Annotated in this window: 53 protein-coding genes and 1 tRNA gene (1 of these 54 running past the window's edge); 33 read left to right on the top strand and 21 right to left on the bottom strand. The window is 39.4% G+C overall.

The genetic code is table 11. From position 1 onward, the window contains the following. A protein-coding gene (locus I6E70_RS00270; RefSeq protein WP_197187772.1) for a dipeptidyl-peptidase 3 family protein crosses the window boundary here: on the bottom strand, nucleotides 1-1,463 show its 5' portion. Its footprint begins 238 nt before the window's first position; only the first 1,463 of its 1,701 coding nucleotides appear in the window; its start codon is at nucleotides 1,461-1,463; its stop codon lies beyond the left edge, outside the window. A 296-nt stretch (nucleotides 1,464-1,759) separates the two neighbouring features. On the opposite strand from I6E70_RS00270, the gene I6E70_RS00265 reads away from it, so the two are divergent. Continuing rightward, nucleotides 1,760-2,599, top strand: a complete 840-nt coding sequence (locus tag I6E70_RS00265) for an HDOD domain-containing protein (protein WP_024590070.1) — start codon at nucleotides 1,760-1,762, stop codon at nucleotides 2,597-2,599. Between the two features lie 54 nt (nucleotides 2,600-2,653). Here I6E70_RS00265 and I6E70_RS00260 read toward each other — a convergent pair whose 3' ends face one another. Continuing rightward, nucleotides 2,654-3,331, bottom strand: coding sequence for a FlgO family outer membrane protein (locus I6E70_RS00260; protein ID WP_121953929.1), 678 nt, complete (start codon nucleotides 3,329-3,331; stop codon nucleotides 2,654-2,656). A gap of 103 nt (nucleotides 3,332-3,434) precedes the next feature. After that, nucleotides 3,435-5,111 carry an amidohydrolase gene (locus tag I6E70_RS00255; RefSeq protein ID WP_197187771.1) on the bottom strand — a complete coding sequence of 559 codons (1,677 nt, stop codon included), beginning with the start codon at nucleotides 5,109-5,111 and terminating at the stop codon, nucleotides 3,435-3,437. Nucleotides 5,112-5,283: 172 nt separating this feature from the next. Here I6E70_RS00255 and I6E70_RS00250 point away from each other — a divergent pair, with 172 nt between their 5' ends. Next, entirely contained in the window at nucleotides 5,284-5,643 is a 360-nt protein-coding gene (locus I6E70_RS00250; RefSeq protein ID WP_231620021.1) for an energy transducer TonB, read from the top strand. 140 nt (nucleotides 5,644-5,783) lie between these two features. Here the strand turns inward: I6E70_RS00250 and I6E70_RS00245 are convergent, their stop codons facing one another. The 4 genes from I6E70_RS00245 to I6E70_RS00230 form a co-directional block, all read right to left on the bottom strand. Further along, complete coding sequence (locus I6E70_RS00245; RefSeq protein WP_024598659.1) at nucleotides 5,784-6,020, bottom strand: calcium-binding protein; 237 nt, start codon at nucleotides 6,018-6,020, stop codon at nucleotides 5,784-5,786. Nucleotides 6,021-6,029: 9 nt separating this feature from the next. Further along, nucleotides 6,030-6,266: a hypothetical protein gene (locus tag I6E70_RS00240; RefSeq protein WP_007581558.1), complete on the bottom strand. Its 237-nt coding sequence runs from the start codon at nucleotides 6,264-6,266 to the stop codon at nucleotides 6,030-6,032. A 186-nt stretch (nucleotides 6,267-6,452) separates the two neighbouring features. Further along, nucleotides 6,453-6,680 (bottom strand): hypothetical protein, encoded by a 228-nt coding sequence (locus I6E70_RS00235; protein ID WP_007581559.1) that lies wholly within the window; start codon nucleotides 6,678-6,680, stop codon nucleotides 6,453-6,455. Nucleotides 6,681-6,704: 24 nt separating this feature from the next. Continuing rightward, a complete protein-coding gene (locus tag I6E70_RS00230) occupies nucleotides 6,705-6,938 on the bottom strand; it encodes an EF-hand domain-containing protein (protein WP_197187770.1) in 234 nt (77 codons plus the stop codon). A gap of 330 nt (nucleotides 6,939-7,268) precedes the next feature. Here I6E70_RS00230 and I6E70_RS00225 point away from each other — a divergent pair, with 330 nt between their 5' ends. The 4 genes from I6E70_RS00225 to I6E70_RS00210 are packed head-to-tail and all read left to right on the top strand — an operon-like array spanning nucleotide 7,269 to nucleotide 11,134. Beyond that, on the top strand, nucleotides 7,269-8,726 hold the full coding sequence (locus I6E70_RS00225; protein ID WP_010553149.1) for a sensor histidine kinase: 1,458 nt from the start codon (nucleotides 7,269-7,271) through the stop codon (nucleotides 8,724-8,726). A gap of 1 nt (nucleotide 8,727) precedes the next feature. Then, on the top strand, nucleotides 8,728-9,273 hold the full coding sequence (locus tag I6E70_RS00220; protein WP_024607489.1) for a hypothetical protein: 546 nt from the start codon (nucleotides 8,728-8,730) through the stop codon (nucleotides 9,271-9,273). A 2-nt stretch (nucleotides 9,274-9,275) separates the two neighbouring features. Next, the gene (locus I6E70_RS00215) at nucleotides 9,276-10,625 is read left to right on the top strand and encodes a sigma 54-interacting transcriptional regulator (protein ID WP_010553151.1); all 1,350 of its coding nucleotides are present in this window, start codon (nucleotides 9,276-9,278) and stop codon (nucleotides 10,623-10,625) included. An 8-nt stretch (nucleotides 10,626-10,633) separates the two neighbouring features. Then, the gene (locus I6E70_RS00210; RefSeq protein WP_197183186.1) at nucleotides 10,634-11,134 is read left to right on the top strand and encodes a DUF1543 domain-containing protein; all 501 of its coding nucleotides are present in this window, start codon (nucleotides 10,634-10,636) and stop codon (nucleotides 11,132-11,134) included. A 33-nt stretch (nucleotides 11,135-11,167) separates the two neighbouring features. On the opposite strand, the gene I6E70_RS00205 is transcribed toward I6E70_RS00210, so the two are convergent. Further along, nucleotides 11,168-11,395, bottom strand: a complete 228-nt coding sequence (locus tag I6E70_RS00205) for a hypothetical protein (protein WP_007581571.1) — start codon at nucleotides 11,393-11,395, stop codon at nucleotides 11,168-11,170. Between the two features lie 132 nt (nucleotides 11,396-11,527). Between I6E70_RS00205 and I6E70_RS00200 the strand changes: the two genes are divergently transcribed. Further along, a complete protein-coding gene (locus tag I6E70_RS00200; protein ID WP_197187769.1) occupies nucleotides 11,528-12,778 on the top strand; it encodes a multifunctional CCA addition/repair protein in 1,251 nt (416 codons plus the stop codon). A gap of 5 nt (nucleotides 12,779-12,783) precedes the next feature. Here the strand turns inward: I6E70_RS00200 and I6E70_RS00195 are convergent, their stop codons facing one another. The 3 genes from I6E70_RS00195 to pdsR form a co-directional block, all read right to left on the bottom strand. Continuing rightward, nucleotides 12,784-12,948: a hypothetical protein gene (locus I6E70_RS00195; RefSeq protein WP_007581574.1), complete on the bottom strand. Its 165-nt coding sequence runs from the start codon at nucleotides 12,946-12,948 to the stop codon at nucleotides 12,784-12,786. Between the two features lie 281 nt (nucleotides 12,949-13,229). Further along, nucleotides 13,230-15,368 (bottom strand): proteobacterial dedicated sortase system histidine kinase, encoded by a 2,139-nt coding sequence (gene pdsS, locus I6E70_RS00190; protein ID WP_197187768.1) that lies wholly within the window; start codon nucleotides 15,366-15,368, stop codon nucleotides 13,230-13,232. Further along, nucleotides 15,368-16,057, bottom strand: coding sequence for a proteobacterial dedicated sortase system response regulator (gene pdsR, locus I6E70_RS00185; RefSeq protein WP_197187767.1), 690 nt, complete (start codon nucleotides 16,055-16,057; stop codon nucleotides 15,368-15,370). The genes pdsS and pdsR overlap by 1 nt, the downstream gene beginning before the upstream one ends. Before the next feature lie 204 nt (nucleotides 16,058-16,261). Between pdsR and pdsO the strand changes: the two genes are divergently transcribed. Genes pdsO through I6E70_RS00170 form a run of 3 tightly spaced genes read left to right on the top strand, consistent with a single transcriptional unit; the run spans nucleotide 16,262 to nucleotide 19,677 of the window. Then, nucleotides 16,262-16,993, top strand: a complete 732-nt coding sequence (pdsO, locus tag I6E70_RS00180; RefSeq protein ID WP_197187766.1) for a sortase-associated OmpA-like protein PdsO — start codon at nucleotides 16,262-16,264, stop codon at nucleotides 16,991-16,993. Between the two features lie 45 nt (nucleotides 16,994-17,038). After that, nucleotides 17,039-19,075, top strand: a complete 2,037-nt coding sequence (locus I6E70_RS00175; protein ID WP_197187765.1) for a marine proteobacterial sortase target protein — start codon at nucleotides 17,039-17,041, stop codon at nucleotides 19,073-19,075. Further along, nucleotides 19,072-19,677: a class GN sortase gene (locus I6E70_RS00170; protein ID WP_197187764.1), complete on the top strand. Its 606-nt coding sequence runs from the start codon at nucleotides 19,072-19,074 to the stop codon at nucleotides 19,675-19,677. Before I6E70_RS00175 ends, I6E70_RS00170 begins: the two co-directional genes overlap by 4 nt. Here the strand turns inward: I6E70_RS00170 and I6E70_RS00165 are convergent. Beyond that, nucleotides 19,572-20,531, bottom strand: coding sequence for a DMT family transporter (locus tag I6E70_RS00165; RefSeq protein ID WP_197187952.1), 960 nt, complete (start codon nucleotides 20,529-20,531; stop codon nucleotides 19,572-19,574). The genes I6E70_RS00170 and I6E70_RS00165 overlap by 106 nt on opposite strands. A gap of 119 nt (nucleotides 20,532-20,650) precedes the next feature. On the opposite strand from I6E70_RS00165, the gene proB reads away from it, so the two are divergent. The 4 genes from proB to I6E70_RS00145 all read left to right on the top strand — a co-directional run bounded on the left by proB (nucleotide 20,651) and on the right by I6E70_RS00145 (nucleotide 24,217). Continuing rightward, a complete protein-coding gene (gene proB, locus I6E70_RS00160) occupies nucleotides 20,651-21,754 on the top strand; it encodes a glutamate 5-kinase (RefSeq protein WP_197187763.1) in 1,104 nt (367 codons plus the stop codon). Nucleotides 21,755-21,870: 116 nt separating this feature from the next. Continuing rightward, entirely contained in the window at nucleotides 21,871-22,230 is a 360-nt protein-coding gene (locus I6E70_RS00155) for a glutaredoxin family protein (RefSeq protein WP_007581591.1), read from the top strand. A 39-nt stretch (nucleotides 22,231-22,269) separates the two neighbouring features. Beyond that, entirely contained in the window at nucleotides 22,270-23,754 is a 1,485-nt protein-coding gene (gene gltX, locus I6E70_RS00150) for a glutamate--tRNA ligase (RefSeq protein WP_007581594.1), read from the top strand. 163 nt (nucleotides 23,755-23,917) lie between these two features. Further along, nucleotides 23,918-24,217 carry a hypothetical protein gene (locus I6E70_RS00145; RefSeq protein WP_007581596.1) on the top strand — a complete coding sequence of 100 codons (300 nt, stop codon included), beginning with the start codon at nucleotides 23,918-23,920 and terminating at the stop codon, nucleotides 24,215-24,217. Between the two features lie 4 nt (nucleotides 24,218-24,221). On the opposite strand, the gene I6E70_RS00140 is transcribed toward I6E70_RS00145, so the two are convergent. Further along, a complete protein-coding gene (locus I6E70_RS00140) occupies nucleotides 24,222-24,617 on the bottom strand; it encodes a hypothetical protein (RefSeq protein ID WP_121954706.1) in 396 nt (131 codons plus the stop codon). A gap of 109 nt (nucleotides 24,618-24,726) precedes the next feature. Further along, entirely contained in the window at nucleotides 24,727-25,596 is an 870-nt protein-coding gene (locus tag I6E70_RS00135) for a CPBP family intramembrane glutamic endopeptidase (protein WP_197187762.1), read from the bottom strand. A gap of 112 nt (nucleotides 25,597-25,708) precedes the next feature. On the opposite strand from I6E70_RS00135, the gene I6E70_RS00130 reads away from it, so the two are divergent. The 4 genes from I6E70_RS00130 to I6E70_RS00115 all read left to right on the top strand — a co-directional run bounded on the left by I6E70_RS00130 (nucleotide 25,709) and on the right by I6E70_RS00115 (nucleotide 29,086). Next, the gene (locus tag I6E70_RS00130) at nucleotides 25,709-26,410 is read left to right on the top strand and encodes a DUF3581 domain-containing protein (protein WP_101217536.1); all 702 of its coding nucleotides are present in this window, start codon (nucleotides 25,709-25,711) and stop codon (nucleotides 26,408-26,410) included. 177 nt (nucleotides 26,411-26,587) lie between these two features. Continuing rightward, entirely contained in the window at nucleotides 26,588-27,835 is a 1,248-nt protein-coding gene (locus I6E70_RS00125; RefSeq protein WP_024593280.1) for a DEAD/DEAH box helicase, read from the top strand. A gap of 59 nt (nucleotides 27,836-27,894) precedes the next feature. Continuing rightward, nucleotides 27,895-28,875 carry a sensor domain-containing diguanylate cyclase gene (locus tag I6E70_RS00120; RefSeq protein ID WP_197187761.1) on the top strand — a complete coding sequence of 327 codons (981 nt, stop codon included), beginning with the start codon at nucleotides 27,895-27,897 and terminating at the stop codon, nucleotides 28,873-28,875. A gap of 13 nt (nucleotides 28,876-28,888) precedes the next feature. Further along, the gene (locus tag I6E70_RS00115; RefSeq protein ID WP_024590050.1) at nucleotides 28,889-29,086 is read left to right on the top strand and encodes a hypothetical protein; all 198 of its coding nucleotides are present in this window, start codon (nucleotides 28,889-28,891) and stop codon (nucleotides 29,084-29,086) included. Nucleotides 29,087-29,203: 117 nt separating this feature from the next. Here I6E70_RS00115 and I6E70_RS00110 read toward each other — a convergent pair whose 3' ends face one another. After that, on the bottom strand, nucleotides 29,204-30,160 hold the full coding sequence (locus I6E70_RS00110) for a methylenetetrahydrofolate reductase (RefSeq protein WP_024593278.1): 957 nt from the start codon (nucleotides 30,158-30,160) through the stop codon (nucleotides 29,204-29,206). A 250-nt stretch (nucleotides 30,161-30,410) separates the two neighbouring features. Between I6E70_RS00110 and I6E70_RS00105 the strand changes: the two genes are divergently transcribed. Continuing rightward, entirely contained in the window at nucleotides 30,411-33,293 is a 2,883-nt protein-coding gene (locus I6E70_RS00105; protein WP_197187760.1) for a M16 family metallopeptidase, read from the top strand. A 133-nt stretch (nucleotides 33,294-33,426) separates the two neighbouring features. On the opposite strand, the gene I6E70_RS00100 is transcribed toward I6E70_RS00105, so the two are convergent. Both I6E70_RS00100 and I6E70_RS00095 read right to left on the bottom strand, forming a co-directional pair. Further along, entirely contained in the window at nucleotides 33,427-33,747 is a 321-nt protein-coding gene (locus I6E70_RS00100) for a helix-turn-helix transcriptional regulator (protein ID WP_197187759.1), read from the bottom strand. 4 nt (nucleotides 33,748-33,751) lie between these two features. Then, nucleotides 33,752-34,159: a hypothetical protein gene (locus I6E70_RS00095; RefSeq protein WP_197187758.1), complete on the bottom strand. Its 408-nt coding sequence runs from the start codon at nucleotides 34,157-34,159 to the stop codon at nucleotides 33,752-33,754. 344 nt (nucleotides 34,160-34,503) lie between these two features. Here I6E70_RS00095 and cysE point away from each other — a divergent pair, with 344 nt between their 5' ends. Both cysE and I6E70_RS00085 read left to right on the top strand, forming a co-directional pair. Further along, on the top strand, nucleotides 34,504-35,322 hold the full coding sequence (gene cysE, locus I6E70_RS00090) for a serine O-acetyltransferase (protein WP_121955565.1): 819 nt from the start codon (nucleotides 34,504-34,506) through the stop codon (nucleotides 35,320-35,322). 15 nt (nucleotides 35,323-35,337) lie between these two features. Then, nucleotides 35,338-36,024, top strand: a complete 687-nt coding sequence (locus I6E70_RS00085; RefSeq protein ID WP_197187757.1) for a hypothetical protein — start codon at nucleotides 35,338-35,340, stop codon at nucleotides 36,022-36,024. Nucleotides 36,025-36,056: 32 nt separating this feature from the next. Here the strand turns inward: I6E70_RS00085 and xseA are convergent, their stop codons facing one another. After that, nucleotides 36,057-37,391 (bottom strand): exodeoxyribonuclease VII large subunit, encoded by a 1,335-nt coding sequence (gene xseA, locus I6E70_RS00080; RefSeq protein ID WP_197187756.1) that lies wholly within the window; start codon nucleotides 37,389-37,391, stop codon nucleotides 36,057-36,059. Between the two features lie 135 nt (nucleotides 37,392-37,526). Here xseA and guaB point away from each other — a divergent pair, with 135 nt between their 5' ends. From guaB to rimI, 5 genes are all read left to right on the top strand, one after another. Beyond that, a complete protein-coding gene (gene guaB / locus I6E70_RS00075) occupies nucleotides 37,527-38,996 on the top strand; it encodes an IMP dehydrogenase (RefSeq protein WP_002958783.1) in 1,470 nt (489 codons plus the stop codon). A gap of 102 nt (nucleotides 38,997-39,098) precedes the next feature. Beyond that, nucleotides 39,099-40,676 carry a glutamine-hydrolyzing GMP synthase gene (gene guaA / locus I6E70_RS00070; RefSeq protein ID WP_008170177.1) on the top strand — a complete coding sequence of 526 codons (1,578 nt, stop codon included), beginning with the start codon at nucleotides 39,099-39,101 and terminating at the stop codon, nucleotides 40,674-40,676. 154 nt (nucleotides 40,677-40,830) lie between these two features. Next, a tRNA-Trp gene (locus tag I6E70_RS00065) sits at nucleotides 40,831-40,907 on the top strand. A gap of 64 nt (nucleotides 40,908-40,971) precedes the next feature. Further along, on the top strand, nucleotides 40,972-41,277 hold the full coding sequence (locus I6E70_RS00060) for a hypothetical protein (protein WP_197187755.1): 306 nt from the start codon (nucleotides 40,972-40,974) through the stop codon (nucleotides 41,275-41,277). Next, nucleotides 41,264-41,731, top strand: a complete 468-nt coding sequence (rimI, locus tag I6E70_RS00055) for a ribosomal protein S18-alanine N-acetyltransferase (protein WP_007581622.1) — start codon at nucleotides 41,264-41,266, stop codon at nucleotides 41,729-41,731. The genes I6E70_RS00060 and rimI overlap by 14 nt, the downstream gene beginning before the upstream one ends. A gap of 75 nt (nucleotides 41,732-41,806) precedes the next feature. Here rimI and I6E70_RS00050 read toward each other — a convergent pair whose 3' ends face one another. Next, nucleotides 41,807-44,473: an ATP-binding protein gene (locus I6E70_RS00050; RefSeq protein WP_197187754.1), complete on the bottom strand. Its 2,667-nt coding sequence runs from the start codon at nucleotides 44,471-44,473 to the stop codon at nucleotides 41,807-41,809. 861 nt (nucleotides 44,474-45,334) lie between these two features. On the opposite strand from I6E70_RS00050, the gene prfC reads away from it, so the two are divergent. The 4 genes from prfC to I6E70_RS00030 all read left to right on the top strand — a co-directional run bounded on the left by prfC (nucleotide 45,335) and on the right by I6E70_RS00030 (nucleotide 50,495). Beyond that, the gene (gene prfC, locus I6E70_RS00045) at nucleotides 45,335-46,924 is read left to right on the top strand and encodes a peptide chain release factor 3 (protein ID WP_007581628.1); all 1,590 of its coding nucleotides are present in this window, start codon (nucleotides 45,335-45,337) and stop codon (nucleotides 46,922-46,924) included. A gap of 59 nt (nucleotides 46,925-46,983) precedes the next feature. Then, complete coding sequence (gene argS / locus I6E70_RS00040) at nucleotides 46,984-48,726, top strand: arginine--tRNA ligase (protein WP_197187753.1); 1,743 nt, start codon at nucleotides 46,984-46,986, stop codon at nucleotides 48,724-48,726. Between the two features lie 341 nt (nucleotides 48,727-49,067). Further along, the gene (gene pdxH, locus I6E70_RS00035) at nucleotides 49,068-49,706 is read left to right on the top strand and encodes a pyridoxamine 5'-phosphate oxidase (protein ID WP_197187752.1); all 639 of its coding nucleotides are present in this window, start codon (nucleotides 49,068-49,070) and stop codon (nucleotides 49,704-49,706) included. 21 nt (nucleotides 49,707-49,727) lie between these two features. After that, nucleotides 49,728-50,495, top strand: a complete 768-nt coding sequence (locus tag I6E70_RS00030; RefSeq protein ID WP_197187751.1) for a TatD family hydrolase — start codon at nucleotides 49,728-49,730, stop codon at nucleotides 50,493-50,495. Here the strand turns inward: I6E70_RS00030 and I6E70_RS00025 are convergent. Beyond that, nucleotides 50,462-51,082, bottom strand: a complete 621-nt coding sequence (locus I6E70_RS00025; protein WP_007581635.1) for an AhpA/YtjB family protein — start codon at nucleotides 51,080-51,082, stop codon at nucleotides 50,462-50,464. The two genes, I6E70_RS00030 and I6E70_RS00025, sit on opposite strands and share 34 nt — an antisense overlap. A gap of 152 nt (nucleotides 51,083-51,234) precedes the next feature. On the opposite strand from I6E70_RS00025, the gene serB reads away from it, so the two are divergent. Beyond that, entirely contained in the window at nucleotides 51,235-52,263 is a 1,029-nt protein-coding gene (gene serB, locus I6E70_RS00020; RefSeq protein WP_197187750.1) for a phosphoserine phosphatase SerB, read from the top strand. Between the two features lie 20 nt (nucleotides 52,264-52,283). On the opposite strand, the gene I6E70_RS00015 is transcribed toward serB, so the two are convergent. Then, on the bottom strand, nucleotides 52,284-54,761 hold the full coding sequence (locus tag I6E70_RS00015) for a PilZ domain-containing protein (RefSeq protein ID WP_010553175.1): 2,478 nt from the start codon (nucleotides 54,759-54,761) through the stop codon (nucleotides 52,284-52,286). A 362-nt stretch (nucleotides 54,762-55,123) separates the two neighbouring features. On the opposite strand from I6E70_RS00015, the gene radA reads away from it, so the two are divergent. After that, nucleotides 55,124-56,509, top strand: a complete 1,386-nt coding sequence (gene radA / locus I6E70_RS00010) for a DNA repair protein RadA (RefSeq protein ID WP_024590039.1) — start codon at nucleotides 55,124-55,126, stop codon at nucleotides 56,507-56,509. A 75-nt stretch (nucleotides 56,510-56,584) separates the two neighbouring features. Continuing rightward, nucleotides 56,585-57,517 carry a hypothetical protein gene (locus tag I6E70_RS00005; RefSeq protein ID WP_197187749.1) on the top strand — a complete coding sequence of 311 codons (933 nt, stop codon included), beginning with the start codon at nucleotides 56,585-56,587 and terminating at the stop codon, nucleotides 57,515-57,517. Nucleotides 57,518-57,671: the final 154 nt, after the last annotated feature.

Below are 57,671 nucleotides of genomic sequence, written 5' to 3'. Positions count from 1 at the left end.
TTAGAAAAAGCGCCTTCTTGAGCAAAAAAGTTAAAGCGGATCATATTTGCTTTACCATGCGCACTTGATGCTCCAAAACGAACTGAGCGGAATATACCCGCCATGAAGGTCGTGTAATAATCTTCAATAGTGCCTTCTGTAATTTCGCCCTTTTTAAGTAATTGCTCAATCATGTACAGGCCTAAAATGTCGGCTTTACCTTCTTCAAGCGCACTTGCGTGTTCTTGTAGTGATTGACGAACAGTACCTTTACCAGTAATTGTATTTTTAATACCTAGCCCGTGAGCGACTTCATGGAACATCGTATTGGCAAAAAATGCATCAAAAGTAATATGTTTACGCTGCTCAGGTACAATTAACTGCTTTGAAATTGGTACTAAAATTTTATCAAACTTAGCACGCATCGCATTTTTAAGTTGCAGGCGACGAGTTCCTTTTTCTAGCTGTACTTGCTCATCGTTTGGTAAGTTAATTGCAATTGTTTTACTACCAGCGTTAGAGTGACCTGCGTAATAAACAACATCATAAGCGTTTAAGTCGGCGTCAGAGCCCGGTACTTCCTGTTTATACTTAGCATCAACGGGTAAGCCTTTTTGAAGCTCCGGTAAAAATGCGGCAAACTTAGCTAAGCGTTCGCTCCATTTTAAATCTTTAATAAGTACGTAAGATTCATAAGCTGCGCGGTAACCAAATAATTGATCTTCATAGGTTTCAATTGGACCAATAACCACATCTACTGGGTTGTTTTTCATATCCATCCAAGCAAAGTCAGATACTTGGAAGTCATCTTTTTGTAGAGCATCAGCACGCAAGTTTAGATAGTTAGCAAACTCTTTATCGTCAGCAAGTTTGCTAGCTTGACGTAAAAGGTCAGCGGCTTTTGCAAGCTCATTAGCGTATTCTTTTGAATATGGCACGCTGTAAAGCTTACCTTGCTCATCACGCTTAATTACAGAGTAAAGGCCTGTTTTGTCTTCAACATCTGCATTGTTTAACTCTTCTTTGGTTATATCGGCAGGGTAAAACTGTGCGCCAAGAGGTTTTTCTTTATAGCTGGATAAAAACGCTTCATCGCCATTTAAACGATCCCATGGACCGTAGTTAATATCGGCAAATTTACGTACTTTGTCGTCGTTTAGTTTTGCTAAAAAAGCATCTTTATTTTCACCAAAAGATTGTTTCCAAAATAACTCATCCATTATTTTTGAAGCATCAATAAGCTTTGCAACCATTGCTCGTTGGTTATCGCTTAAGTGCGAAAAATCACTTTGTAAGCTAAAGTCGGTGTAAATATCTAAACGTTGATTATTTGCATTAATAAGCTCAAGGCCTAATTGTGCACTGCTTTTTTGAGCAAGCTCTGTGGCTGTGTTGTCGGTAGAAGACGGCGCTTGTTCAGAACATGCACTAAGAAAAACGACACCAGAGAGCATAATTGCTTGGCTAATTTTATTTAAGATCATTATATTGCCTGTTAAAAAGTAAGTTTAATAATTTGTACTGTTTTAGTTAAAAGACTAAATATGTACAAACGCTTCCTTATTGTGAGTGCATTAAAGCAAAACTAAATAGTAAATAGCAAGTATTTGGCGTTGTAAGACAGGCATGAGCGATAAAGCATTATAAATAAAAATAAACTTCTATAATTTTCTTAACTTTATCGGTAAGTTAGACAATACTAATTATATTACTAATGCGAAAATTAACTGCCTGAGTTTGCAGTTACTTTACAGGCTGAACACAAAAGGACGGCAGCTTTATGTCTACAGAAAACGCTTTATTAACGATTCTAGTCGATAGAATAAATAACGATACGTTGGTTTTACCAACGCTACCTGAAGTAGCGATTAAGGTTCGCCAAGCTGCAGATAACCCTGATGTGAATTTAATGCAAATGTCAGATGTAATCTCACAAGACCCAGCGCTTTCAGCTCGAATGATAAAAGTAGCTAATAGTGCGATTATGGGACGTTCTGTAAAAGTATCTAATTTACAACAAGCAGTGACTCGCATTGGGTTGCGCCAAATTAAAAATATTGCAACAGCTATGGCTATGGAGCAATTATTTGTATCAAACAATGAGCTGATTAAAGGCTACATGGGCAAGGCTTGGCAAAAAACATTAACCGTTGCTAGCCATTCAATAACACTCATGGAGTTTTACTTAAAAAACAATAAACACACTTCATTAAATCGTGATTCAATTACATTAGCTGCGCTTGTTTATAATATTGGTGTATTACCAATTTTAACAGAAGCTGAGCGCCACCCTGAAGTGTTTGCCAACCCAAGCTTTTTAGCGCACGCAATTCAAAAGCTGAGTGGGAAAATTGGCTCGTCGATTATGCAAGCGTGGGAATTTCCTAAAGAGTTTGTTGATGTAGCTCTAAGCTGGGCAGATCCAAGTTACAAACCTGATAAAGTTAGCTATGTAGACTTTATTCGAGTAGGCGCTATTTTAGAGGGAACATTACAGGTTTCTGATAAGTCAGCAGCGCTGCAAACGTACATAGATAAAGGTGTAATACCGTCTATGCAATTATTCACAAGTGATGAATACAACGATATGCTAAAAGATGTGAAAAACATGTTTAGCTAAACATGTTTATTACACAAACTAAAAAGGGTTAACTTGCGTTAACCCTTTTTAGTTTTATTGAATAGCGTCTAGTACTATTCCATCTGTTCTGCGAGTAGGGTATAGCGATTCAACCACAAAGCTGGGAATAAACCCTTTAGCTGATGACACCACTACTTTAGATTTAGCGCCAATAATACGAGCATTAACAACAACACCGCGGTTGGTGTATGTAAGCGTGCCAGTTAAAGTGTATTCAATATGTGGGTAGCCTTTAATATCTTTGCCATTACGGCTAAATGAGAAATCACCCATCGGCGTCACGTGCACTGTGCCTGTGTGCTTATAATCAACAACAGACAAACCAAACTCTTGTAATTCAGTAATAAAGCTTTCAGCTAAATGATTGCCAAAAATATTAGTAGTTTGCAGGTTGTCGTCTAAATTTACAAACGAAGTTATAGCGATAGGCGTGCTACTATTTATGTAATTCATATTCTCAATTAGTTTCATTGCTAATTGCTCTGTGTAATTACTTAGTAACTTACTGCTGTTAATTGGGCGGTAGTTATTTTCTGGAAATTGCCAATTACTCACGCGCGGCTGGTTATTTTCAGCATAGCGATTATGGGCATTATTATAGCCAATATTGTTATGTGGTGCATGTCCATTGTAAACAGGATGGGTAGAGCAAGCTGAGAGTGATAGTGTAAAAAGTGCCGATAAAGTAAGAGTTATTTTTTTTGATAACATGTTTTCTTCCTGAAACATAAGGGGATTTTATAAATACCCCTCCTTATCGACACACTTTTTGATTACTTTAATTAAATTTAATAATTAATTTGTTTATTTTTGATTATGGTGCTTTTGTAACCTCTTCTTTTTTATAGCGAAGCTTACCTGCTACCCATGTTTGCAGTACGTTTGTTTTGTATATCTCGTCAACAGGTACTTTAAAGTAGTCTTTATCAATTAAAATAAAGTCGGCCCATTTACCTTTTTCTAAACTACCCACCTTAAATTCTTGATGAGCTGAATAAGCGCCACCGAGAGTAAATGCACGTAATGCATCTTCGCGGCTTAGTACTTCACTTGCGCGCCAGCCGTTTTCAGGTAGTTTGTTATGATCCATGCGTGTAATGGCTGAATACAAACCATCAAATGGATTTGCAAGCTCAACCGGGTAATCAGAGCCTGCTGCAACAACCGATCCTTGCTTTAAAAATGTTTGCCAAGCGTAGGCACCGGTTAATTGTTTTTCAGTTAAGCGTTGCTCTGCCATATGCATATCAGAAGTGGCATGTACTGGCTGCATTGAAGGGATTATTTTTAACGCTTTAAAGCGAGGGATATCCTCAGGCGTTACAATTTGTGCGTGCTCTATTCGGTTACGTAGTAATATACCGCCCGTTTTTTTAAACACATTTTGATAGGCATCAAGTACTACTTTATTTGCTTTATCGCCAATGGCGTGGGTATTTGCGCTAAAGCCGCTTTTAAAGCTTTGTGTAAAGAGCGCTTCGAGTTTTTCTTGTGTTTCAAGCATTAAACCATGGTGACCAGGTCTGTCTGCGTATTCTTCAATCAGAGCAGCTCCGCGAGAGCCAAGTGCGCCATCGGCGTAAACTTTAACACTGCGAATTTCCATAAAGTCATTTTTGTCGTGGTATCGGCCTGCCTTTAACATTGTATCTAAATCAGGGCTTGCACCACTTAACATTGCCACAATACGTAGCGGTAAATTACCAAGGTCGCCGCGCTCTTTGTAAACCTCCCATGTGGCTTTATCAATACCTGCATCGTGAGTAGAGGTAATGCCTAAACTTAATAAATGCTTACCTGCTGCATCTAGTGAGTCACTTATATCTTGCTTTGAAGGGGCTGGCATATGCTGGGTAATTAGCGATTCTGCTTTATCTACAAAAATACCCGTAGGATTGCCAAATTCGTCTTTAATTATTTCACCGCCTTCAGGCGCTTTTGTTTGGGCGTTAATACCAGCAAGTTCGAGCGCTTTTGAATTAACCCAAATGGCGTGACTATCAACCCGCGAAAGAACCACAGGTTGATCGCTCACTACTTTGTCTAAATCTTTAGCTGTAGGAAAGCGTGTATCAGCCCAAAGCTCTTGGTTCCAACCTCGCCCAATAATCCAACCTTGTTTGTTATCGGCAAATACTTTTAGTTTATTTGTTACTTCATCAACCGATGTTGCGCCGCGTACGTCAAGTTGCGATAAATTATCTCCTAGGCCAATAACGTGCCCATGAGCATCAATTAAGCCAGGTAATAAGGTATTACCGTGCGCGTCAATTAGCTTGGCATCTGGGTAGCTATCTTTAAGTGTTTCGCTACCGAGCTTAACTACCTTGCCATTTTTAATAACGAGGGTAGAAAACTGCTGTACTTCACCTTTGTATAAAGGGGTATAACCATTGGCGTTATAAATTACTTTTGTTTGGGCGAGAGTGTAACTAGAACTAGCGCAAAGGCTGGCTAGTATGAGTGGTTTGATTATTTTTTTGAGTGGCATAGTTACTTAATTTTTATTGTTAATTTACTTACATTAACAAACTTGATTTTATAATACCAATGAATTGATAGACCTCATTTTAAGGCTTTTCTCTATATTAACTGTTTACAAAATAGGTAATTGATGTGATTATTTAGTATGTAAAACAATCAAAAAAGCATAAGGAAACGCTATGAAAGCCCTCTATTTATTACTCCCCTTGAGTATGATGCTAACAGCCTGTAGTTCAACGTCTGATAAACAAGTAAGCGATGAAATGCTGGATTTATCGAGTCCTGAACTGCGAAGTAAGGCAGGTGAGTATTGGGATGTTGTTAAAAGAGTAGAGCCGCGATATCCGATAGAAGCTACAAAAAGAAGTATTTCAGGTTGTGTTGAGCTTGCTACGTTAATTAATTCACAAGGTGAAGCCCAAGGGTATAAAGTTATCTCGTCTTACCCTGAGGGTGTGTTTGATAATAATGCGGCAGCTGCTGTGGTTTATGGCGCTGGAAAGCGACAACTGAAAATACGAGTAAGCAACCTATTCTAACTTACCTCAAAATGGATTTTATGGTAAGCCCAAAACCTACTGATGCAGAGTATTTGGCGCATTGTTCTAAAAATAAAACCTGAACGTAATTAATAGATATAAATATAATAAGCTAGGTGTTTTTTTACCTAGCTATAAAACTACTTACTTGCATATAAGCCATATTCATTTAATGCTAATTTACCGTCTTTGTCACTGTCGTAGCTTGAAAACCGTGACCACAAAGCCGGGTCTATAGCGGTTTCTGAACGTGATAAAAAACCGTCTTTATTCCTATCTAGCTTTTTAAATTGCTTTGCAATGTCGTTACTTGCGGCAAAACTAAATGTGCTAAAAATACTAAACGCCAGCAGCGTTATATAGCTAATACTTTTCATACAAATCACTTAGTAAAGGTTGTTAGTTAGATAACTTTTAAATTCGACTAGCGAAATTTGGTTATCTTGGTTTTTGTCCCATTTTACAAAGGTGTTTAAAAGTTGTGGTTGGGGATCAAGTTCGTCGTGTGTTAAATAGCCACTTTTGTCGCTATCTAGGTGATCAAAGCGTTGCTTTACATCAAGTGCTGCGGCATCAAAACTTAATAGCATTAAAATGCTTATAACAAGGGAAAGTATCTTCATGGTCTTCCTTCCAAAAGATGTATTAAAAGTTCGTGGCTAAAATAAAGTAAAAAGGAAAAAGCACTTGCCGTAATTTAACTCCCAACATTAAATCCTTTTACACACTCCCTCAGGGATTATGGCAAATGCTTTTAGAATCAGTTTACTTGTAACAAGCTTAAGTAAAGCTTAATCAGTAATTACTCATTAAGGCTTAAAGCTTTCAAATTCTTTTTTTGAGACTTTTTCATCACCGTCTTCATCTAAGTCGGCAAATTGTCTCATTACTTCTTTGTCTTCCTTAGCTTCTACAATTGATATTTGTCCATCCATATCTTTATCTAAATGGGCAAAGCGCACGTTTGTTGGCGATGCAATTACGGTGGCACTAATTGCTAAAAACATTAATGAAAAAGCGGCTATAAGTTGTTTCATAATCACGTTCCTTATTAAATGAGTTTATTGAATAAATTTTTTGAATTCATCTAGCGACAATTGCCCATCTTGATTAGTATCAATTTGTAAAAAATTTTCGTGTAGAACGGCATCTTCACCTGCTTCGGCTTCACTTAATGTGCCGTTACTGTCTTTATCAAGCTCGTTAAAAGTCGCGTGAACGTCCATTGCGTGTGCGTTAGCGCCTAAAAAGCCTAAAACTAGTAATGATGAAATTACTAAAATGCGTTTGTTCATAATTATTTCCTTATTGATTAAAGTTATTACTCCTATTACAAAAATGATGCCAAAAATAATTGTTGTTAATTTTCAAGTGTTTATATTTTTAACTTGAAAGAGGTGGGAAGTTTTTACGGGGTTTATTGTAATTTTTGTGTGCCTTTTGCAACACTATGTAGTGAGGTTAAAGGTAGGGTTTAAAAATCAATGGTTTACGTTGTCGCTATTTGGCGACACATTGTTTTTGTAGCGCTGGCTGTTAATTGTATTAAATATAATTGCTGGTTCAGCTAGTGTATAAGGTAAGCACTTAATAATAGAACGCTTAACTTAAAAGGACTAAACGAAATGCCAGCAACCATAGCTAAAAAATACCATGCAATGCTTAACTGGCGGCCTAATTTAATTGGGCAATTTGCAATGAGTATGCTGCTTTCGTTACTCCCGCTTTCTATAGTGGTGATTGTATTTTTAAATGCGCTTAACAAGCAATTAGCAGTGACTCAAAGTATCGTGAGTAACAACTACCAAGTTACCAAATCGTTTAATACTCTAAAACAAGAACTCAACAGCCTTGAGCGCGCCACTAGGCAAAACTGGGTATTAAAAAGCGAATCGTTAGATAAACTCATTGTCGATAAATGGCAATCATCCCTGCAAAGTATTGATGAACTTAAATTTGTTAACACGGATAAAGATTACACCCACCAATGGCAACGCTTATATGTCACCTTACAAACAGCGCATGTAGAGCTTGTTGAGCAAAAACAACAGCAAGCGGAGCTATTTGTGCCAGTGAGCGATTTAGTTGCTGAGCTTACTTTATGGTTACGTGATAAAAATGAAGCGCAAATTACCAATAACCAAAATGAGCTTACAAGCCTACAAACTTCATTTATAAACTGGCTGGTGGCACTTATTCCGCTTACTTTAATTGTTGGTGGTGGTTTTTTATGGCGTATAAGTGGGCGACTAAAAGGGTTAACTACGGTTATTGATAAGCTAGGGCAGGGGCATTGGCAGCAAAAAATATCTGTGAAAGGCTCCGCTGAGCTAGTTGAGCTAGGAGAAAAACTCCAATGGGTGCAAGAGCAACTTCACATGCTTGAGCAGCAAAAAGATACCTTTTTACGCCATGTTACCCATGAGCTAAAAACGCCGCTTGCTTCAATGGTCGAAGGCACTGATTTATTAACTGATGAAATAGTAGGCCCAATTACTGCTGAGCAAAAAGCAGTGCTTGAGCTTATTAGCCAATCTATGGTGCGCCTTCGTACAATGATTGACAGCCTGCTGAGTTATAATGCGATTCGCACCAGTAAAGACAGCTTAAGCGAAGTTGAGTTTAGCTATCTTATTAATAAAATTAATAGCCATTTTGAACATCGCTTAAGTGCGCGTCAGCAAGCTCTGCAATGGCAAAATAACTTACCTAATAAACAGCTTGCTTTACCTAGTGAGCTTATTGAGATGATTTTAATTCAGCTTATTTCAAATGGCTTAAAATTTTCACAAGATAAGCAAAGCGTTACTATTAATTTAGCGCTTGAGCAAAACCAACTTTGTATTGCTGTACTTGATAAAGGATGCGGTATTAAAGAGCAAGAAAAAACTCAAATTTTCAGCGCATTTTATCAAGGTAAACACAGTAAAAATGTTACGCTGCAAGGCAGTGGGCTTGGCTTAACTATTGTGAAAGAATCTGTTGAACAGCTAAGAGGTACACTTACTGTTGAGCATAACGAGCCGCATGGTTGCCGGTTTTCAATTAAAATTCCCATAACAAAAAATCTAGGAGTTAATTAACATGCGCTTGCGTTTAATCGCTATTTTATGTGTGCTCAGTAGCAGCATGGTTATATCAGGTTGTGAAATTAATAATGGGCAAGAAGAGCGTGTGTCAATTACACCTGCACCTGTGGTCGATACCAAAATAACGAACGACAAAAACAGTAAACCTAGTCCAAAACCCAGACCAAAAATAGAACCTAGCTATCCGCCTGCAGAGCAAGTTATTGCATGGCACGCTAATCAGTGTGGCGGATTTAAATTGGTGCCAAAAAAAGATATTTTTACAGGTGAAAACGATCTTAAACGTTTTTTTAAATTTATGTGCTTAAACATAAATGATGATCCAAATACGGTAATGACTAAGTTGCTAAAACTCGATTTAGCTTACTTTTGGCCAGATGATATAAAGCAATATTTATGGCTTCAAAAGCAGCAAGTGACTATGCAAATAAATGCTAAAAAAGAGCAGCAAGCACTTAACAATAAAATGCAAGAAACCCTCTCATCGTTAGCAACTATTGAGCAGCAGCTTTTACTACGAGAAGAAACTAAGGAGCAGTAACTATGGCAGCAACTAAAGTGCAAGGTGCAAAAGTATTACTCGTTGACGACGACGCTAGCTTATTAAAACTGCTCGCTATTCGTATCGAATCAAAAGGATACGAAGTAACGACCTGTGAAAGTGGCTTAACCGCACTACAAATACTTAAAAGCCAAGTGTTTGACGCCGTAATAACCGACTTACGTATGGATGAAATGGATGGCATGGCACTGCATCGTCAGCTGCAAAGCCGCTACCCTGCATTGCCTGTCATTATGATGACAGCGCATGGCTCAATTCCTGATGCCGTAGAGGCAACTAAGCAGGGCATTTTTGCATTTATAACTAAACCTGTAGATAAAGATGAGCTATTTGACAGCCTTGCTAAAGCGATAGAAATACATGGTGTTAATGCAGATGAAGCAGCACCTAAAAGTAATATAGTTACGCGCAGTGGTGCAATGCTGCACTTGTTAGAGCAAGTAAAACTACTTGGGCCAACGCAAGTTAATGTATTGATTTCGGGGGCTAGTGGTACAGGTAAAGAGCTACTCGCACAGGCGATTCATCAGCATAGTCATGTAAGCGGTGGCCCTTTCGTTGCAATTAACTGCGGCGCTGTACCAGGGGAGCTTTTAGAGTCTGAATTATTTGGTCATAAAAAAGGCTCTTTTACGGGCGCAATTAAAGATCATCAAGGTTTGTTTCAGCAAGCTGAGGGCGGCACGCTATTTTTAGACGAGATAGGCGATATGCCACTTAACTTGCAGGTTAAGTTACTGCGCGTATTACAAGAAAAAACAATTCGCCCCGTAGGCTTTCAAGAAGAAATAGCGATTGATGTACGTATTGTATCGGCAACACATAAAAATCTTCCTGAAGCTATTTTAAACCAGCAATTTAGAGAAGATTTATACTATCGCTTAAACGTAGTTAATTTAAAATTACCGCCACTGTGTGAACGCCGCGAAGATATAAGCTTATTAGCACAGCACTTTAGTGCAAGTATTGCTAAGCGCATGAAGCAAACTGAAAAACACTTTGCAAGCGATGCTATGCATGCGCTTGTGCGTTACGACTGGCCAGGTAATATCCGCCAACTACAAAACGTAGTAGAGCAGGTTGTAGCATTAACGCCAAGCGATGTTATTTCAGAGCACTTAGTGTTAGCTGCGCTAAATAGTAATGAAACAAACGTAGAACCATTATCACTAAACGACGCTAAAAAAGAGTTTGAGCGCGACTATGTAATTAACACTTTAAAAATGGCAGGTGGTAACGTAGCCGAAGGCGCTAAGCTTGCCAAGCGCAATCGCTCAGATTTTTATAAGTTGATTAAAAAGCATAATATTGATGTTGATAATTTAGGTTAAGGAAAAGCATGCAGTTATTTATGGTGTATTTAGGTGGCCGGATTCAAGGTTGCCACATTGAAATGCATGATATTCGTTTTGTTGTAGGGCAAAACATTGAGCAAACTTATACAAAGTTAAAAAGCCAATGGGTAGGCGACAGAAGTAGTGTTCACATGGATAGCTACATGGCAATTAATCATATTGATGGCTTTAAAGTAGAGATTGTTGATACGTACGTTGAACAAAATAAACAACTCTATTTTGTAAATTTAGGCGCTTACAGAAGTGATTCTATGGCTGAGCAACACGACTTTGCACTGTATGTTGCAAGCAGTAGCCATGAAGCTAAAGAGCGAGCTAAAAGCGATTTGCTAGCAGGGCTTAGCCATATCCATAAAGATGATTTACATGACGTAGACGATTGTTTTGCGATTGATTTACTCGACAGCCAGCTAAACATTAAGCTCACGCCCAGCGGTATATCGCAGCCTATAAAGCCAGACTGGTTTGGCTATCACATACTTTAAATTATTATAATAAGTAGCTAAAACTGAGTAGGATTAAGAGTCCTGCTCGTTTTGTTCATCCTTTTCGCTTTTAGCCGCCATTTTAAACGCCACAATAACCAATCCAAACATAGCAAACGGCAGTGCTGCTAACATGTATTCAACCACATTACTGTCTTGAAAATTTGCTTGTAGTAAAAAGTGACCCGCCACACACATTAAAATAACCACTAATAAAATGGGTAGTAACATAAGTTCTTTTTTTGATGAATGGTTTTTCATTAATTGTGAGGCTATAGCTGAAAATAATGCGCCATTGTAATGAGCTTACTTAAGCTTGGCAAACACCGCAGAATTTTTTAATTAATGTTATGATTAGTATCAAACAATTTTATTAATGTTTATGGGAATAAAGTGAAAAGTAACTTAAAAAAAGTTTACCTCGTTGGTGGTGCAGTGCGCGACAAACTGCTAAATATAAAATCTAAAGATAACGATTATGTAGTGATTGGTGAAACACCAAAAACGATGGAATCGCTTGGTTTTGTGCCAATAGGTAGCGACTTTCCAGTTTACTTACACCCAAAAACAAAAGAAGAATATGCACTTGGGCGCACAGAGCGTAAAAGCGGCAAAGGCTATACTGGCTTTGTGGTTGATGCCAGCCCAACAGTGACGCTAGAAGAAGATTTAGCAAGGCGTGATTTGACCATAAATTCAATGGCGCTTGATGAACACGGTAATATTATTGACCCGTTTAATGGCCAAACTGACTTACAAAATAAAACACTGCGCCACACCACTGAGGCATTTGTAGAAGACCCTGTTCGAGTACTGCGTATTGCCCGTTTTTTAGCGCGCTATGGCAGTGATTGGCGTATTCACCCAAGTACGTATGCATTAATGCGCGAGCTTAAAAATAAAGGTGAGCTAAATCATTTAGTACCTGAGCGCGTGTGGCTTGAAACTGAAAAAGCACTGGGGGAAAAGCACCCTGAGCTTTATTTTGAAGCACTGCAAGGCTTAGGTATTTTTCCAGAACTTGAGCGCATGGTTAATGTACCGCAACCGGCAAACCATCATCCTGAAGGGGATGTATTTGTACATACTATGCTGGTACTTAGGCGTGCAGCCGATTTAAATTTTAATTTAGAAACACGTTTTGCTGCACTTACCCATGATTTTGGAAAAGCGCTTAGTTTTAAAAAGTATGGAAACCTACGTGGGCACGAACGCGAAGGTGTTGCAGTTATTGAGGCGTTTTGTGAGCGCTTAAAAGTGCCTAACCGTTTTCGCGATGTTGGTGTACTCACCAGTGATAATCACACCCTTTGCCACACGATTGATCAGTTAAGGCCGCAAACCATTCACAAGCTAATAGTGACTAACTTAAATGCGTTGGTACACCCAGAACGTTTTATAGCGTTTACCCAAGCATGCCAATGCGATGCACAAGGGCGTGGTGAAACACTTGTTGATAAGCCATACCCGCAATCAGCTAAGCTGCGAGCAATTCATACTGAACTGCAAAAAATGGATAAGAAGCAGGTAGTGCAAAATGCACTTAAAAATGGCAAAAAAGGCCCTGAAATAGGCGAAGAAGTAAAACTTGCAGAAATAAACTGCATTAAAGCATTTTTAGAACATGAGAAGTCCCAAGCGTAATAAAATTAGACTAAGTAGTGCGATACGCCTTGGTTTTTAGTCGCGTCGTGCTTTCTTAGCTCTTTGTAGTTTGTACTTTTTGGTTTTACATTTTCAGACTCAGGTTTTTTAGAGGGCCTGTATAAGTCAAAAATAAAGTCTAGTTCTTCACGCTCTAGTGATGGTTTCATGAGTATTCCTTCAATTTAATACTTTAATATGATGTAGGGTATGGTCATTCGACTGAATTAAAAGTGAATAGTTACATTTGAAGTTGTACTAAATTGTAACCGGCAGGTTTTGAGGGATGAGAGGGGTTTATTTGTTAATTTATATGGAGTTAAGGTAAATTAAAATAACTCTTTTTAACTAAAAATATACAGCTGAATTTAATTTATTACGTACTTACTATTTGCATATAATGCTGTGGTTATAAATATAACGGTACAAATATAACGGTATAAATACAGCCTTAACCATTTACTAACGGCAGTGTTACGGTAAATACGACACCATCACCTTGTTCGTTGTTTTGCGCTGTTACACTGCCTTTATGGTAGTCGCACACCAGCCTTACAATATAAAGACCTAACCCCAAATGTGGCTGTTGCTGCATTTGCTGGCTACGTACCGACACCATAGAGTCAAAAATATGCTCAGTTAATCCTTCGGGTAACGCAGGGCCTGTGTTACTCACTGTTAATGTTGCTTTATTTTCGCTCTGCTTAAGGCCTACATTAATAGCCGTATTGGCCTCACTAAACTCCAGCGCGTTATTAATAAGCTTATCAAGTAGCTGAGCTATAAACTCCGGTGCACCTTGCATAGGTAATTTGTTTTGGCATACATCAAGCGTAAATAACTGGTTTGGGTAAGTAAGCTGATAGCCTTGCATGCAGCCATTTATTACTTTTTGTAAATCAAAAGGTTCAGGTTCGTTGCTTTGAATACTTTGCTCAAGGCGAGTGGCTTCGCTCATGGTGGTTATAATTTTACCTAAGCGTTCAACGCCTTCGCTGGCGCGATCGAGGTATTTTTGACTTAGCTCATTTTGTGGCAAGCTTTGTAAATTTTCGAGTGATGAGCGTACTACCGCAACAGGCGTGCGTAGTTCATGCGATAACCGCGACGACATATTTTCTAAGTAATCGGTATAGCCACCAAGTCGGCTCACAATGTTAGAAAAACTGCGCGATAGGTCGCCAATTTCATCGTTAGCGTCACTGTAATTAATACTGCCGGTAACACGCCCTTGTGCATCAATTGCTTGCTCAGCGGTATCGCGTAGTCGTCTAATACGGCTCGATATACGCGAGGCAAAAAAGAACAGGGTAACAGTGCCAATTAGCATAACGGCTAAAATAACGTTAAAGAGTTTTTCGAGCGATTTGTTACGCAGTGTTCGTACGCCGTTTGTGGTTTCCTCTGCTATTACCGCGCCAATTACTTGGTCTTGGATCCAAATAGGGTAAGCGGCCGATAAAATAACGGCTTTACTGTCGGGTGTTAATCGCCAAGACGATGCTGGTTGTCCTTTTAATGCTTTCGCTAAATGTGTTCCCTGCATAGAAGCTACATCGTGCAGGGTATCTAAAAACTCATTTTCGGGGCGCGTTAATATCTTATAGTAAATTGGGTGCAAGTAATTTTGCTCAAAGCGCTGCCACCAAGTTTTAGGTGCTTGGTTAGCAAGCCCATCAGCCCAAACGCCATCTGCATTTTGAATAGTACCCGATTGCGCAAGTACGCGATGATGGTTATCAACCACCCAAATGCGGCTACCACTGTGGCCCATGCCTTTTAAAATACGGCTAATTTCTGGAGAAGGGACTAATACAGAGCCTAAATCGTTTGGGTTATTTAAGTTTGAGGTCGACATTATTTTAGGCTCTAACAATGCCTCTTTACTATCAATGTCAACAATGGCAAAGCCAAGTTTGTTGCCCAGCATGTTAATAGGAAAGCGCAGCTCTACGTTATAACCTGATTCGGTACTTTCAAAATAGCCCTGAATTTTTGTAAAAGGGGCTTTGGTATTTGCATCAAACGCATTAACCCAGCCATCTTGGCGCGGCGCAATAATGTAAGTATTAAACTGACCGTCTGGCGTTTTTAGGCCAATTTGTAAATAATCGTTATTGGTAATACTTAAGCTATTTTTAGCGCGATAAATAAGGGTATTGTCGGTGACTTTAAATACGGCGTATAAGTAGTTATCAAATTTTCCCACCATGTGATCGAACGATAAGTCACTGGCTTGATGTTTGTTATCTGTTTTTTGTAAGTAGCGCTTATCGTAATGCCAAAATAGCGGTTGATAGCTGTCCCAATCGTTAAGTTTACCGTCGAGCTGAATAGGGTTTTTAAGATTATAAGCGTATAAATCGCGGCCTTTTACTACTTGGTCTAAAAAGTTAGTTTGCTCGTCAAATAATGCAGGGCGCTCATGTAGTGCAGTGGCAAGTGCGCGAGTAGTGCCTACGAGGGTTTTTTCTTGGCCTTGGCGTAAAAACTTTTCCATTTCCCATACGTACTCGTAGCCAAGCCACGGTAGCAAAAACAAAAAACATGAAAGTAATATAAATTTACTGCGCAGACCAAATCGTAGCATTAGTGTTGTTCCCACCGATAGCCCATACCGTACACAGTATCTATGCAATCAAAGGTGCTATCGAGTGCTATAAACTTTTTACGAATACGTTTTACGTGTGAAGTAATGGTGCTGTCGTCTACATAAATTTTTGCATCGCTCATTAATTCGTTACGGCTTTTAACATGGCCTGGTCGCTGGGCGAGTGAATGCAGCATCCAAAATTCGGTTACGGTTAAATCAACTAATTGTTGCTGCCAAAATACCTGCATACGTTGCGTGTCGAGCGTTAACTGCCCGCGTGTTATGAGGGCGTTTGCATCAGCGGGTTGTTCAAGTGCTTCCATTCTACGAAACAGAGCACCAATACGTGCAGCCAAGTGAGCCAAGCTTATGTCTTTTGTTAGGTAGTCGTCGGCGCCCATGCGCAGGCCGCATACAGTATCTATTTCGCTATCGCGGGCGGTTAAAAAAATAATAGGCAGTGTTTTAGAAAGCGATCGCAATGTTTGGCACAGTAAAAAACCACCATCTATTTCATGGCCTAGGCCAATATCAACAATGGCTAAATCGGGCAGGGCATTTTTAAATTCAGCTTCAGCGCTGGCGCGATCGGCAAAGCCACTGACTTGGTAGCCCTGTGCACTCAGCATTTCTATGTAGTTTTCGCGGATTGCGGGTTCATCTTCAACGATGGCTATTTTTTTCATTCTAATCATTATCCTATTGCCTCTGTTGTGCACTATAACGAAGTTTTTAAGCTAAGTACGCTTAAAAAGGCAATTGCCATTTTTTTGCCACAATTGCTCAGCAGTTTGCCATTTTTGCTCCCCTTTATTGCCACTTGAGCTTGTTTTAATACAGCCATCAAAACAAAACGTCACAAATTAAAAAGTAAGTTTAAGGATCAAATCATGAAGAAGACATTAATCGCGTTAACACTGGTTGCTAGTTTTTGTACTCCAGCAATTGCCTCAACATCTAACTCGCCATCAAAAGAAGCCCATAAAGAAACGGCTATTGGGCTAGGTGCAGGCGCTGTTATTGGCGGCGTAGTGGGCGGACCAATTGGTGCGTTTATTGGTGCATTTGCCGGTGGCTTAATAGGTGATTCAAAAGTAGCTGATAACAAAATTGCAGAGCAAGAGCGTGCAATTACGGTCATGAAAGAAAAAACCAGCGATTACCAACACGTGCTTAATCACAACAATATGTTAGAGCAACAGCTAGAAGTGCTTGCCAATCAAAATGAGCAGTTAACTCAGGCTCAAATAAATAACTTACTAGCCATGACGGTGCAATTTAAAACCGGTTCAAGTGTTATTGCCCCGCATTTTGCACTGCAGTTAGACCAACTGGTTACCTTGTTAAACAACCAACCACAGCTCGCACTTGATTTAAGTGGCTTTGCCGATCAACGCGGCGATGAGCAAGCTAATCTTTTACTTTCCAAAGCGCGTGTAAATGCCGTGCAAAGCTACTTAATAAAACACGGCGTGAGCCATAAACGTTTAAGCACGCAGGCATTTGGCGAGCAGCAAACATTGGCTAAAAGCAACACGGTGGAAGATAACTTTTTTGATAGGCGCGTAACGCTTACCACTCGCTCAATGAATAGTGTAAATGGCCAAACGGCGAGTAACTAAAACTAACTGAATCTAAGTAAAGCTAAGCGTTCGATGGAGTGATTTATGTTTAAATTGAGTAAACCAACCAAAATGCTTACTAAGGTAAGCATTTTTATATTCATAGCGATTGTGCTGTTAGTGAGCTTTAAAAGCCATGCGCAATCACCCAAGTTAGAGCTTTTTGATAGCAATGGTGCGCCAGCAGGCCCAGCAATAATATTAAAAAGCGATGCCAATATGACCTTAACTGGCTTAATTAATCACGTTGTAGTAACGCAGACCTATCAAAACGAAAACCCATTTGCAGTTAATGCGCGCTACATTTTTCCATTGCCAGATGAAAGCGCCGTGCATGCTATGACCATGCACATTGGTGAGCGAGTCATTAAAGGCCAAATTGATAAAAAAGTGGAAGCCGAAAAAAAATACGAGGAGGCTAAAAAAGCAGGTAAGCAAGCGGCCCTTGTACGCCAGCAACGCGCCAATATGTTTATTACTAATGTGGCAAATATTGGTCCTGGTGAGCAAGTAGTAATTGAGCTTGAGTATCAAGAAATAATTGACTACAGCAGCGGTACATTTGCTATTAGATTTCCGACTACCATTACACCGCGTTATCACGCGATTAGTGGTGAGGTTGAAGTTAATACTCAAAACCAAACGCATACTAACCCACTCCCAACTGGGTGGTTAAGCCCTGTTTACAGCATTCAAAACATCACTCAAAATAGTACTCAAAATGATAACGTACCAAGCAGCCAATTTAGCTTAAACATTGATATAGACGTAGGCTTAGAGCTGGTGGATATCAATTCTAAATTTCATAATGTTGATGTACAAAACACAGCATTTGGGCAATATAAAATAGCGTTAAATGAGGCAAATGCAGTTAATCGCGACTTTGTACTTGAGTTTAAACCGCTGCAAAAAGAGCAAGCTCAAGCCGCATTTTTTACTCAGCAGTTTGAAAATGGTGACCGATACGGGCTTGCTATGCTAATGCCACCAGGGGATCACTTTACACAAACTCAGCGATTACCTCGTGAAATGGTATTTGTAGTTGATACGTCAGGCTCTATGCACGGGCAATCTATGGAGCAAGCTAAAAAAGCCTTGTTTTATGCGCTGTCATTACTTGATAGCGACGACAGCTTTAACATTATTGGTTTTGACAACTTAGTAACTCCAATGAGCGATAAACCACTTATAGCCAGTGACTTTAATTTACGCCGTGCAGAGCGATTTATTTATAGCCTAGAGGCCGACGGCGGCACAGAAATACAAGGTGCGCTTAATGCCGTACTTGATGGCAGCGAGTTTGATGGTTTTGTACGCCAAGTTGTATTTTTAACTGATGGCAGCGTAAGCAACGAAGACGCATTGTTTAAAAATATTCAAAGTAAGTTAGGCGATAGCCGCTTATTTACGGTAGGTATTGGCAGCGCACCTAACAGCTTTTTTATGCGCCGAGCGGCAGATATAGGCAAAGGCTCATTTACGTTTATAGGCAGCACAAGTGAGGTGCAACCTAAAATGCAGCAGTTATTTGATAAGCTTGCACATCCGGCTATTACTAATTTGGCGCTAAGCGATGAAAGCGGTAACAGCTTAGATTTTTGGCCATCACCACTACCTGATTTATATTTTGGCGAGCCTATTATGGTCGCTATAAAACTTAATAATGCTAAAAGTGTGGTACTTGCTGGGCAAACAGCACAAGGGCCTTTAAGTATTAAATTAAGTACACAAAATAGCTCAAGCGCTCAAGGTATAGCAAAACTGTGGGCGCGCCAAAAAATCAAGTCATTACTTTTATACAACGAGCAAAATACAGTTAAAGATGAAGTACAGGAGCTTGCACTTACTCATCAATTACTTAGCCCGTTTACTGCTTTTATAGCGATTGAACAAACTCACATAAAAGAAGTGGCAGAGCAAACAGCGCAAGCTACTAATGCAGTACCACAAGGTATGGCAATGCGTTTACCGCAAACCGATGGGCAAAGCAGGTTACATATATTGCTAGGCTGTATTTTATTATTGGGATTTGGTGCTCTTAAAATAAACCGATCATTTAAATTAAGCAGGGCACGTAAATGAAAAAGTGGCTAAGCGTGGGTTTACTAATAGCTGGGCTTGGATTATTTGGTTACGGCGCTTATATGCAGGCAAAAGCGTGGCTTGCTCAAGTATTAATTGAGCAAGCATGGCAAGAGGCGCTTAAATCACCCGGGATTAAAGTAAGGCCGTGGTATTACGCCGACAGCTACGTTACTGCAAAGCTTGATTGGCCAAGCCATAATAAAACATTAAGCGTATTGGCTGGAGCGAGTGGTCGTAATTTAGCATTTGCGCCTAGCCAATTTTTACCCGCAGGGGAGCTTGGCGGAAAAGAATTTGGAAACGAAAAAGGCGCGCTAATAGCAGGGCATAACGACACCCACTTTGCATTTTTACAAAACGCAAAAGTGGGGGAAGCGTTTACTTTGCAGCTGCAAAGTGGGGTGATACAAAATTATAAAGTAACGGGGATTGAGGTTATTCATCAATCCCAAAACACATTTTTACAAACACCCGGGCTGTATTTGCTTACCTGTTACCCTTTTGATTCGCTTGCCTTGGGTACTGATTTAAGATTGCTTGTATCTGCGCAAATGTCTTCGCCCGATTCGCTAAGCGGTATATCAACCACAAGTTCTTGATGGCGCTGGCTTACCATTACACCAATAAATACCACAAATATGCTCAGCCATTGCCAAACGTTGAGCACTTCGCCCAAAATAATAGCTGACAAAATAAGTGTAAAAATAGGAATTAAATTAGAGTATGCAGCAGCGGTTAATACCGATACTTTGCTAATAGCGTAGTTGTACATGCCGTAGCCGCCAAGGGTTACACACGAGCCTAAATACAAAATGCTCATAAGTGCGGTTAAGTCGTGTTGGTTTTCGCTTGGCAGGTCGATAAAAAACAAAAATGGCGCAAAAAACAAGCTGCCGCTAATACCTTGCAACGCAATTAAAGTAAGAGGCGAGTAGCGATTAGCTAAATGTTTAATACTTACGGTATAAAATGCAGCGCACACCATCGCCATAAGCTCTAAAAAGTTACCCAACAGCGGATTAGGTGCCTGCTCAGAACTGGGTGAAAGAAGCGTAAGTAAAATACTGCCGCCAATACACAGCGTAAAGCCGACCACGATGGATTTACTTATGTATTCTTTAAGTAATAAAAAGGCAAGCAGCGCAATAATAATGGGCAAGCACGACACAATAACCCCAGCCTGCGAGGCCGATGTGTATTCCATTGCATGGCCTTCAAATAAAAAGTACAAGCAAGGCTCAGCAAGCGACATACCCACTAAATACTTCCAGTCACCTTTTAAATACTCAAACCGAATAACGTAGCGCCATAAACAAAGCGACAAAACTAACGTGGTGAGCATGCGTAAAAATATCACCAATGCAGGGTCGTAAATAGCAATGGCGTATTTGAGCGCAATAAAAGAGCTGCCCCATAAAAAGGTGGCAATAATTAAACATAAACTGGCAGGCATAGAGAGTAATTTACTTAATTTAATAAAATCAGATCCTAGCATGAAAATTTTTAACTTGTTCAAAAATACCGAGCTGGTATAAATTAATTCATGTTTAATTAATCAGTAGTAAAAAGCACATGCAAAGGGAACAGGTAATAGTTGTAAAGCTTGGTACAAGCGTACTAACTGGCGGCACCGATAAGCTAGACAAAGCACATATGGTTGAATTAGTACGCCAATGTTGCGAGCTTAAAAAGCAGGGTCATCACGTTATTTTAGTATCGAGCGGCGCGGTTGCTGCTGGGCGCGAACAACTATTAAAACCCTGTGGCAGAAGCTTAATTGATAAACAAATGCTTGCTGCAATTGGACAAGGTCAACTTATTCATATTTGGCAGAGCTTGTTTGCTTTATATGGGGTAAATGTGGGGCAAATGCTGCTTACTCGCGCTGATGTAGACGACAGAGAGCGCTACCTTAATGCCCGCGATACACTCAATGCATTATTAAATTACGACGTTGTACCCATCATTAACGAAAATGATGCAGTCGCTACCAGCGAAATAAAAGTAGGCGACAACGATAATTTATCGGCACTTGTCGCTATTTTGGCTAATGCTAATAAGTTACTGCTACTTACCGATCAAGAAGGGTTATTTACCAGCGATCCGCGCACAAACGCCGATGCCACCCTCATTGGTGAAGTAACACATATAAATGATGAGCTGCGACAACTTGCTGGTGGCAGTGGTACAAATTTAGGCACCGGCGGTATGGCGACTAAACTGCAGGCCGCCGACATTGCAAGGCGCGCAGGTGTTGAAGTTATTATTGCTAAAGGCGCAGGTAAAAACGTTATTTTAAAATGCATGAGTGACGAGTTACCAGGCACGCGTTTTTTAAAACTCACCGCTCCAAAAGATGGCCGTAAAAAATGGTTACTAGCCGGGCCTAAAAGTACCGGCCAAATTGTTATAGATGCAGGTGCTATTACAGCGCTGCAAAATAAAGGCGCAAGCTTACTTGCTAAAGGCGTTACTAATGCATTTGGACGTTTTGAACGCGGTGATTTAATTGATTTAATAGATAATAAAAAGCAAGTAATTGCACGGGGCTTAACGCGCTTTAGTAGCGTTGAAGTAAATAAAATAAAGGGTGCGCATTCTAGTCAAATAGGCCAGTTACTCGATTACGATAGTGGCGCAGAAGTACTTCATAGGGATGATATGGTCTTGCTATAGAAGCACTTTTAGTAAATTAAATTACTTGAGTGTAATTCTCGCAGTATTACACTTTTTTGATTGTAAATTTGTGCTAAAATCTGGCTCCTTAAATTGTTGTAAGCAGAGCGCAGAACATGAAATTAGTTCGTTGGTTTTTAGGTTGTATAATTTTATTCTTTAATTTTGTATTTACTCCTCGCAGTAAAAAGCGTGCAAGCGACGAGCAAGCACAGCTTGATCAGCAAACCTCACAATTTAAACTGTATCAATTTAAAGCATGCCCGTTTTGTGTAAAAGTACGTCGCGCCATTAAACGCGAAGGCTTAAACATAGAAACGCGTGATGCAAAAGACAATGAGCAATATCGTCAAGAGCTACTAGAACAAGGCGGAAAAGTTAAAGTGCCTTGCCTGCGTATAGAGCAAAACGGCCAAGTACAATGGCTGTATGAATCAAACGATATTATTGCTTACTTAAACAAAGTAGCTGCATAAACCACTTTTATTATCTCACTTATTTAAAGAGAATATACCATGACAATTCGCACCCGTGTTGCCCCGTCGCCAACTGGTGACCCGCATCTTGGCACCGCTTATATCGCCTTATTTAACTACTGTTTTGCTAAACAACAAGGCGGTGAATTTGTACTTCGTATAGAAGATACAGACCAAGTACGTAGCACGCCAGAGTCTGAACTTGCGATTATGGATAGCCTACGTTGGTTAGGGCTTGAGTGGGATCATGGTCCTGATGTGGGTGGCGAATTTGGTCCTTATCGTCAATCTGAGCGTAGCGATTTATATAAAAAATACGCGCATCAGTTAGTTGATGATGGTAAAGCGTTTTACTGCTTTGCAACAAGCGAAGAGCTTGATCAAATGCGTGAAGAGCAAATGGCAGAAGGCCTACGCCCTAAATATGACGGTCGTGGTTTAAACCATACAGATGAAGAAATTAAAGCAAACTTAGCTGAAGGCAAACCTTACGTTATACGTATGAAAATCCCAAGCGAAGGCACATTTAAGTTTAACGACTACTTACGTGATGAAATTGAGATCCCGTGGGAAAACGTAGACATGCAAGTGCTTTTAAAAGCGGATGGCTTTCCAACGTACTTTTTAGCGAACGTAGTTGACGACCACCATATGGAAATTAGTCATATTTTCCGTGGTGAAGAGTGGATTAACTCAGCACCTAAGTTATTAAAACTGTATGAAGATTTTGGTTGGGAAGCACCAGTACTTGGTCACTTACCATTACTACGTAACCCAGATAAATCAAAGCTGTCTAAGCGTAAAAACCCAACGTCTATTAATTACTATAAAGAAATGGGCTACCTGCCAGAAGCCGTGCTTAACTACTTAGGCCGTATGGGTTGGTCAATGCCAGATGAGCGTGAAAAGTTCACGTTAAACGAGATGATTGAAAACTTCGACATGAAGCGCGTATCGCTTGGTGGTCCAGTATTCGACGTAGATAAATTAAGCTGGTTAAACGGCATGTGGATCCGTGAAAATCTAACCGACGAGCAGTTAATTCAGCGCTTTGTTGATTGGAAGTTTAATGGCGAAATGCTCGCTAAAATATTACCAGAAGTTAAAACACGTATTAATACGCTGTCGGATATGGTTGAGCTTGCAGGGCACTTTGTAGGTGGTATTCCAACTTACGATCCTGCGCTATTAACAGCCGGCAAAGCAGACGAAAACGTGATTCGCCAAGCGCTACAATTTTTTGTATGGCAGCTTGAAGGTTTACGTAGCTTTGAAAAGCCCGCTATTTTTGCAATTGCAAAAGAAGTTGCAACATTCCACGAGCTTAAGATTAAAGACTTTTTAGAGCCAATATTTGTCGCAATTACTGGCAAAACGTCAAGTACGTCAGTGCTTGATGCAATGGAAATATTGGGGTCTGACTTATCACGTGCTCGTTTACGTGTTGCACTTGCTCATTTAGGTATTTCTAAAAAGCAGGCTAAAAATATAGAGCGTGCGTACCGCGAATACCCAAGTGCATAATTGCTAAATAATGCATTTTTAAAAGCCGAGCTTAGTAAAATAAGTTCGGCTTTTTTGTGTCAGGTTGTTTAGCTATATGACATCGTATTTTGATATTGTTTAGCCTAAGCATTCATAATTTACTAAATGCTACAATGCGGCATATAAACTCATAGGAGGCAGTATGATTGCAACCGTTAAAAACAAAGCTATTTTTAGCAGTAATACATTTTCGATAAACCTTGTTACTTACCCAATTAATCACAGCGTAATGAACCATATTGACCCTGTGCAGCAAGGGCGCTATTACAAGCTCAACTTTGTATTAGAAAAACCTAAAGCGGGTGGGGTATTTAAATGCTCAAAATGCATTATAAATTTATTTAATCGCGTGTATTTATTCAGACCCGATAAGTACGAACACAGCGTATCTAAAATCGAGTCTGGAAAGCGCGTACTACTGAGCTTTGCGCTTAATATATAATTTATTAATAGTCGTAGGCCTGTCCGGTGCATAAAACAGATAGGTCGCAGTACGATACAGACGTTTCACCACAAGAATTGATAGTAAAAGCATTTCCGCCTCTATTCATAGTATCATTCTTAAGTGCGTCAATGGCGTGAGACTTAGCGCGGTTATAGCTAATATTAGGCTTAGCATCACGATTGTTGCTAACACAGAACTGCCCTTCAACTCGACCTAAAAGTTTAGCACCGCTTTCGTGCGCCTCTTGATCACTATAAAACTGTTGAAGATCTCCTCTAGCAACACGAGTACTGACCTGCTCTGCTAAAATATCTTTAGTTATATTGGTATGGAAGCGAGCTCCAGAACAACCAGCTAAAATAATGAGTAAACTTAAGGTTGCTGTGACTCTTAGCATATCTAATTGATCCATCAATTTATTAATTTCGTTAGGAAATAAAGATACCCATTTAATTTAATACATGCAAGGCTAATAGGTTAATAAATTGTTTGTATTTGTAAGTGACTTAAATACTACTGAGCATAGGGTAAGTAAACAAAAAGAAGTGGCAAATATTAACCAACCAATGGCATAAAATAGCCCACTCTAAGCGCTGCGTTTTATAAAAAACATAGCCATACCCCAAGCCTGCAATAAATGAAACCAATACATAGTTAATTCCTCCAGCAAAATGTGCCAAAGCAAAAATACCTGCAGTAATTACAGGGGCAAGTATTGCTAAACGGGTCGGTGTAATTATTTTGTTAAGCTTAGTTTGTAGTAAACCTCTAAATAAAGCTTCCTCGGCAACACAGGTAAATAAAAGATTAATAGCCATAAAGGCTAACCAAAAGTCAGGAACCTTAGGGTTAAAGCTTATAAGTCCAAGCATTAAAGCCGCAATGAGCGTAGCTAAAACAGTAGCAATAATTATTAAACTGGCTTGTTTAAAGTTTAATGGGCCCGCTTTATTAGAGTCTGCTTTTAAAGCTTTTTTATTTGAATAAAAGTAAGCACAAAGAAATAAACCCGCCATAGCTTTATCAAAATTAGCATAAAGGGTAAAAGCAATCGCATCGCTTGTAATACGCTCGTTTATAACAATAGGGAGGTTATTAAAACCAGGCACCCAATGAAGTGCTAATGCCAATGAGGAAACTATAAACACAGTACTTAAAGTAGCGCGAATTATTGCCTGCTTTGTATTTAGCACACAGTAGTATAAAACAACGTAAAGCCCAGTGAACAGCAGAGCATATAAATTTATATAACCTTGAAAATATGCACTCACAACACCTAAAGCTAGTAAGTAGTGCCAAAGGGGTTGTCGCATTATTGATATTTTGCAATACGGAAAAACACATATAATTGATAGCGCTAATAAATAAAAGGTCATTGTTTTTTATTGCTCTGTTTTATTTAGCAACTAATCTAACAGATTCGACCTCTCAGTATTTTTTTTCTGGTAATATAGATAGGTTATAAGCAGTTTAAGCAGTGAACAAACTATGTTAAGTCCTTTTTTTCAGCAGCATGCTGATTATGTTTCTATCTCTCGTGAGCAGGGTTGTCGATTCGCTAAATGCGTTGCTGACGATTACAATCCACTTCACGACAAAGATGCCAAAAAGTTTTGCGCGCCAGGAGACTTACTTTTTTCATTGGTACTAGACCGCTACGGTATTAGTGAACAAATGGAATTTACTTTTGCCGGTATGGTTGATGAAAACACCAAACTTAACTTCCCTGAAGGGGCTGATGAGTTTGATGTAACCAATGGCGAAAAAGTTATTTTAAAGGTAAAGCGCAAAGGTAAAACCAGCCAATGCCCAGCACTGACTAATAGCCTAATAAAAAATTATGTTGAGTTTTCTGGTACTACTTTCCCGCATGTAATTATTCCATTAATGGGTAAGCAAGAGGTAATGATTAACCCTGCTCGCCCAATGATTATTTACGAATCAATGCTTATCAATCTTGATAATCTTGATATTACAGAACCAGAACTTGAGTTTGCAGAGCCTAGTTTTGAGTACGCCGGCAAGCGCGGAAAAATTACACTACGTTTTAACCTGTTAGAAAACGGCGTTAAAGTGGGTAGTGGTGAAAAGCATATGGTAGTTTCGGGTATACGCGAATACTGCCAAGCAACAGTTGACGATTTAATAGCGTTTTACAACGAGCGTAAAGCGACACTAAAGCCAGCTTAAAGCTACAGCAAACTATAAAAGGCGCTAAATACAGCTGTTATTTAGCGCCTTTTTTATTGTTTTTAGCGCTAAAGTGAAAGTGAGCAACCACGATTAAATACTTTTCTGGACTGGATAATTTACGCAGTACAGTAATATGCGTACAATAGCGCTCTTTGTTATTTTAAAGCTAAACCTATGTCTGCCACTACGTTCTCATCACTTAATCTCGACCCGTTATTATTAACAGCGATTGAGCAAAATAATTACACTCAACCAACCGCAATTCAGATTAAAACTATTCCGCCTATTTTAGCCGGAAGTGATGTAATGGGCAGCGCGCAAACAGGTACGGGTAAAACTGCCGCCTTTGTTTTACCTTTATTACATAAGCTTTTAAATACCCCTAAAAAAGATGAGCAAGGCCTTGCACGTGTAGTCATTTTAACGCCAACCCGTGAGCTTGCTCAGCAAGTATTTGCAAGCTTTGAAAAGTACGCACAAGGCACTAATATCAATGGCGCTTTAGCCTATGGTGGCGCAAGTATTGGCCCTCAAATAAAAGCACTTAAAACAGCGCAAGTTATAGTGGCAACACCTGGGCGTTTGCTTGATCATATAGTTAAAGGCAGTGTGGTACTTTCAAGCGTAGACTCCTTAGTGTTTGACGAAGCTGACCGCATGCTTGATATGGGCTTTATTGATGAAATTAGACGTATATTGCGACATATCCCGGGCGATCGCCAAACTTTACTATTTTCAGCTACGTTTGATGACAGCGTGTTTGAACTCAGTAAAAAGTTACTTAAAAACCCAGAGCTAATTGAAGTTGATAAACGTAACTCAGCAGCCGTTGAAGTAGAGCAAGTTATTTACGCTGTAGATGAGGATCGTAAGCGCGAACTTGTATCGCACATGATTGGTATGAAAAACTGGCGCCAAGTGCTTATTTTTACTCGCACAAAACAAATGGCTGATCAGCTTGCTAAAGAAATGTGTAAAGACGGTTTAAAAACCGAATCAATCCATGGCGACAAATCGCAAGGCGCACGCGACCGTGCATTGCAAAACTTTAAAGAAGGTATTACACGCGTACTTGTTGCAACCGATGTAGCTGCGCGTGGTTTAGATATTTCTACACTTAGATACGTAATTAACTTTGAACTACCGTACATTGCCGAGGATTACGTGCACCGTATTGGCCGTACAGGTCGTGCTGGCGAACAAGGACTTGCTATGTCGCTGGTAAGTCTTGATGAGCAATGGCTGCTAGAAGAAATTGAAGTACTACTCGATACGCGTTTAACGCCGCAGTGGTTAGAAGGTTACGAGCCAGATCCTAATAAAAAGCCAAAAGATAATCGTAAAAATACTAACAAGTCGCGAAAAGATCGCGATAAAAAACGCATAACTGGTAAAAGAGAGCCAAGCAGACGTCGTAAATAATAGCTTTTATTTTGCTTTTTTGCCTATACTGGAGCTACTAAATAGCCGAGGTAAAGCTAATGTTTGAAACTGATCAATGGGCATTTTCTGGTATTGATGGCCAGATATCTTTGCATAAATGGCAAAAAACCATAGATCTTATTACGGGGCTTTTTTCAGCCCCGTCTGGTTATATCGTACAGGCAACAAGTAAAGGCTATCGCGTTGTTATTAGAAGTAACGAAGGTGGCTCTAACTTTGAGACAAATCCCATACTTCCTCCTCAAACACCTCTTTTTTGTCGTCACGTTGCTGAAACTAATAATATTTTATATGTTAATGATGCAAGCAATAACGATGCATGGAACACCCTACCAGAAGTAGTTGAAGATGGTGTTGAATCCTACCTAGGTTTACCTATTCATTGGCCTGAGGGCGAAGTGTTTGGCACGCTATGCTTAAAAGACACTAAAATAACAAGCTATACCGATGAATATTTTGAACTCATAGAGCAACTACGCGATTTAATTGAAGATGATTTAGCACTTGTGCATAGCTATGAGCAAATGCGCGAAATAGCCATGTTAGACTCATTAACAGATATTTATAATCGCCGAGCACTCAACTTATTAGCCCAGCAAAAACTTAACTTAGCGCTACGTTTAGGCTTCGACGTATGTTGCTTGTTTATTGATATAAACGACTTTAAAAAATTAAACGACACCTGCGGACATGAAGTGGGCGACAAAGCCTTAATTATATTGGCAGATACGCTAAAAAACCATTTAAGAGATGCCGACATAGTAGGGCGTTTAGGTGGTGATGAGTTTGTTGCAGTAATGCAATTAAGCGATAAAAGCAAGATTAACTACATCATGGATAAAATATCCTCTGAGTATTCAAAAGCCTTACTCAAAGAAGACGTTTGCGATTTATCGCTTAGTATTGGTTATAGTTTTACTAATAAACAAAAGCAGCCCTTTGAAGCGCTATTAAATGATGCAGACCACGCAATGTATAAAAATAAACAAGCGTACAAGCTCGCTAAAAAAGCACAATAAAAGGAGGTTCGTCATGACTCATGCCACACAAACTTGGCTAGTTTTTTCTGCGATAGGTTTTATTTTTTCCTTAGCAATAATAAGCTTATTTGAAACGTTCCCTAGCATTAGATTTATATCTAATGAGGGAATAATTTTTGGTGTTATGTGCTCCTCTATGGGGTTTGCCTTAAAAAGGCTTGAGAGTAATAACCAAAAACACCTTCAATAAATAGCTTAAGCTGCAAATCTTTACTTGTATTTATTAATTAATTTTTCAAAGAACGGACATAAAAAAGCAAGCCATTAGGCTTGCCAAGAAGGGTGTTAATTAGCTCTAACCTAGCCTTTAAGCTATTAGCTTTTCGGCTAGGTTTAATTCCATTATTGCTTTTAATAAACGGTATAAGTTGATTGATGCATCAATTTCTTCTTTACGGTTTGTTAAGCTTTCAATATTTAAGCCCAGCGGTACATCTAAATGCGCACAGCTTTTAAGTATTAAGTCGAGGTTTTCGCGGCAAATACGTACTGATTCGCTTAATGTATTGTCTGCATCAAGCATGCGCCATTTAGTTGCCTCTGGCACTGAGATACCCAACCATTGCATAAAGTCTAAGGTTTTTTCGCCGCCGCACGGGGTAAACGTTAATATAATACGTTGAGGTGTAATCCCTTGTGCTTTACATGTACGTGCGTAGCTAGTAATTAGCTCTATAGTCGCTTGTGCATCGTAAACAGCTTGCGATATAAAAAACTGACAACCTTGTGCTGTTTTTTCTATTAATCGTTCGTGCTCATTTCGTTTGCTTGAATGGCGCTCGGCAATAGTAACGCCACCTAAAAAGAAATCATCTGACTGCTCAGCCATCGCTTTATAAGCATCTGGCAGGCTTAGCTTTATATCGCCTATCGATGATGGGCTACCTACTAAAACAACATTTTGTAAATCGTAGTCGTTTTTAGTTTCACTTAGCCAATCTTTAAATTCGCCTACGCCACGCTGCGCCACACTCTTATAAGTAATTACATCTTGTGCAGATAAATTACGAAGTAAATGGCTGTATTCACGCGGATCAACGGTTTGTTTAAACGCAAATGGGCGGTCTTGGTTAGTTCGGCTGCTTTCGTCTTGAATGTCGTAAATTATCACACCGTCGTATTCAATTTCGTGTAAGCGACCTAATAGCTTTTCTGCAATGGTTTTTAATTGCGCTTTATCGGTGCCAATTTTAGGCGGGGTAGTACCAATAAGATAAACACCTTGATTGGTGTCCACTATCTTCTCTTTTAGTGATAAAGCCATAATCCTCATTCCAGCTAAGTTTGTTTTGATGGATTTAATATAGCAGCCATTTAGACGTCTAGATAGATTTATTTAATGAAAGTTTTTCAATTAACATGATGTTTATTCATAGTGCTTGTTCCCATAATTTATAATTGACACAGTTGTTTACATAATAAATCCCCTTGGGACTCTTATATTTATTGGCTTTGGGGCATAATTAAAGAGTTAAATCTGACAACAAATTTGCTCAATTTAAAAAGGGACAACAATGAAATTTAAATTATTAGCAACCAGCTTAGCGGTATCGCTGGCGTTAACAGGTTGCGCCATGCAACAAAACCAAAGCACGCAAACAACAGCACAACAAGAACAAGTAAATAAAGCTGATGACCGTGTTTTCTCGCAAGATTATTTAATTGAAGAGCTAGAAAACGGCTTACGTGTCATGGTTGTTAAAACCGACTACCCTGATGTAGTGTCGCTGCAAATTCCGGTATCGGTTGGGTCGCGTAACGAAGTTGAAGAGGGCAAAACAGGCTTTGCTCACTTTTTTGAACACATGATGTTTAAAGGCTCACAAAAATACCCTGAAGATGTGTACTCAGACATATTAAAAAATTCAGGTGTTGATAACCGCGCTTATACAACAAACGATTTTACAAACTACCATTTAAACTTTTCAAAACAGCACCTTGATAAAGTGCTTGAGCTTGAAGCTGATATTTTTCAAAACTTAACTTACACCGAAGAGCAATTTAGAACAGAAGCACAAACGGTAAAAGGTGAGTACTTAAAAAACAACGCGAGCCCAATTCGTAAATTATTAAGCGCTGTACGCGAAGAAGCGTTTGATAAGCACACGTATAAACACACCACTATGGGCTTTTTTAAAGACATAGAAGCCATGCCAGATCAAATGGCGTACGGGAAAGAGTTTTTTGCTAAATTTTATAAACCTGAGTATGTGTCACTTGTTATTGTGGGCGATGTAGATCCACAAGCAACAATGGCAATGGTTAAAAAGCATTGGGGTAGCTGGAAAAAGGGTAACTATGTTGCTGACATTAAAGCAGAGCCTGTTCAACAAGCACCAAAATATTTGCACCAGCAAGATGAAGCGCTACCAGGACATTGGTTACTTGTATCCTACAAAGGCGCTGCGTGGGAGCCTGCTAAAAAAGACAGAGCAGCACTTGATTTAATCTCACAGCTTTATTTTTCTAGTAATTCAGATTTATATCAAGAGCTAGTGGTCGACAAACAAATTGCCAGCCAAATGTTTACTTATAACCCTGAGACTAAAGATCCGGGTTTATTACACGTATTTGTTAAAGTAGAAAACGCAGACGATTTAGCCACTGCGCGCGATGCCATTAACCGCACTTATGCAAAAGCACGCACTGAGCTTGTTGATGAGCAAAAGTTGAGTGATTTAAAATCGAACCTTAAATACAGCTTTATTAATGGCTTGGATTCATCGCAAGCGATTGCATCAACTCTTGCCAGCTACATGCATTTTGAGCGCGATCCTGAAGTTATAAACCAGCTGTATAAATCGGCAGATAACATTACCAGCGCAGATATTAAAGCCGTTGCTAATAAATACTTTACTGATAACGCACGTACCACATTAACAATGTCGGCACTTGATAAAGCCCCAGGTTTCGAGCAAGAAATTAATTTAAATGCGCTTACTGCAAAGCTTAAACAAGCACCTGCGGCACCTGTATTTAAAGTACTTGATAAAACGAATGGCTCGCCATTAATTGATGTTAACTTTTTATTCAATACCGGTGCGGCTGCCGACCCACAAGGCAAAAAAGGTGTTGCTGCGTTAACTGCGGCTATGCTTGCACAAGGTGGCTCAGAGGCGACAAGCTATAAAGATATTCAAAAAGCACTTTATCCGCTTGCGGGTAGCTTTGGTTATCAAATAGATAAAGAAATGCTGTCGTTCCAAGGACGTATTCATAAAGATAATGCGGCGCAGTGGTATTCACTTGTGAGCGATCAATTACTAAACCCAGGTTTTAGAGATGACGACTTTAAGCGCCTTAAAAAAGAAATGATCGATGGCATTAAGTCAGGCTTAAAAGCATCTAACGATGAAGAGCTAGGCAAAGAAGTGCTATACAGTGCGCTTTACAAAAATCACCCTTACGAAAGCTACAACTATGGTGATATTTCGGATTTAGAAGCGTTGACGCTAGATGACGTTAAAGCGTTTTATAACAGCGAGCTTACGCAATCTAAACTCACGGTTGGTTTAATTGGGGCTGTACCTGCAAAGCTTAAAGCTAAAATGATGAGCGATTTTGCAACGCTACCAAAGGGTGAGCAAAGCCGTTTAAGTATTCCTGATGCGCCAGTGCTTAAAGGTCATCATGCAACGATTGTAGAAAAGTCAGCGCAATCGACGGCGGTATCGTTTGGTTTCCCTATTGATACAATTAGAAGTAGCGAAGACTGGACAGCCCTTTGGCTTGTGCGTTCGTACTTTGGTGAGCACCGTAGTTCTAACAGCTTTTTATATGAGCGTATTCGTGAAACTCGCGGCATGAACTACGGCGATTACGCATACATTGAATACTTTCCACGTGGTATGTTTCAAACCAAGCCTGATGCAAACCTAGGGCGCTCTGAGCAAATATTTCAAGTGTGGTTACGCCCACTTCGCTCTAATAACGATGCGCACTTTGCAACACGTACCGCCTTGTTTGAGCTAGATAAGCTAATTAAAAATGGTATGAGCGAAGATGACTTTGAAGCAACACGTAACTTTTTAATTAACTTTGTGCCGCAAATGGTTGCAAGTCAAAACCGCCAATTAGGTTACGCACTTGATAGCGAATTTTACGACACAGATAGTTTTGTAAGTTACGTAACTAACAAACTTAAAACGCTAAGCGTTGCTGATGTAAATCGCGTTATTAAAGAAAACTTACAAACAGACAATGTTCAATATGTGTTTATAACCGCAGGCGGCGCTGATATGCAAAAACGTTTAGCGTCGCAGCAAACATCACCAATGGTCTATAACACTAATAAACCTGCTGAGTTGGTTGCTGAGGATAAAGTGATTGCCGATTATAAATTAGCAATTCCTGCAAAAAATATTGAAGTGATGAAAGTTGATAAAGTATTTCAATAATTTAAGTGGTTTTTAAACTATCTTGAAACGTATAAAAAATGCCCCAGTGCTTTAAAGCTCTGGGGCATTTTTATATTAATACTTTAAGCCAAAGCAAAGGCTTGTTACTAATAAAATAAGCTCGTTACTAATATCATAAGCTTGTTATTAATAGCATACAGCCAACACCGAGTGTAAAGCTAATTAAAGAGCTTATAGCAATAGCTACAATAAACTTTTGCGTTGATTGGACTTTAACCATTTCATCTACTTCTAAGTCGTCTAGTTTTATAAGCTCGCCTTGGCGCACTTCAAATACTGCGCATAAAGCCATTGTGGTTTCTTTTGATGCCGCACCTTCTTTTTCTACACGCTGAATGGTACGTAAGCTTACATCGCAGGCATCGGCAAGTTGCTGTTGCGTCCAATTAAATTGCTGCCTAAGTTCTTTTATTGTTTTAGGGTTAAGTTGCATGCGTTTATTTACCTACCACTAAGTCAATTAGCGCAAAGGTTGAATACCCACCTAAGTATCCGGCAAGTACACAGGCAGAAAAAAAGAGCACGGCTCTTTTCGTATCCTTAATAAAAGGAAGTACAGTTTGTTCTTGCTGCTTTATTTGCTCATTATTTTTAAAAAAAGTACATTCAAGCTTGCCAGTGATAATATTTAGCATGTGATATTTAACTTGGTAGTTATGTTCTTTAAACTCAAATGTATGCGTGCTTTTTCTACCAACGCTACGCTTACTACTAACTAAATCGTCGTTTACATAGATTTCTTCTTTGCCTGTAAAGTAGCTGCCAAAACAGGCTATTTGATTGTCGCCATCTTGAAAGTAAAATTTGTAACCTAATTTTCTTGTATTTAATATATCGTTTTTCATCATCGTTATCCTTGTTGAGTTGATGATGCTAATTTAGCGTTTGTTTTTGTTATTTACGCCGTCAGCTGTACGCCAGTATGTATTTTGGCATATGACAGGTGAGCTGTCATATGTTGTTAGCTTTTGATTTTTATTAATTTATTATATTTTAAGTATGCATTGGTCATTTTAGCTACTGTCGTATAACTTAATCTAAAAAATAGGTAAGTATTTAAAATATCATTTCTGGGTGCTAGTTATATCTAATAACCAGAACAAATAACTAAGGGATTAACACCTTAGTGGTTAAATCCGTTAGACTTGGGAAAAGGCTATTTTATATCAACTTAAGGCAGTGCAGTATTATGCGTCATGCAATTTGGCAACAGCTTCGCGACGAAGCTAACGATGTAGTAAAACGTGAACCATTATTAGCAAGTCATGTTTATTCATGCATTTTGAATCATGATTGTTTAGGTTCGGCATTGAGCTTTATTGTTGCTAATAAGTTGGCTGATGCGGTGGTATCTGCATTCACTATCCGAGAGTTGTTCGACCAAGCATTTGTAAAATGTGACCGTATGCTCTCGTTTGTTGCTGAGGATATTAAAGCGGTAAAAGACCGCGATCCGGCATCAGAAACATATCTTACGGTTATATTAAATCTAAAAGGTTTTCATGCTATTCAGGCGCACCGTTTGGCTAATTGCTTGTGGCAACAAAACCGCAAAGAGCTAGCGCGCTTTATTCAAAGCCGTAACTCTGAAGTGTTTGGGGTCGATATTCACCCAGCATGTAAAGTGGGTAAAGGCATTATGTTTGACCACGCAACCGGTATTGTTATTGGTGAAACAGCGGTAATTGAAGATAACGTATCAATTTTGCAATCTGTAACGCTTGGCGGTACAGGTAATGAGCAGGGCGATCGTCATCCTAAAATTAGAGCGGGCGTATTAATTGGCGCCGGCGCTAAAGTACTTGGTAATATTGAAGTAGGTGAGGGCGCACGAATTGGTGCGGGCTCAGTTGTACTTAGCAATGTTCCACCACACACAACCGCTGTTGGCGTACCCGCTAAAATTATTGGTCGACCGGATTGTGAGTGTCCGGCGCAAAGTATGAACCAAAACTTTTTGACTCAACAAGAGCCAGAAAACGCATCGCATACTAGCGCAATGCTGTAGCCTTAGGTAAAAATAATGTCTAATAAAAGTAACTCACTTTCAATGTTGCTAAGTTTTATTACTGGTGTGGGGTTGGCTAGTAGTTACTTTTTGTTTTTTAATAAAATATCTAATGACGCATATCCTCAGTCAGAAAATACGCGTCAGAATGTTACTATTAAAGTCAGTAGCAATAATAAACTTAGTAGTCATGATGTTAGCAATGACTCAAACCTAAATAGCGCTTTAATTACGGCCAACCAAAATGCTACACGGCAATTTGTTGAACAAGAGTATACTCAGCAAATAAGTACGCTTACCGACGAGCTTGCCGTTAAAACCAAGGAACTAAAGCGTGCCGAACAACAATTAAAGTCAACTCAGTTAGCGCAATTAGATGATGTTGATTTTTCTAAGCAACTTGATGAAAAATTTGATAATGAAAGTGAAAATACTCAGTGGAGTTATGAAATAGAAACGGCGCTTACCGATTTTTTAATTACCAGCAACTTGAGTAACTCAGCACAGTTAAGTGATTTGGAGTGCAAGCAAACTCTGTGTAAATTTGTAATTGTTGCTGAGCAAAGTAATGAGCAAGGACATGCACAGTGGCGTGAGCTTAACGATAAGCTAACAGCAATGCCCTGGTGGCAGCAATTTAAGCTAACTACATCAAGCTCTAACGACGAGAAAATAGAGTTTGTAGTAAGTATCAAAGAGTAAGTATACGCACTTTATAATGTTTTTTTAACGCCTTAGCTATGTACTTGTGAGTGCACCACGCCGTCAACAAATTCTGTAATTAGCGTGTCGCCAGCTTTTACATCTCCTACCGATTTAACCACTTTGTTTTTCTCATTTTTTGTAATGCTGTAACCACGTGCTAATACGTTGAGTGGGCTTACTGAGTCTAATCTACTCGCTTGTAACGCCAAATTATTATTAGCTTGTTGCAATTGATGTTGTATAGCCTGATTAAGCCTTGCTTGTATTTGCGTAAGTTGATGGCTTGCTGTAGCGAGTTTTTTGTCGGGTGATTGGCGCATTAAACGCGGCGTTAAGTTATTGAGTGTGCGTTCTTGCTGGTATAAACGATTACGCATAGCTTGTTGCAGTGCAATGCTTAGCTCATCCAAGCGTTGTGATTTTTGATTGAGCTGATTACGCGGATGACACAAATTAAGGCGGTGTTGTAACTGCGTTGCTAGTGCGCGTTTGTCGGCAATACCGTGCTTAAACGCGTTAGATAAACGATTAACTAATTGCGTTACCTTATTGTGTAACTCTTGCGTATTTGGGCTTACAAGCTCAGCTGCGGCTGATGGGGTCGCTGCACGAACATCAGCGACGTAATCGCTAATAGTGGTATCTATTTCGTGGCCTACCGCACTTACTATCGGTAATTCACTTTTGAAAATAGCGCGGGCGAGCTGTTCGTGATTAAAACACCATAAATCTTCAAGTGATCCGCCGCCTCGCCCTAAAATAAGTACGTCTACTTCATCACGTGTGTTGGCTAATTCAATTTGGTTAATTAAATGCACGTGCGCTTCTTTGCCTTGTACGATAGCAGGGTAAATGATGACTTCTAGCTGCGGTGCACGGCGTTTGAGTACCGTTAAAATATCTTTTATAGCAGCGCCTGTTGCTGAGGTAATAACACCAATGCGATTAATGTTTTGCGGAAGTGGTTTTTTATACGCAGAGCTAAATAATCCTTCGGCGGCCAAACGCATTTTAAGCGCATCGAATTCTTGTTTTAGCTGACCTTCGCCGGCCGGTTCCATATGCTCAACAATAAGCTGGTAGTCACCGCGAGGTTCATAAAGCGATACACGCGCTTTTACTGTAACTTGTGCGCCATTTACAGGGCGGTAGCTTTGATTGCGATTATTTCCGCGCCACATAGCGGCTTTAATTTGTGCTTTATCGTCTTTTAACGAAAAATACCAATGCCCGGATGCAGGGGTAATAAAGTTAGAAATTTCGCCCGTGAGCACTAAAGATGCAAAACCTTGCTCAAGGATTGTGCGAATTTCTCTATTAAGGCGTGAAACGGTGTAAACCGCCTGCGAAGGCTTCGAAAACATAAAAAACAACCTAAAACTATTTATTGCACTACTTTATCATAAATATTTGCGAAATATTATTTACTCATGCCAACAACGCTGTTAAAATTTGGCCGCAATTCCTTATCTTAGATCCACATGTGAGAAGTTGCCAAAATGCTTAGAATCGCTAAAGAAGCTCTTACCTTTGATGACGTACTTTTAGTACCTGGTCATTCTACTGTTTTGCCACACACGGCAAATATTTCAACTCGCTTAACGCGTGGTATCAAACTTAACTTGCCGCTTATTTCAGCATCTATGGATACTGTTACAGAAGCTCGTTTAGCTATTGCCCTTGCGCAAGAAGGTGGTCTTGGTTTTATTCATAAAAACATGACTATTGAAGAACAAGCGAAAAACGTACGTAAAGTTAAAACCTACGAAGCAGGTATTGTTTCATACCCTGTAACGGTGACTGCCGATTTAACAATTGCAGATGCAATTGAGCTTTCGCACGAAAAAGGTTTTTCAGGCTTTCCGGTTACCGATAGCAATAATGTGCTTGTAGGCATTGTTACTAGTCGTGATATGCGTTTTGAAACTAAGCTTGAACAGCCTGTTTCTACCGTTATGACTAAAAAAGAAAAGCTTGTTACCGTTAAAGAAGGCGCAGCACGCGAAGAAATTTTAGGCTTAATGCACGAACACCGCATTGAAAAAATCCTTGTTGTTGATGATGAATTTAAACTTAAAGGCATGATCACAGTAAAAGATTACCAAAAAGCCCAAGACAAACCTGACGCATGTAAAGACGACCAAGGTCGTTTACGTGTAGGTGCAGCTGTAAGTGTTGGTGCAGGTACTGATGAGCGTATTGCTGCATTAGTAGAAGCGGGTATTGATGTTTTACTTATCGATACATCGCATGGCCACTCTCAAGGTGTTATTGACCGTGTTACTAAAACACGTAAAGAGTACCCAGACTTACAAATTATTGCAGGCAACATAGCAACAGCTGAAGGTGCGATTGCACTTGCTGATGCCGGTGCCGATGCAGTTAAAGTAGGTATAGGCCCAGGTTCTATCTGTACTACACGTATTGTTACCGGTTGTGGCGTTCCACAAATTACAGCTATTTCAGATGCTGTTGAAGGCTTAAAAGGTCGCGACATTCCTGTTATTGCTGATGGTGGCATTCGTTTTTCTGGTGATATTGTTAAAGCACTTGTTGCTGGTGCATCGTGTGTAATGGTGGGTTCACTTCTTGCTGGTACTGAAGAAGCACCAGGTGAAGTTGAATTATACCAAGGCCGTTATTACAAATCTTACCGTGGTATGGGCTCATTGGGCGCGATGGATCAAAAAGAAGGTTCATCAGATCGTTACTTCCAAAAATCAAACGAAGCAGACAAGTTAGTACCTGAAGGTATTGAAGGTCGCGTAGCTTACAAAGGCCCTATTGCAACGATTATTCATCAGCAAGTGGGCGGCCTGCGAAGTGCTATGGGCTTAACGGGTTGTGCAACAATTGAAGAGCTAAATACAAAACCACAATTTGTACGTGTTACTTCAGCCGGTATGGGTGAGTCGCACGTTCATGATGTGCAAATCACTAAAGAAGCACCAAATTACCGCTTAGGTTAAGCAGCGTAATTAATTTAATATACGGGGCTTGCTTTGCAAGCCCTCTTTTTAGTCGTTTACATTAACAAACGGCATTTAGCATCAGACTTTACGAGATACTCCATGAGCAAAGATATTCACGATTCACGAATTCTCATTTTAGACTTTGGTTCACAATACACTCAATTAATCGCCCGTCGTGTGCGTGAAATTGGTGTTTACTGTGAACTTTGGGCATGGGATGTGACTGAAGAGCAAATCCGCGAGTTCAACCCACAAGGTATTATTCTTTCTGGTGGTCCAGAATCAACAACACTTGAAAACAGCCCGCGCGCTCCTGAGTATGTATTTAATGCAGGCGTGCCTGTGCTAGGTATTTGCTACGGTATGCAAACAATGGCAGCTCAACTTGGCGGAAGTGTACACAGCTCTGATAAAAAAGAGTTTGGTTACGCACAAGTAGAAAAAGTAGGCAACTGTGCATTATTTGATGCAATTGAAGACAGCATTACCGATGGCGGCAACGGCATACTCGACGTATGGATGAGCCATGGCGACAAAGTAATGGATATTCCAGCTGGTTTTGCAACAACAGCTAAAACATCTACTTGTCCACATGCTGCAATGTCTAACGAAGAAAAACGTTTTTACGGTGTACAGTTTCACCCAGAAGTAACACACACGCACCAAGGTCAGCGCTTATTAGAGCGTTTTGCTATTGATATTTGTGGCTGTGAAAAATTGTGGACTGCTGCAAAAATTATCGATGATGCTATCGAGCGTATTAAAGAAACAGTTGGCGATGACGAAGTTATTTTAGGCCTCTCTGGTGGTGTTGATTCATCGGTTGTGGCTATGCTTATTCACCGTGCAATTGGCGAAAGACTAACATGTGTATTTGTTGATAATGGTTTACTTCGTTTAAACGAAGGCCAACAAGTAATGGACATGTTTGGTAATAAATTTGGCTTAAACATTGTTAAAGTTGAAGCTGAAGAGCAGTTTTTAAATGATCTAGCGGGTAAGTCAGACCCAGAAGATAAACGTAAAGCCATTGGTCACACGTTTATTAATGTATTTGATGAGCAAGCCAAAAAGCTTAAAAATGCAAAATGGTTAGCGCAAGGTACAATTTACCCAGATGTAATTGAATCAGCGGCATCTGCAACTGGTAAAGCGCATGTTATTAAATCTCACCACAATGTGGGTGGATTACCAGATGACATGAAAATGGGCCTTGTTGAGCCATTACGTGAATTATTCAAAGATGAAGTACGTAAAATTGGCCTAGAACTAGGTTTACCGTACGACATGCTTTACCGTCATCCTTTCCCTGGACCAGGTTTAGGTGTGCGTGTACTTGGCGAAATCAAAAAAGAATACTGTGATTTATTACGCCGCGCTGATGCGATTTTCATCGAAGAGCTTCACAAAGCTGAGCTTTACCATAAAGTAAGCCAAGCGTTTACTGTATTCTTACCTGTTAAATCGGTAGGGGTTATGGGCGATGCACGTAAGTACGATTGGGTTGTATCACTTCGTTGTGTGGAAACAATCGACTTTATGACAGCGCGCTGGTCACATTTACCTTATGAGTTTTTAGGTGTGGTATCAAACCGTATCATTAATGAAATAGATGGTATTTCTCGTGTTGTTTACGATATTTCAGGTAAACCACCCGCAACTATCGAATGGGAATAATTAATTTTAGTTTTAATTAACTAATTTTAAGTGATTAAAAACGGCGAATTAGCATGCTAATTCGCCGTTTTGTTTATTTAAAAAGCAGTTAAACTAAAAGAGTGATTTTTCTCTTTACCTTTGGCGAAACTTCTCTATAATTCGTCGTCATTGCAGGGGCGTAGTTCCAATTGGTAGAACAGCGGTCTCCAAAACCGATGGTTGGGAGTTCGAATCTCTCCGCCCCTGCCATTTCTTCTTTACATCGTTTTTATTACTTCTTATATTGTTCAAATGTCTAATCTACTGAGTTGTTATGCATCCACGTTACGCAGCTATTTTTGATATAGAAAATCTTGAACTCAATCAACATTATTGTCCTCAAGCAAATGATCAAGCTAATACTTTATCGCAAAGCACGATAGCTAGTTTTTTAACGCTAAATGAGCAACTACTTGCAGACATTAAACTCAGTGCAGAGCCTATTATTATAAATAGCGTTGTACAGGGCTGTGAGATGCAATTAAACGACAATAAGCTTACATTGCCAACCCCACAGCTCAGCGCCTCTGAGAAGCGTGCTTTATGGGCTTTAATGAGTGAATACCTTGATAAACTTTAAATCAGTAGATGAAACTGCAATACCTCAATTAATGGCCATCGAAACAGCGTGTCATAGCCATCCGTGGACTTTAAATACAATGGGTTCATGTATAGGCGGGCGCTATTTTAATGTTGCCGCATTTGATGAGGCGAGCATGATTGGTTTTTATATTGGTGAAAAAGCAGGGCCTGATTTTACACTTATGGATATTTGTGTAACACCAAGTCACCAGGGTAAGGGTATTGCAAGGCAGTTGTTAGCGCAGTTTATTGAATATGGTGAGCAGCAAAATGCTGAAAACCTCTTTTTAGAAGTTCGCGAATCAAATACGCGTGCTATTGCGCTGTACGAGCGCGCAGGCTTTGCTGAGATGTCAGTGCGTAAAAACTACTACCCAAGTGATAACCCTGCTAAAAATGGCTTTGAAGACGCTATTTTAATGGGTATGGCGCTAGGTTTAAACTTTTCATAATTAAAGTCGGTAATTAGCATTTAAAATATAGAGGCGCTAAAGTACTGCATTTGTACCGTTTTGTAAGTTTACTTTTTAGGTTACTTTGTCGCTAATTGCTTGCTCAATGGCTGCTATTAAATCATTTACCAGCTCGTCTCTTGGTACTTTATTGTTACTTTTTAAGTTCTCTTCAAGTGCCGCAGCGCTATGGTAAATTTCATCAAAGCTAAAGCATCCAGAACTGCCTTTAACACTGTGCGCTATACCTCTTAATGCTTCCCAATCATCACAATGCTGCAAAGCTTTAACTTCTTCTAAATATGTAGGTAAGTTAGCTAAGTAATTATCGGTAATTTGCTGAAACTTTTCGCTCTTTAATAGGCTATCCCATTTATTTTTATTATCTTTTTCAAGATGCAGGTAGCTTACGAGTACGTTTTCCAGAGCATCTTTATCAATGGGTTTAGCCAGTGCTTTGTCGCAACCAGCTTCTAGATAAGTGCCTATATCATGGTTCATTACATTGGCAGTAAGGGCAATGATAGGGCCATCATACGCTGCATGACGAAGCATTTTAGTCGCTTCTAATCCGCCCATTACAGGCATTTGCATATCCATAATAATAAGTTGGTAGTCGTTTACGAGCGCCATTTCTACAGCTTGTGCGCCATTACTGGCAATATCGGGTTCAAGGCCCCAGGTTTGCAGTAATAATTTAATTAATAGTTGGTTATCTGGGTTATCCTCAGCCACTAATATATTGGCGTCGAAGCTATTGGTTGCAAACGATAAGAGAGGGTCTTTCTCTGGTATTAACTGGCTTTCTTGCGTTAAAAAATCAAGCATTGGTTGATCATCAGATAGCTGACATGCCACCCTAATTGTAACTCGGCTACCTACACCCACTTCACTTTCAAGGTTTACATCGCCACCAAGCAAGAGTGCTAAGTTTTTAGAAATACACAACCCAAGACCTGTACCACCAAAACGACGTGTAGTTGTGGCATCGGCTTGTTCAAACGGCTTAAATACACGTTCTATTTGATGCTCAGACATACCAATACCAGTATCTTTAATTACAAACTCTAGCTTTTGACTTGCTTGTAAATAATGCACACAAATAGACACGCTGCCATTTTCGGTAAATTTAACAGCGTTATTAGCAATGTTTATAAGTATTTGTTTTAAGCGGGTCACATCACTATAAATGGTGCGGGGTAGCGGCAGTTGATAGTCGATATTAAGGGTTAATTGTTTTTCTTGTGCCAGTGGTTGAATAATTGATTCAATGTCGTGCACAAGCTGCACTACGTTTAACGCTGACAAATCAACAGCCAGCTTTTCAGCTTCAATTTTAGATAAATCGAGTATGTTATTTATTAACTCTAGTAAGTGTTTGGAATTACGTAAAATAGTGCTTAGGTGTTGTTTGTCATTCGCTACTTTATCGTTATGTAGTAACTGCTCTGTAAAGCCCATAATGGCCGTGAGCGGCGTGCGTATTTCGTGACTCATGTTAGCTAAAAAACGACTCTTAAGTTGATTAGCTTGCTCAGCTTGGCCAATAGCTAACTCAAGTTGGCTGTTCATAGCTTCAAGTGCTTGGGTACGACTTTCCACTTTATCTTCAAGGTGGTGTTTGTATTCTTCAAGCTGTTGTTGGTAGTGCCTTATTTGATTAACCATGTGGTTAAAGTCGTTAAATAAAACACCTACTTCATCATTTGTATGAGCTGGTAAGTGCACCGACAAATCGCCATCACCAACACGATGACTCGCAGCCCCGAGTAACTCAATTGGGTTAAGTAATAAATTACGGACCACTACAAAAATTAATATTGGCAGGGTGATCACCGAAATAATAACAATTAAGCCTGTTATTAAACTTATGGCTTTACCTGATTGATAAAGCACCCCTTTGGGAATGGTCGATACGTAATAATATCCGCCGGGCATTTGCACTGCAAAAATCATTCGCTCTATTTTGTCTATGCTTGAGAGTTCAATGGTTGAAAGCATGCCGATATCAGCGAGGTCGTGCACTTGATTAAGTTCGTACTCGCTTATGTATTGGCCACGCATATTATAATCGGAGCTAAATAAAATCTTCCCGTCTTTAGTCAACATTAAATTAAGCGTGTTGTTATATGGCGCTTCTAAAATACTAGAGTTTAGTATTGAAGGTTCTATATGTATTACAATAAAACCAAGCTGCTGTGGTCGTTTTAAATAGTAATCAACACTATAAATTCGTTGAATAAAATATAAACTAGTGGTGCCATCATCCTTTTGAATCATAAATTGCTGTTTACTTAAATTACTTTGCAATACTTGATTAAAAAACGGGTAGCTTTTAGGCGCTGTTGTTAGGTTGTTAGAGTAGTAGGCATCGCTTTTCCCACTGGCTGAAACTAAATTAATGCTAATTATATCGGGATAAGCTTCACTGTAACTGGCAAATACATCCATAAGCGCGCCAAGTTTTCGGGTGTAATTACCGTTGGCACGAATGTCATTTGCTAAAAAATCACTAAGTACTGGCGAGGTTGAAAGTAGTTTTGCAGTAGAGTGAAAAGAGTCGATATAGTTAAATATTTTTTGCTGTTGTTGCTCAACAAAACGGCTCATTATTAAATCAGCTTGTTTTTGTGTTGAATTAGTTACATTGGTGAGCGTAAAGCCACCTAAAAATAGCAGCGGTAGAATAACAAGGGGTGTTATATACCATAATAATCTAATACTTAACTTACTGGTTTTCATGACCAAACGACTTATCCTCCATGCAATCTATCAATAATATGCGTTACGACTTTATTACACAAGCTTGTGGCGGTCTTGGTGGCTAAATTACAATCAGTAGTTGCATGGTATTTAGCTCTGTATTGGTGTTTTTTTATTTTATTAAGTTATTTTAATTTAATAAGTTACATACTTATAACTGTTATTTTATTGTTCAAAAAAGTTTACATAAATTTACATAGATTTACATCTTTCAAAGTCATTTTTTAAAGATAAGTGCTATCACTTAAAATTGAATTATCTAATTAACTCTTAGTTACAAATACCAGATGGGCTAACGCAGGGCCGTTAGCCGAGCCACTAGGTTATATTCTCAAGCAATGCTTAATAATTCTAATGGTGTGCAGAGGCTTGGTGCATTGTATGCAGATCCTATTTATTTGGCTTATTACTGATTTTTTGTACCTCATTTGCAGTTAGGCTTCCCAAAATCCATATTAATAAAAAAGATCAGCTAATAATCAACCATTGATTGTTTATAAGGCCAAGATCAGCGAAAATAGTCTTCAATTACGATTAACATAACGGATCGCATGTGAAGGGCCAATTTAGGGCTTTTCTGATGGTGTGTTGAGCTTTCGAGGTTGCTCTATACCAATTTTATTAAAACAAGATCGTTCTAGCGTATTAAATAACTCACTAACTACGTTAAAAATTATTCATAGAGAATAAGTCTATGTGATAATTTCGCCTTGTTATTGCGCTATTTTATTATCGCTATAATAGAACGCTAATTTAATGCAATTGGTATTATTTAAGCCTTGAAAGCTCAGCATACTTAAAGTGGATAATATCCGTATACAAACTAAAAGAACTTTTTTAATGGCAGATCAAAATCTCCTTAGCGAAATTAATAAACGACGAACCTTTGCTATCATCTCTCACCCAGATGCTGGTAAAACAACCATTACCGAAAAAGTATTGTTATTCGGACAAGCGATTCAACGAGCCGGTACCGTAAAAGGCCGTGGTTCTAACCAACATGCAAAGTCTGACTGGATGGAAATGGAAAAAGAGCGTGGTATATCTGTTACTACCTCTGTAATGCAGTTTCCATATAACAACGCACTTGTTAATTTACTTGATACTCCAGGACATGAAGATTTCTCGGAAGATACTTACCGCACATTAACTGCGGTAGATTCGTGTTTAATGGTTATTGATGCGGCAAAGGGTGTAGAAGATCGTACCCGTAAGCTAATGGAAGTTACACGCCTGCGTACAACGCCAATTGTTACGTTTATGAATAAATGTGACCGTGAAATTCGCGACCCAATGGAAGTGCTTGACGAAGTTGAAACAGAGCTAAATATTGCCTGTGCACCCATTACTTGGCCAATTGGCTGTGGTAAAGAGTTCAAAGGTGTTTATCACATTCATAATGACGAAGCTGTTTTATACAAAACAGGTCAGGGTCATAAAATTCAAGAAGTTCGTACCATTAAAGGTCTTGATAACCCAGAACTTGATATTGCCATTGGTGAAGATTTAGCTGCGCAATTACGCGATGAGCTTGAGCTTGTTATTGGCGCATCAAACGAATTTGATTTAGATCTGTTTTTAGCCGGTGAGCTTTCGCCAGTTTATTACGGTACCGCACTTGGTAACTTTGGTGTTGACCACGTTTTAGATGGTTTAACTAAATGGGCACCAACGCCACTGCCTCGTGAAACCGAAGACAGACTTATTGTTGCAACTGAAGAAAACTTTACTGGTTTTGTATTTAAAATTCAGGCCAACATGGACCCTAAACACCGTGACCGTATTGCATTTATGCGTATTGTATCGGGTAAGTACAGCCAAGGCATGAAAATGAATCACGTGCGAATTGGCAAGCAAGTGAGCATTTCTGATGCGGTAACCTTTATGGCGGGCGATCGTGAACGCGCAGCTGACGCTTACGCGGGCGATATTATTGGTTTGCATAACCACGGTACCATTCAAATTGGTGATACGTTCACACAAGGCGAAAAACTTAAATTTAGCGGTATCCCTAACTTTGCGCCTGAATTATTCCGCCGTATTCGTCTTCGCGATCCACTTAAGCAAAAGCAATTATTAAAAGGCTTAGTACAGCTTTCTGAAGAAGGTGCTGTGCAAGTATTTAGACCGCTTATAAACAACGATTTAATTGTGGGCGCGGTAGGTGTACTTCAGTTTGATGTAGTTGTAGCGCGCTTAAAAGCCGAATATAACGTAGATGCTATTTACGAAGGTGTAAACGTAAATACAGCGCGTTGGGTAAGCAGCGACGATGTGAAAAAGTTTGAAGACTTTAAGCGCAAGTGCGAAAGTAATTTAGCACTCGATGGTGGCGATAACTTAACTTACATTGCGCCGAGCCGTGTAAATCTTAATTTATCGGTAGAGCGTTACCCAGAAGTGACATTTAACCACACTCGCGAAAACTAGAATCGACTGACTACAGTTAACTGAAAGCCTGCTTTGGCGGGCTTACAAAGGTAAAAAATATGAATATTCGTACTATTTTAATCGAAAAAGCCATTGCCGCAATGGCGGGCGCAGGCTTACCTGAAGATACAAACCCAGCAGTAACACAAAGCACACGTCCACAATTTGGTGATTACCAAATTAATGCAGCAATGGGCGCGGCTAAAAAAATGAAAAGCAATCCACGTGAGCTTGCGCAAAAAATTATAGATAATCTTGATGTAAGCGATATTGCTCAAAAGACTGAAATTGCGGGCCCTGGTTTTATTAATATTCATTTAAAACCTGAGTTTTTAGCGCAAAGCGTTAAAGCAGCTAACAGTGATGCAAAGCTTGCTGTAAACGAGCATGCTAACCCGCAAAAAGTGGTTGTTGACTATTCATCACCAAACCTTGCTAAAGAAATGCACGTAGGCCATTTACGTTCAACCATTATTGGTGACTCAATTGTGCGTGCGCTTGAATTTAGAGGCGACACGGTTGTACGTCAAAATCACATGGGTGATTGGGGCACGCAATTTGGTATGTTAATCGCGCATTTAGAAGATCAAATTAGCGAAGGTGTTGATTTAGATTCTGTAGCGCTTGCTGATTTAGAAACCTTTTATCGCGATGCTAAAAAACGCTTTGACGACGAAGAAGGCTTTGCTGATAAAGCACGTAATTACGTTGTTAAATTACAAGGCGGCGATGCGCACTGTGAAAAACTTTGGAAACTGTTTATAGCTACCTCAGTTAAGCATTCTGAAGAAGTATACAAGCGTTTAAATGTAACACTTACTCAAGCTGATATTATGGCTGAAAGCGCATACAACGCAGAACTTAACGATATTATTAGCCTACTTAAAGATAAAAATATTGCAGTAGAGTCGCAAGGCGCGCAAGTTGTGTTTTTAGATGAACTTGCCAACAAAGATGGTGAACCTTCTGCGTTTATCGTACAAAAATCTGGCGGTGGTTTTTTATATGCAACAACCGATTTAGCGGCATGTGATTATCGTTCAAATAAATTAGGTGCTGATCGTATCTTAATTTTTGTAGATGCACGTCAAAATCTACACTTTAATCAAGTAGAGCTTACAGCGCGTAAAGCAGGTTTATTACGAGACGAAACAAGTTACGAGTTTTGTCCGTTTGGCACCATGATGGGCGCTGATAACAAACCATTTAAAACACGTACTGGCGGCACAGTAAAACTTGCTGACTTATTAGAAGAATCAATTAACCGTGCAGCTGCAAAACTAGCTGAACGTGAATCGGATTTAAGTGATAGCGATCGCAGCGAGATTGCACGTAAAGTAGGTATTGGCGCAGTTAAATACGCCGACCTTTCTAAGCACCGTACCAGCGATTACATTTTTAACTGGGACAGCATGCTAAGCTTTGAAGGCGCAACCGCTCCTTATTTACAATATGCTTATACACGTATACGCAGTATTTTCCGCAAATCAGGCGTTGATGCAGCTACATTAAATTCAGATGTTGCAATTATTGAGCCTCAAGAAAAAGCACTAGCACTTAAGCTACTACAGCTTGAAGAAGTACTTGATTTAATGATCAGCGAAGCAACACCGCACGTACTATGTGGTTACTTATATGAGCTAGCAAGCTTATACATGACATTTTACGAAGCCTGCCCAGTACTTAAAGAGGGCGTAGAGCCAAGCGTGCGCGATAGCCGTTTAGTGCTGTGTAATTTGGTTTCTAAAACATTAGAAACGGGATTGGATTTGCTAGGTATTGAAGTTATGGAGCAAATGTAATCACCTTCTGCTGCGTGTAGTTCGCTTTGACTGCGTTGTCGTGCTTTTTTAGCCTAAGTCACATACTAAATGTATGCTCCTTGGCATAAAAAAGCACTCCGTCTTGTCAGCACTTCTACACTTGCAGATATCTGAGTTGTGTAGTTTACGTTGTAGGTTGAGTGAAACGAAACCCAACGATACACCTGAGACTCTATGTTTACTGCTATCGAATACACCCGAGGCTCGGTGTTATTGTTATCGCATACACCTGAATCTTAATATTTGTTACTACTCAACATCCATTGTTTTAAGCTCGCTACTCTAAGCTCTTTTCTAAGGCTTTATTTAAAGGATTTGTTATGAAACTCGAAGATATCCGTCGTGAATACCTGCAAGACGCGTTAAGCGAAGATAACTTGCAAGATGATCCGTTTAAGCAGTTTGAAACATGGCTTGAGCATGCGGTAGCAAGCAAACTACCCGATCCAACAGCAATGGTCGTAGCAACCGTTGATGAAACCGGTCAACCTTCACAGCGCATTGTGCTTTTAAAGCATCTGGATGATAACGGTTTTGTATTTTTTACCAATACAGGTTCGCGTAAAGCGCAAGAGCTTAAAGGTAATAACAAAATATCGCTGCACTTTCCGTGGCACCACATGGAACGCCAAGTTATTGTATATGGCGAGGCTAAACCATTGCCTACATCTGCCGTGGCAAAGTACTTTCTATCTCGTCCTAAAGAAAGCCAATTAGCGGCGTGGGCGTCAGCGCAAAGTCGTCCGGTGTCATCACGTAAAGTACTCATGGAAACCTTCGCCAACATGAAAAGTAAGTTTGCTAAAGGTGAAATTCCATTACCTGATTTTTGGGGCGGATATTGTGTAGTACCCACTAAAATTGAGTTTTGGCAAGGTGGGGCGCATCGTTTGCATGACCGCTTTATGTACCAGCGTCAAGCAAATAATAGCTGGCAAGTTACGCGCTTAAATCCTTAATAAATAGATGAGTAAGTAACCGTGCAATTTATTGACTCTCATTGCCACCTCGACTTTAGCGAGTTTGATTCGAATCGTGAATCGCTCATAAACGAGTGTGTAGCAAAGGGAGTTAGTCAGTTTGTTGTGCCGGGTATTACGCTTGCTCAATCGCATACTCTCATAAAACTCAAAGCAACTTACCCAAGTATAAAAATAGCCGCAGGGCTACATCCTTACTTTTTAGAGCAACATAAAGAATCGCACATAGAAGCGCTATTTGAATTCGCGACTGCAAATAAGCATCAGTTGGTAGCTATTGGGGAGTGCGGGCTTGATCGAAGTATTGAAAACCTTCCTAAACAAACTTATTTATTTGAGCAGCAAATAGGGCTTTCTAATGAGTTTAACTTACCGCTCATTGTGCATCATAGGCAAAGCCATGATTTAATTGCGCAATCGTTTAAGCGGTGTAAGCCAAAAAACGGGGGAGTGATTCATGCCTTTTCGGGCTCACTTCAACAAGCGCAGTACTATATTAAGCAGGGTTTTAAGCTTGGCATAGGCGGTGTTATTACCTATGATCGCGCAGTTAAAACACGCGCTGTTATTGCTGCTATTGAGCCAGAGCACTTAGTACTTGAAACCGACTCACCTTCAATGCCGTTAAGCGGTCATCAAGGTGAAGTTAACACGCCACTGCATATACCTGATGTATTTAACGCGTTATGTGATTTAAAGCCACATAGTGAAAGAGGGACGCTTGCAAAGCAGCTTTACGATTCTTGTTCAGATGTTTTTTGCATATAGCGATTTACCTGCCAACGTTTTAATCCTCGGCCTAATTGCCACGTAAAAATACATGCAATCACTAGCATTAATAGTACCTGTCGACCTAAGTCATGAAAATGATTATGGCTGTCGGATATTGCGGCGCGAGTTAAATAAGTAACAGACACAAAGCCTATAGGGCGGTCATCATCGCTTATCACGGGTTCCATAAAAGGTGTTTTTAGTTTACTAATACCCGGTGTAGAGTCAGGGAGTTGTCCATAAATATGATGTGACTGCCAATTGTCACTGCTAGCAATTAAAATGCCTTGTTGATCATAAATAGTCGCAGAAAGTACAAATTCATCTTTACTTATATCGTTACAAATGGCGTTGAGCTGTGGTTTGTTTTTTTCAATAAGCGGTGTTTTAACATTTAAAGCCATAAACTGAGTGAGGCTTTTTGCCGTGCTATCGGCACTATCATAAAGTAACTGATGACTCTGAAAACTACTATTAACACCTACCCAGCTTAGTAATACAAAACAACCAGCCGCTAGTATTAAGCGAACAAGTCGTTTTCTTTGAGAAGCAGTAATAGGGTTTTTAATATGGTTATTTTTCATAGTCACCGTTTATGCTACTGACAGCATTTTGATTTGATGTTACAACTACACTAACTATAACCTTAAACCCCACCTGATGGCGAATTTAGTGTTGAGAATACCAGTTATGATATGCCAATTATCAGGAAAATAAAAATAAACACGGAGATCCCATGTCGCAAATCAACATGGCACAGCAAGCTGCTGAGCAACCATTACAACACTTAACTCTAAATAAATGGTTTAGCTATAGTGGTGGTGTATTTACACCTCTTGATTATATACCAAACAAAGCATTAGGGTTATTTAGCATCGCATTTGCGGGTGATTTTGAAGAAAAACACATTGTTAGCATTATTGATTTTTTAGCTACGCATAACCAAACAGTCAGTGCTATATGTCAATATCAACCAGATTTAGGGTTAGCTCCAGCACTGTGTTTTTACGTGCAAAACTCCGATCAAGCTATAAACCCGTTAGTGCTACAAGAGTTTTCAAACACCCTAGATTGTCAATTAGTGCAAGTTGCTACTGCGCCTAATTTATATGAGCCTGGTTTATTGGTTATGGATATGGATTCAACTGCAATAACTATTGAGTGCATAGACGAAATAGCACGCCTTGCGGATGTTTACGACGAAGTTGCCTCTGTAACCGCACTTGCAATGGCGGGTAAACTTGATTTTAGCGAGAGTTTAAATCAGCGCGTAGCTAAACTGGCTGGTATTGAAAAAAGCTTAATTGAAGAGCTAAAAAGTGTATTGCCACTCATGCCGGGTATTAAAGTGCTGTGTCAAATTCTAAAACAGCATGACTGGTATTTAGCAATTGCATCAGGTGGTTTTGTACCGTTTGCAGAGCGCGTTCAAGAGCTTATTAATTTAGATGAAGTGCACGCTAATGTACTCGAGTTTAAAGACGATAAACTAACAGGTAAAGTACTGGGTACAATTGTAGATGCACAACAAAAAGCAATTATTCTAGAGTCGTTACAACATAAACTAGGGCTTGAGAAGTCGCAAACAGTTGCTATTGGCGATGGCGCAAACGATTTAGTAATGATGGCTAAAGCTGGCCTAGGTGTAGCAGTGCATGGCAAACCTAAAGTAGTTGAGCAAGCACAAGCGGCTATTTGTGAAGGGTCATTATTGCAATTGCTGTATATGTTGGCTATTCCGTTAGATAAAGAGCCCGCTCTTTAAAGTTGTTTAAGTTAAACCGCTTAGCGTAAGCGGTTTAACCAAATTAGTTTACGGCGGCCCATTTGTTCAACTTGCTCTTTTTTAAGCTCTAAATGGCTTAGAGCTTCTTCAGTTATATCTACTACGTCCCCCACGCCTGCAACAGCCCATAATGCTTCTTCTAAATCTTTTGCTTTATGCATTGCATATTGGCTTACGTATTTAAGCTCATTAGATAGGTAGTCAGTATCGGGGCGACCTGTGCGCGAAATATACAAACGCATCACAAATATAAGTTGTGATGTAATGCCTTTACTAATTTGTTTATAAAAGCTTGAGTAGTCTTCACCTAAAGCGCATTGGCTAACAATAGCTTCTTCAATTTTACCCTTACGAGGGTCGAAATTAATAGCGAGTGTAAAAGCAAGCGGTGCATCTTGGCGACTGCGATCTTTAATATTAGGCGTTATTACATTAATAATTTGCTCTTCGGTAAGAATACTCGAAAAGTCAGTTTTGTTACCTAATAAGCCAAAGTTTTGCAAAATAACATGCATAGGACTGGCGTATAAGCCATAACCAATTGCACCTGTTTTAAAGTGTGCAGCTTCTTTGTGTAAATACAGCGGAAATTGGCATACACTTTTTGTAACCATATTTCTAAGTGCGGTAGATAAGCCTTCTACTTTTGGCGCTTCTTCAGATACTTTAAGTTTGTCTTTATTCCCTTCTATTAACTGAGTGAAAAAAGTCACGCCAGCATGGGGTAAATCAGCAACACGATTCGCTTTTAGGTTAATAGTAGTGAATGACTTACTAATGGCCATTATTTCGTACTTTAGTTCGCTAAGTTTATGCTTTTTAGTTATTTTTTGAAGCTCAGGAAATGTTAAAAGTACTATATCACCTTTTTTAAATGTGACTGGTTGCTCGCACTCTAATTGCAAACCCATTACAGAAAAGTCACGTGTATAACCGTTAAATACTTCATCATTAATAGTGACGCTAACCGGTGTTTTATAAAGGTAGCGCTTATGCGAGCGTAAATTTACGTATTCAAGTGGCACAATATCTAAATAAGGTGGCGTTTTATGTTTTGCGTGGCCAAAATGTTTAAGCTGATTTACTAACGCTTTATCAAAAGTAAGTTGTTTATAATCTGCTTGCTCTGTTTTATTGCCAATACTTGTAAGTACAACAATATATTTAACGTCTTTTATAAGGCCTTTAACTCGAGGGGAAGGCGGCTTGTTGAGTTTTTCAATATTAGCGCCAGCACTATTAGGTAATGAAAGCGGTATAAAAGAATCATCTGGATGACTTGGCATTATTTGTATTTTAAAGCACTGCCAACTTTCTTTTTGGCTACCAAAACCTAAAAATAGATCACGTAATTTAGGGTTATTATTTAGCTCAGTTCGTGTCGCAGAGTAATAGTAAATTTTACCCGATGATATATGTGTAAATGTATAGAGGTAATCTTCTTTGACCGCGGTAATTTGGGTTAGTAATTGTGTAATGCGCTGATGATTGAGTATATTGTACAAACACGGTGTTTTTCTTTCATCGGTAAAATAGCGCTGGATAAAAATATTATTTTCAGTAGTAAGGCTAAGGCTTGGGTAATACTGTTCATCTTTTTTGCTTAAAAATACATATAAAGACGTTACACGAGGGATGTAGTATTGCTCATACCCCTTTGATACTACAGCATCGAGCGTGTTATCTAAATTTACTTTATAACGACGTTTATTACCGTGAATAAAGCTTTCTAAAAAGTCATTAAAGGCATCGTTATTTTCGATATAAGTGCGTTTTAAGCGAATGTGGTTGTATTCACGAGAGATATTTTCAACGGCAACAACTTCGTATTGAATACCGTTTTTTAGGCCAAGTTCAAAGTCTTGTTCAAGGCCTACCAAGCGCATTGCTATTAGTTCACCTTTTTTTATAGAGTAGCGCGTTGCAAGCTTAACTTTACAACCGCTTAAAGATATATCTGAGGTGCTAGCAGCAATGTTCTTTTTATCTTTGTAATCAATAGTTACTTTTATTGAGTAATTCATCCGTTCTTCACGGCGGCTCTCGTAAGAGGCAAACTTAATTACTTCAGTGCTTAAGTTACTTTCTGATTCTTGTAGTTCTGATTTTTCGGCGGCTTGTTTTTGTAATACGCGGTGGTTATTTTCTGTATTCATTACGGCTTCGTAAACGGCTAGGGTATATTCACCATGCTGTTTAAGTGCTTTTTCAAACACTTCAATGGCTGTGTCATCCATAAAGTGCTGTTTGCCGTTATGCTCATACGGTTTTACTTGGCCCGTCACTAATCCACGAAGATCAACAAAGCGTGCCACTGGCTGAGATAAGCGTGACATTTCCATTTTCATCAAAAATTGCTCAGGTTTGGTTAACCCAGCGGTTTTTGATTTGAAAATCAGGTCAAATTTAGCATTGCCTAAATATGTTTTTAACTCATTCACGAGGTCTTCGTGTTTGAGCATTATGTCATCAGCCATTTATAAAACCATCACCGTCTAATTGAAAAAGTAGGTATACTGTTAAGTCCATTTATTAGAAGTTCAATAAACGTTAAATCGCGCTATGTTATTAATATAGGTACAATTATTTTAGTTACTACTGTTTAGCTCTTGTTATTATGTGTTATATGCCATTTTGTTGGCAAGTTACTTTAAACTATTTCAAAGCAAAAAGTATGCCCTAAATTATAGCTAAAAAGAAACACCATGTGTATTTAATGATTGTGACGCTAGATTTTTACGCAGGCAAGAGTTTGTTGCTAAGTAAATGCTTGAAGTGGCAAAATAAGTTATTAACAGTAAATGTTTTTAAAATTAGAGAATCGTAGATAAGGTTATAAATGACTAAAGCGGCAAAAATAGAGTTTGTGTGTACAGAATGTGGCATGAACTACCCACGTTGGCAGGGTCAATGCCGCTGCGGTGCGTGGAACACATTAGCAGAATTTAAACCTTCAGCAGGGCAGAGTAAAAAAGCGTCAGTTCGAGCAAATGTAGGTGGTTATGCTGGCGGTGCTGGTGGCGGCTCTAAAAAAATTAATGATATTGCTACGTCAGAGGCAGAAAAACAGCTGACAGAAATTGGCGAGCTCGATCGTGTGCTAAGCGGTGGTGTAACTACCGGCTCTGTTAATATAATTTCGGGTGATCCAGGTGCTGGTAAAACAACATTGCTATCTGACCTAGTAGCGAGAATGTCACAACGTATGCCGTCACTTTACTGTACGGCCGAGGAGTCATTATCGCAGTTTAAAAACAGGGTAAATCGTTTAAAGTTAAACTATAACCCTGACGAGCTTTATTTACTTTCAGAAACCAGTGTTGAAACCATCATTGAAGAGCTCGAGAAAAATAAAATTAAGTTTGCTGTTATTGACTCTATTCAAGCGGTTGTAACCGAAACGGCAAATGGTAGCCCAGGTTCCCCTTCGCAAGTAAAAAGCGCCGCCCAAGCATTGACTCAATACTGTAAGCAAAATGATGTAACCATGTTCATTATTGCTCATGTAAATAAAAATAACGAAATAGCAGGTCCTCAAACACTTGTACATATTGTCGATGCGCTTTTACACATAGACACCAACGATGGGCAAATTCGAACCCTTAGGGCAAATAAAAACCGCTTTGGTGATATAGATACCGTTGGCATTTTTAAAATGTGCGAACGTGGGATGTTAAGCGTTGATAACCCGAGCGAAATATTTTTATCGGGGTCTACAACCGACTCGCCAGGCTCTACAATTACCTGTATCCGTAAAGGGAATCGAAATTTACTACTTGAAATTCAATGTTTAACTACCGAAACCGAGGCGGAATTTCCGCAGCGTGTTTGCGTTGGTTTAAACATGAACCGCATAAAAATGCTGACCGGTATATTACGAAAACACACTAAAACCAAAATATTCCACGATACGTTTTTTAATATTGTGGGTGGCCTAAGAATAGATGAAACAGAAACTTGTATCGATTTAGCATTGGTTACCGCGCTACTTAGCAGCTTAAATGAATTTGTTGTGCCACGTACCACGTGTATTATGGGCGAACTCAGCTTAAACGGCGATGTACGCCCAATTGATAGTGGTGTGCCACGTGTTAAAGAAGCAGCACAACATGGTTTTACAGAAATATATATTCCATTTCGTAATTACCATAAGTCGATGGAAGGGCTGGGCGCTAAAATTACCCCAGTTAAAACAGTACATGAGTTGCTTAGTTTAATTAATTAATACTTACGGGTGTTAATGTGTAATGTTACTCTTAATAAAACTCGGTTTACACAAAGAATAGAATAAGGAAATAACATGAAAAAGTTAGTAATAGTTGCAGCGATTGTAGCTGCGGGTGTTGGTGGCGTGAGCTATGCAAATTATGTAGCTACACAAGAAGTGCGTGCAGAAGTAGATAAGCAACTTGCTTTAGTAAGCGAGCAAACTGGCGCTACATTTAAATACGCTGGTTTATCGGCAAGTGTTATTTCAAAAAGCGTAGAAATAACAAACATGGAAGTAATAAGCCCAGAGGGCGACAATGTTGCTAATATTCAAAGCATTGAAATAACAGGTTACGAGCCAGATAAAATATCACCGCATACATCATTTGATGTAAAAAGCTTTCAGTTTGATAAAGATTTTGTTTCAAAATTACCTGCTGATACAAACGAAATGCTCGCGTCGGCAAGTTACGACTTACATTCATCACTTGATTACGATGAAGAGTCTGGCAATAGTGATGTAGTAGTTAAGCTTGATGCAAAAGACATTGTTAGTTTTAATATGGATATGGGCTTGGCTAATTCAAAAGCATTAATGGATGCTTCATTGGCGATTAGTAAAGCGCAGCAAGAAGCGGGTAACCAGCCACTTACTTATGAGCAAGAGTTACAGCAGCAAACACTTGTTATGCAAGCAATGAGTAAGTTAGAGCCGCGCAATGTTAGCTTTGCCTTAAATAACCAAAGTAAGTTAAAAGACTTACTATCAAGTGAGCTTGAAAAGCAAGGCATGACGCTAGAGCAAATGGAAATGATGTTAGAGCAGCAGTTACAACAAGCTCCTGTAACTGAAAATATTGCAGAGGCTTTAACTAGCTTTGCTAAAGGTTTAAATTCATTCAGTGTGTCTGCAAAGCTACCTGAAGGTAAAACTATGATGGAAATTAACCAACAAGTTATGATGCTAGTAGGGCAACCTGAAGAGCTAGTTAAGTTTATTAACTTAGAAGTTAAAGGTGATTAAGCCTTAGTTTTGTATTAATAAAGGCGCCAATTGGCTGTCTCTTGATCACAAGTCTGACTCAAGAGATTTTGCTAAATCGTAGCCTTCCAGGATGGCTTGTAACTTAAGCCATCCTTGCCATAACACTTTCACAGATGCACGCCCTGTGCGCTTG

This window comes from Pseudoalteromonas sp. NGC95 (assembly GCF_015864705.1).
GTDB lineage: Bacteria > Pseudomonadota > Gammaproteobacteria > Enterobacterales > Alteromonadaceae > Pseudoalteromonas > Pseudoalteromonas arctica.
The sequence above is the reverse complement of the archived record's forward strand: the minus strand, read 5'-3'. Positions and strand labels throughout refer to the sequence as shown.

Bases quoted from the DNA above. Each gene is read 5' to 3' on its own strand.
- I6E70_RS00145 (WP_007581596.1), top strand. From the start codon at position 23,918: ATGATTGCAACCGTTAAAAACAAAGCTATTTTTAGCAGTAATACATTT.
- I6E70_RS00260 (WP_121953929.1), bottom strand. From the start codon at position 3,331: ATGTTATCAAAAAAAATAACTCTTACTTTATCGGCACTTTTTACACTA.
- I6E70_RS00130 (WP_101217536.1), top strand. From the start codon at position 25,709: ATGTTAAGTCCTTTTTTTCAGCAGCATGCTGATTATGTTTCTATCTCT.
- I6E70_RS00105 (WP_197187760.1), top strand. From the start codon at position 30,411: ATGAAATTTAAATTATTAGCAACCAGCTTAGCGGTATCGCTGGCGTTA.
- I6E70_RS00210 (WP_197183186.1), top strand. From the start codon at position 10,634: ATGCAGTTATTTATGGTGTATTTAGGTGGCCGGATTCAAGGTTGCCAC.
- I6E70_RS00240 (WP_007581558.1), bottom strand. From the start codon at position 6,266: ATGAAGATACTTTCCCTTGTTATAAGCATTTTAATGCTATTAAGTTTT.
- guaA (WP_008170177.1), top strand. From the start codon at position 39,099: ATGAGCAAAGATATTCACGATTCACGAATTCTCATTTTAGACTTTGGT.
- I6E70_RS00250 (WP_231620021.1), top strand. From the start codon at position 5,284: ATGAAAGCCCTCTATTTATTACTCCCCTTGAGTATGATGCTAACAGCC.
- pdsS (WP_197187768.1), bottom strand. From the start codon at position 15,368: ATGCTACGATTTGGTCTGCGCAGTAAATTTATATTACTTTCATGTTTT.
- gltX (WP_007581594.1), top strand. From the start codon at position 22,270: ATGACAATTCGCACCCGTGTTGCCCCGTCGCCAACTGGTGACCCGCAT.
- I6E70_RS00195 (WP_007581574.1), bottom strand. From the start codon at position 12,948: ATGAAACCATCACTAGAGCGTGAAGAACTAGACTTTATTTTTGACTTA.
- I6E70_RS00110 (WP_024593278.1), bottom strand. From the start codon at position 30,160: ATGGCTTTATCACTAAAAGAGAAGATAGTGGACACCAATCAAGGTGTT.
- I6E70_RS00245 (WP_024598659.1), bottom strand. From the start codon at position 6,020: ATGAAAAGTATTAGCTATATAACGCTGCTGGCGTTTAGTATTTTTAGC.
- I6E70_RS00235 (WP_007581559.1), bottom strand. From the start codon at position 6,680: ATGAAACAACTTATAGCCGCTTTTTCATTAATGTTTTTAGCAATTAGT.
- cysE (WP_121955565.1), top strand. From the start codon at position 34,504: ATGCGTCATGCAATTTGGCAACAGCTTCGCGACGAAGCTAACGATGTA.
- prfC (WP_007581628.1), top strand. From the start codon at position 45,335: ATGGCAGATCAAAATCTCCTTAGCGAAATTAATAAACGACGAACCTTT.
- I6E70_RS00125 (WP_024593280.1), top strand. From the start codon at position 26,588: ATGTCTGCCACTACGTTCTCATCACTTAATCTCGACCCGTTATTATTA.
- I6E70_RS00205 (WP_007581571.1), bottom strand. From the start codon at position 11,395: ATGAAAAACCATTCATCAAAAAAAGAACTTATGTTACTACCCATTTTA.
- I6E70_RS00140 (WP_121954706.1), bottom strand. From the start codon at position 24,617: ATGCTAAGAGTCACAGCAACCTTAAGTTTACTCATTATTTTAGCTGGT.
- pdxH (WP_197187752.1), top strand. From the start codon at position 49,068: ATGAAACTCGAAGATATCCGTCGTGAATACCTGCAAGACGCGTTAAGC.
- I6E70_RS00230 (WP_197187770.1), bottom strand. From the start codon at position 6,938: ATGAACAAACGCATTTTAGTAATTTCATCATTACTAGTTTTAGGCTTT.
- proB (WP_197187763.1), top strand. From the start codon at position 20,651: ATGCAAAGGGAACAGGTAATAGTTGTAAAGCTTGGTACAAGCGTACTA.
- pdsO (WP_197187766.1), top strand. From the start codon at position 16,262: ATGAAGAAGACATTAATCGCGTTAACACTGGTTGCTAGTTTTTGTACT.
- I6E70_RS00015 (WP_010553175.1), bottom strand. From the start codon at position 54,761: ATGGCTGATGACATAATGCTCAAACACGAAGACCTCGTGAATGAGTTA.
- I6E70_RS00265 (WP_024590070.1), top strand. From the start codon at position 1,760: ATGTCTACAGAAAACGCTTTATTAACGATTCTAGTCGATAGAATAAAT.
- I6E70_RS00175 (WP_197187765.1), top strand. From the start codon at position 17,039: ATGTTTAAATTGAGTAAACCAACCAAAATGCTTACTAAGGTAAGCATT.
- I6E70_RS00085 (WP_197187757.1), top strand. From the start codon at position 35,338: ATGTCTAATAAAAGTAACTCACTTTCAATGTTGCTAAGTTTTATTACT.
- I6E70_RS00095 (WP_197187758.1), bottom strand. From the start codon at position 34,159: ATGAAAAACGATATATTAAATACAAGAAAATTAGGTTACAAATTTTAC.
- I6E70_RS00155 (WP_007581591.1), top strand. From the start codon at position 21,871: ATGAAATTAGTTCGTTGGTTTTTAGGTTGTATAATTTTATTCTTTAAT.
- I6E70_RS00170 (WP_197187764.1), top strand. From the start codon at position 19,072: ATGAAAAAGTGGCTAAGCGTGGGTTTACTAATAGCTGGGCTTGGATTA.
- xseA (WP_197187756.1), bottom strand. From the start codon at position 37,391: ATGTTTTCGAAGCCTTCGCAGGCGGTTTACACCGTTTCACGCCTTAAT.
- I6E70_RS00120 (WP_197187761.1), top strand. From the start codon at position 27,895: ATGTTTGAAACTGATCAATGGGCATTTTCTGGTATTGATGGCCAGATA.
- guaB (WP_002958783.1), top strand. From the start codon at position 37,527: ATGCTTAGAATCGCTAAAGAAGCTCTTACCTTTGATGACGTACTTTTA.
- I6E70_RS00220 (WP_024607489.1), top strand. From the start codon at position 8,728: ATGCGCTTGCGTTTAATCGCTATTTTATGTGTGCTCAGTAGCAGCATG.
- I6E70_RS00100 (WP_197187759.1), bottom strand. From the start codon at position 33,747: ATGCAACTTAACCCTAAAACAATAAAAGAACTTAGGCAGCAATTTAAT.
- I6E70_RS00135 (WP_197187762.1), bottom strand. From the start codon at position 25,596: ATGACCTTTTATTTATTAGCGCTATCAATTATATGTGTTTTTCCGTAT.
- I6E70_RS00215 (WP_010553151.1), top strand. From the start codon at position 9,276: ATGGCAGCAACTAAAGTGCAAGGTGCAAAAGTATTACTCGTTGACGAC.
- I6E70_RS00050 (WP_197187754.1), bottom strand. From the start codon at position 44,473: ATGAAAACCAGTAAGTTAAGTATTAGATTATTATGGTATATAACACCC.
- radA (WP_024590039.1), top strand. From the start codon at position 55,124: ATGACTAAAGCGGCAAAAATAGAGTTTGTGTGTACAGAATGTGGCATG.
- I6E70_RS00225 (WP_010553149.1), top strand. From the start codon at position 7,269: ATGCCAGCAACCATAGCTAAAAAATACCATGCAATGCTTAACTGGCGG.
- I6E70_RS00115 (WP_024590050.1), top strand. From the start codon at position 28,889: ATGACTCATGCCACACAAACTTGGCTAGTTTTTTCTGCGATAGGTTTT.
- serB (WP_197187750.1), top strand. From the start codon at position 51,235: ATGTCGCAAATCAACATGGCACAGCAAGCTGCTGAGCAACCATTACAA.
- I6E70_RS00025 (WP_007581635.1), bottom strand. From the start codon at position 51,082: ATGAAAAATAACCATATTAAAAACCCTATTACTGCTTCTCAAAGAAAA.
- pdsR (WP_197187767.1), bottom strand. From the start codon at position 16,057: ATGAAAAAAATAGCCATCGTTGAAGATGAACCCGCAATCCGCGAAAAC.
- I6E70_RS00255 (WP_197187771.1), bottom strand. From the start codon at position 5,111: ATGCCACTCAAAAAAATAATCAAACCACTCATACTAGCCAGCCTTTGC.
- I6E70_RS00005 (WP_197187749.1), top strand. From the start codon at position 56,585: ATGAAAAAGTTAGTAATAGTTGCAGCGATTGTAGCTGCGGGTGTTGGT.
- I6E70_RS00060 (WP_197187755.1), top strand. From the start codon at position 40,972: ATGCATCCACGTTACGCAGCTATTTTTGATATAGAAAATCTTGAACTC.
- argS (WP_197187753.1), top strand. From the start codon at position 46,984: ATGAATATTCGTACTATTTTAATCGAAAAAGCCATTGCCGCAATGGCG.
- I6E70_RS00165 (WP_197187952.1), bottom strand. From the start codon at position 20,531: ATGCCTGCCAGTTTATGTTTAATTATTGCCACCTTTTTATGGGGCAGC.